The sequence below is a fragment of the Belliella kenyensis genome (assembly GCF_022549675.1).
GTDB lineage: Bacteria > Bacteroidota > Bacteroidia > Cytophagales > Cyclobacteriaceae > Belliella > Belliella kenyensis.
In genome coordinates this window covers 1-57,671 of the sequence record NZ_JAKZGR010000006.1, presented here as the reverse complement: position 1 = coordinate 57,671, position 57,671 = coordinate 1, and the positions used below count along the sequence as shown (strand labels likewise).

At 36.6% G+C, this 57,671-nt stretch carries 49 protein-coding genes and 1 riboswitch (1 of these 50 running past the window's edge); of the genes, 6 read left to right on the top strand and 43 right to left on the bottom strand.

Annotated elements, in window-relative coordinates; translation table 11 throughout:
- The 3 genes from MM214_RS07760 to MM214_RS07750 form a co-directional block, all read right to left on the bottom strand.
- Nucleotides 1-594: the 5' portion of a DegT/DnrJ/EryC1/StrS family aminotransferase gene (locus MM214_RS07760; RefSeq protein ID WP_241294076.1), read on the bottom strand. 552 nt of this gene lie to the left of the window's left edge; 594 of the gene's 1,146 nt are visible here — the first part of the coding sequence; the start codon lies at nt 592-594; its stop codon lies beyond the left edge, outside the window.
- 78 nt (nt 595-672) lie between these two features.
- A complete protein-coding gene (locus MM214_RS07755) occupies nt 673-1,830 on the bottom strand; it encodes an MraY family glycosyltransferase (protein ID WP_241294074.1) in 1,158 nt (385 codons plus the stop codon).
- A gap of 319 nt (nt 1,831-2,149) precedes the next feature.
- Nucleotides 2,150-2,725, bottom strand: a complete 576-nt coding sequence (locus tag MM214_RS07750; protein ID WP_241294072.1) for a TlpA family protein disulfide reductase — start codon at nt 2,723-2,725, stop codon at nt 2,150-2,152.
- A 145-nt stretch (nt 2,726-2,870) separates the two neighbouring features.
- Here MM214_RS07750 and MM214_RS07745 point away from each other — a divergent pair, with 145 nt between their 5' ends.
- A complete protein-coding gene (locus MM214_RS07745; RefSeq protein ID WP_241294070.1) occupies nt 2,871-5,114 on the top strand; it encodes a Tex family protein in 2,244 nt (747 codons plus the stop codon).
- Nucleotides 5,115-5,254: 140 nt separating this feature from the next.
- On the opposite strand, the gene MM214_RS07740 is transcribed toward MM214_RS07745, so the two are convergent.
- From MM214_RS07740 to pdeM, 11 genes are all read right to left on the bottom strand, one after another.
- Nucleotides 5,255-6,718 (bottom strand): hypothetical protein, encoded by a 1,464-nt coding sequence (locus MM214_RS07740; RefSeq protein ID WP_241294068.1) that lies wholly within the window; start codon nt 6,716-6,718, stop codon nt 5,255-5,257.
- Nucleotides 6,719-6,733: 15 nt separating this feature from the next.
- A complete protein-coding gene (locus tag MM214_RS07735; protein WP_241294066.1) occupies nt 6,734-9,610 on the bottom strand; it encodes a TonB-dependent receptor in 2,877 nt (958 codons plus the stop codon).
- A gap of 367 nt (nt 9,611-9,977) precedes the next feature.
- A complete protein-coding gene (gene gldC, locus MM214_RS07730) occupies nt 9,978-10,322 on the bottom strand; it encodes a gliding motility protein GldC (RefSeq protein WP_241294064.1) in 345 nt (114 codons plus the stop codon).
- Nucleotides 10,323-10,419: 97 nt separating this feature from the next.
- Nucleotides 10,420-11,082, bottom strand: a complete 663-nt coding sequence (locus MM214_RS07725) for a CoA transferase subunit B (protein WP_241294062.1) — start codon at nt 11,080-11,082, stop codon at nt 10,420-10,422.
- Nucleotides 11,083-11,375: 293 nt separating this feature from the next.
- Nucleotides 11,376-12,071, bottom strand: a complete 696-nt coding sequence (locus MM214_RS07720; RefSeq protein WP_241294060.1) for a CoA transferase subunit A — start codon at nt 12,069-12,071, stop codon at nt 11,376-11,378.
- A gap of 10 nt (nt 12,072-12,081) precedes the next feature.
- A complete protein-coding gene (locus MM214_RS07715; protein ID WP_241294058.1) occupies nt 12,082-13,014 on the bottom strand; it encodes a bifunctional riboflavin kinase/FAD synthetase in 933 nt (310 codons plus the stop codon).
- Nucleotides 13,001-13,687 (bottom strand): tRNA pseudouridine(55) synthase TruB, encoded by a 687-nt coding sequence (gene truB / locus MM214_RS07710; RefSeq protein ID WP_241294056.1) that lies wholly within the window; start codon nt 13,685-13,687, stop codon nt 13,001-13,003. Before truB ends, MM214_RS07715 begins: the two co-directional genes overlap by 14 nt.
- Nucleotide 13,688: 1 nt before the next feature.
- Nucleotides 13,689-14,483: an undecaprenyl-diphosphate phosphatase gene (locus MM214_RS07705; RefSeq protein ID WP_241294054.1), complete on the bottom strand. Its 795-nt coding sequence runs from the start codon at nt 14,481-14,483 to the stop codon at nt 13,689-13,691.
- Between the two features lie 7 nt (nt 14,484-14,490).
- Nucleotides 14,491-14,697: a DUF3098 domain-containing protein gene (locus MM214_RS07700; protein WP_241294052.1), complete on the bottom strand. Its 207-nt coding sequence runs from the start codon at nt 14,695-14,697 to the stop codon at nt 14,491-14,493.
- A 4-nt stretch (nt 14,698-14,701) separates the two neighbouring features.
- On the bottom strand, nt 14,702-15,592 hold the full coding sequence (locus MM214_RS07695) for a cell division protein FtsX (RefSeq protein ID WP_241294050.1): 891 nt from the start codon (nt 15,590-15,592) through the stop codon (nt 14,702-14,704).
- 148 nt (nt 15,593-15,740) lie between these two features.
- Nucleotides 15,741-16,403 carry a ligase-associated DNA damage response endonuclease PdeM gene (gene pdeM, locus MM214_RS07690; RefSeq protein ID WP_241294048.1) on the bottom strand — a complete coding sequence of 221 codons (663 nt, stop codon included), beginning with the start codon at nt 16,401-16,403 and terminating at the stop codon, nt 15,741-15,743.
- A 99-nt stretch (nt 16,404-16,502) separates the two neighbouring features.
- Between pdeM and MM214_RS07685 the strand changes: the two genes are divergently transcribed.
- Nucleotides 16,503-16,943: a DUF2147 domain-containing protein gene (locus tag MM214_RS07685; protein ID WP_241294046.1), complete on the top strand. Its 441-nt coding sequence runs from the start codon at nt 16,503-16,505 to the stop codon at nt 16,941-16,943.
- A gap of 140 nt (nt 16,944-17,083) precedes the next feature.
- Here the strand turns inward: MM214_RS07685 and MM214_RS07680 are convergent, their stop codons facing one another.
- The 4 genes from MM214_RS07680 to aqpZ form a co-directional block, all read right to left on the bottom strand.
- A complete protein-coding gene (locus MM214_RS07680) occupies nt 17,084-18,307 on the bottom strand; it encodes a homoserine dehydrogenase (RefSeq protein WP_241294044.1) in 1,224 nt (407 codons plus the stop codon).
- Complete coding sequence (locus tag MM214_RS07675; RefSeq protein WP_241294042.1) at nt 18,300-19,355, bottom strand: homoserine O-acetyltransferase family protein; 1,056 nt, start codon at nt 19,353-19,355, stop codon at nt 18,300-18,302. Before MM214_RS07675 ends, MM214_RS07680 begins: the two co-directional genes overlap by 8 nt.
- A 36-nt stretch (nt 19,356-19,391) precedes the next feature.
- Nucleotides 19,392-20,702 carry an O-acetylhomoserine aminocarboxypropyltransferase/cysteine synthase family protein gene (locus tag MM214_RS07670; protein ID WP_241294040.1) on the bottom strand — a complete coding sequence of 437 codons (1,311 nt, stop codon included), beginning with the start codon at nt 20,700-20,702 and terminating at the stop codon, nt 19,392-19,394.
- Nucleotides 20,703-20,914: 212 nt separating this feature from the next.
- Nucleotides 20,915-21,024, bottom strand: a riboswitch (SAM riboswitch).
- A 219-nt stretch (nt 21,025-21,243) separates the two neighbouring features.
- Nucleotides 21,244-21,921, bottom strand: a complete 678-nt coding sequence (gene aqpZ, locus MM214_RS07665; RefSeq protein WP_241294038.1) for an aquaporin Z — start codon at nt 21,919-21,921, stop codon at nt 21,244-21,246.
- Nucleotides 21,922-22,527: 606 nt separating this feature from the next.
- Between aqpZ and MM214_RS07660 the strand changes: the two genes are divergently transcribed.
- Nucleotides 22,528-23,226, top strand: coding sequence for a hypothetical protein (locus tag MM214_RS07660; protein ID WP_241294036.1), 699 nt, complete (start codon nt 22,528-22,530; stop codon nt 23,224-23,226).
- 232 nt (nt 23,227-23,458) lie between these two features.
- Here the strand turns inward: MM214_RS07660 and MM214_RS07655 are convergent, their stop codons facing one another.
- From MM214_RS07655 to MM214_RS07630, 6 genes are all read right to left on the bottom strand, one after another.
- Nucleotides 23,459-24,646, bottom strand: coding sequence for a hypothetical protein (locus tag MM214_RS07655; protein ID WP_241294034.1), 1,188 nt, complete (start codon nt 24,644-24,646; stop codon nt 23,459-23,461).
- 468 nt (nt 24,647-25,114) lie between these two features.
- Complete coding sequence (locus tag MM214_RS07650) at nt 25,115-25,837, bottom strand: SIMPL domain-containing protein (protein ID WP_241294032.1); 723 nt, start codon at nt 25,835-25,837, stop codon at nt 25,115-25,117.
- A gap of 250 nt (nt 25,838-26,087) precedes the next feature.
- Nucleotides 26,088-26,936: a prephenate dehydrogenase gene (locus MM214_RS07645; RefSeq protein WP_241294030.1), complete on the bottom strand. Its 849-nt coding sequence runs from the start codon at nt 26,934-26,936 to the stop codon at nt 26,088-26,090.
- 12 nt (nt 26,937-26,948) lie between these two features.
- Nucleotides 26,949-28,094, bottom strand: coding sequence for a pyridoxal phosphate-dependent aminotransferase (locus MM214_RS07640; protein ID WP_241294028.1), 1,146 nt, complete (start codon nt 28,092-28,094; stop codon nt 26,949-26,951).
- Nucleotides 28,094-28,912, bottom strand: a complete 819-nt coding sequence (locus MM214_RS07635) for a prephenate dehydratase (protein ID WP_241294026.1) — start codon at nt 28,910-28,912, stop codon at nt 28,094-28,096. The genes MM214_RS07640 and MM214_RS07635 overlap by 1 nt, the downstream gene beginning before the upstream one ends.
- 103 nt (nt 28,913-29,015) lie before the next feature.
- Nucleotides 29,016-29,855 (bottom strand): 1,4-dihydroxy-2-naphthoyl-CoA synthase, encoded by an 840-nt coding sequence (locus MM214_RS07630; RefSeq protein ID WP_241294024.1) that lies wholly within the window; start codon nt 29,853-29,855, stop codon nt 29,016-29,018.
- Between the two features lie 99 nt (nt 29,856-29,954).
- On the opposite strand from MM214_RS07630, the gene MM214_RS07625 reads away from it, so the two are divergent.
- Together MM214_RS07625 and MM214_RS07620 are read left to right on the top strand one after the other, a co-directional pair.
- A complete protein-coding gene (locus tag MM214_RS07625) occupies nt 29,955-31,034 on the top strand; it encodes an AMP-binding protein (RefSeq protein WP_241294022.1) in 1,080 nt (359 codons plus the stop codon).
- Nucleotides 31,019-31,438, top strand: a complete 420-nt coding sequence (locus MM214_RS07620; RefSeq protein ID WP_241294020.1) for a DUF2141 domain-containing protein — start codon at nt 31,019-31,021, stop codon at nt 31,436-31,438. The genes MM214_RS07625 and MM214_RS07620 overlap by 16 nt, the downstream gene beginning before the upstream one ends.
- A 542-nt stretch (nt 31,439-31,980) precedes the next feature.
- On the opposite strand, the gene MM214_RS07615 is transcribed toward MM214_RS07620, so the two are convergent.
- From MM214_RS07615 to MM214_RS07525, 19 genes are all read right to left on the bottom strand, one after another.
- Nucleotides 31,981-33,291, bottom strand: coding sequence for a nucleotide sugar dehydrogenase (locus MM214_RS07615; RefSeq protein WP_241294018.1), 1,311 nt, complete (start codon nt 33,289-33,291; stop codon nt 31,981-31,983).
- 615 nt (nt 33,292-33,906) lie between these two features.
- Nucleotides 33,907-35,577 (bottom strand): capsule assembly Wzi family protein, encoded by a 1,671-nt coding sequence (locus tag MM214_RS07610; RefSeq protein ID WP_241294016.1) that lies wholly within the window; start codon nt 35,575-35,577, stop codon nt 33,907-33,909.
- Nucleotides 35,578-35,723: 146 nt separating this feature from the next.
- The gene (locus MM214_RS07605; RefSeq protein WP_241294014.1) at nt 35,724-36,377 is read right to left on the bottom strand and encodes a sugar transferase; all 654 of its coding nucleotides are present in this window, start codon (nt 36,375-36,377) and stop codon (nt 35,724-35,726) included.
- A 5-nt stretch (nt 36,378-36,382) separates the two neighbouring features.
- Nucleotides 36,383-37,582 (bottom strand): UDP-N-acetylglucosamine 4,6-dehydratase, encoded by a 1,200-nt coding sequence (locus tag MM214_RS07600; protein ID WP_241294012.1) that lies wholly within the window; start codon nt 37,580-37,582, stop codon nt 36,383-36,385.
- A 51-nt stretch (nt 37,583-37,633) separates the two neighbouring features.
- Entirely contained in the window at nt 37,634-38,533 is a 900-nt protein-coding gene (locus MM214_RS07595; RefSeq protein WP_241294010.1) for an NAD-dependent epimerase/dehydratase family protein, read from the bottom strand.
- Between the two features lie 11 nt (nt 38,534-38,544).
- A complete protein-coding gene (locus MM214_RS07590) occupies nt 38,545-39,669 on the bottom strand; it encodes a glycosyltransferase (protein ID WP_241294008.1) in 1,125 nt (374 codons plus the stop codon).
- A 176-nt stretch (nt 39,670-39,845) separates the two neighbouring features.
- Nucleotides 39,846-41,033 carry a glycosyltransferase gene (locus MM214_RS07585; protein WP_241294006.1) on the bottom strand — a complete coding sequence of 396 codons (1,188 nt, stop codon included), beginning with the start codon at nt 41,031-41,033 and terminating at the stop codon, nt 39,846-39,848.
- A complete protein-coding gene (locus MM214_RS07580) occupies nt 41,030-41,602 on the bottom strand; it encodes an acyltransferase (protein WP_241294004.1) in 573 nt (190 codons plus the stop codon). The genes MM214_RS07585 and MM214_RS07580 overlap by 4 nt, the downstream gene beginning before the upstream one ends.
- Nucleotides 41,603-41,751: 149 nt before the next feature.
- Nucleotides 41,752-43,248 carry a glycoside hydrolase family protein gene (locus MM214_RS07575; protein WP_241294002.1) on the bottom strand — a complete coding sequence of 499 codons (1,497 nt, stop codon included), beginning with the start codon at nt 43,246-43,248 and terminating at the stop codon, nt 41,752-41,754.
- A 5-nt stretch (nt 43,249-43,253) separates the two neighbouring features.
- On the bottom strand, nt 43,254-44,519 hold the full coding sequence (locus MM214_RS07570) for a hypothetical protein (RefSeq protein ID WP_241294000.1): 1,266 nt from the start codon (nt 44,517-44,519) through the stop codon (nt 43,254-43,256).
- A 20-nt stretch (nt 44,520-44,539) separates the two neighbouring features.
- A complete protein-coding gene (locus tag MM214_RS07565; RefSeq protein WP_241293998.1) occupies nt 44,540-45,643 on the bottom strand; it encodes an acyltransferase family protein in 1,104 nt (367 codons plus the stop codon).
- A 1-nt stretch (nt 45,644) separates the two neighbouring features.
- Complete coding sequence (locus tag MM214_RS07560) at nt 45,645-46,799, bottom strand: glycosyltransferase (protein ID WP_241293996.1); 1,155 nt, start codon at nt 46,797-46,799, stop codon at nt 45,645-45,647.
- A gap of 5 nt (nt 46,800-46,804) precedes the next feature.
- Nucleotides 46,805-48,040 (bottom strand): MATE family efflux transporter, encoded by a 1,236-nt coding sequence (locus MM214_RS07555; RefSeq protein ID WP_241293994.1) that lies wholly within the window; start codon nt 48,038-48,040, stop codon nt 46,805-46,807.
- 75 nt (nt 48,041-48,115) lie between these two features.
- Nucleotides 48,116-49,432, bottom strand: coding sequence for a UDP-glucose dehydrogenase family protein (locus tag MM214_RS07550; protein ID WP_241293992.1), 1,317 nt, complete (start codon nt 49,430-49,432; stop codon nt 48,116-48,118).
- Nucleotides 49,433-49,520: 88 nt separating this feature from the next.
- Nucleotides 49,521-51,935 carry a GumC family protein gene (locus MM214_RS07545; RefSeq protein ID WP_241293990.1) on the bottom strand — a complete coding sequence of 805 codons (2,415 nt, stop codon included), beginning with the start codon at nt 51,933-51,935 and terminating at the stop codon, nt 49,521-49,523.
- Nucleotides 51,936-51,944: 9 nt separating this feature from the next.
- A complete protein-coding gene (locus MM214_RS07540; RefSeq protein WP_241293988.1) occupies nt 51,945-52,769 on the bottom strand; it encodes a polysaccharide biosynthesis/export family protein in 825 nt (274 codons plus the stop codon).
- Between the two features lie 655 nt (nt 52,770-53,424).
- A complete protein-coding gene (locus MM214_RS07535) occupies nt 53,425-53,937 on the bottom strand; it encodes an ArsR family transcriptional regulator (protein ID WP_241293986.1) in 513 nt (170 codons plus the stop codon).
- A 319-nt stretch (nt 53,938-54,256) separates the two neighbouring features.
- Nucleotides 54,257-54,625 (bottom strand): hypothetical protein, encoded by a 369-nt coding sequence (locus MM214_RS07530; RefSeq protein WP_241293985.1) that lies wholly within the window; start codon nt 54,623-54,625, stop codon nt 54,257-54,259.
- A 92-nt stretch (nt 54,626-54,717) separates the two neighbouring features.
- The gene (locus MM214_RS07525) at nt 54,718-57,138 is read right to left on the bottom strand and encodes a penicillin acylase family protein (protein ID WP_241293984.1); all 2,421 of its coding nucleotides are present in this window, start codon (nt 57,136-57,138) and stop codon (nt 54,718-54,720) included.
- 77 nt (nt 57,139-57,215) lie between these two features.
- Between MM214_RS07525 and MM214_RS07520 the strand changes: the two genes are divergently transcribed.
- Nucleotides 57,216-57,629: a hypothetical protein gene (locus MM214_RS07520; protein ID WP_241293982.1), complete on the top strand. Its 414-nt coding sequence runs from the start codon at nt 57,216-57,218 to the stop codon at nt 57,627-57,629.
- Nucleotides 57,630-57,671 lie beyond the last annotated feature (42 nt).

Below are 57,671 nucleotides of genomic sequence, written 5' to 3'. Positions count from 1 at the left end.
TCCACCTCCACCAGTTGTAATGATTTTATTTCCATTGAAAGAAAACACACCCAAATCTCCAAAGGAACCACAAGGTTGGTTTTTGTAGGATGACCCCATAGACTCGGCAGCATCTTCTAGCACAGGTATACCATAGTTTCTAGCGATATCTAAAATTTCATCGTATTTGGCAGGCATTCCAAACAAGTCCACTACAATGATAGCCTTCGGAAGCTCTCCCTTTTTATCAAGTTGAATCAATGCAGATTGTAAGGCATCAGGACACATGTTCCATGTCTGTGGTTCACTATCGATGAATATTGGATTGGCTCCTAAATAAACTATTGGATTAGCAGATGCGCAAAAAGTGAAGGATTGACAAATAACATGATCACCCGGCTGTACTCCTAGGAGCTTTAGGCCTAGATGAATAGCAGAGGTACCAGAGTTTAGTCCAACTACCTTTTTGGGATGTACATGATTTGCGAGAGCAAGCTCAAATTCATTTAGAAAATCACCACCAGCTGCAATGTATGGAGTTGCAAGTACTTTTGAAATATATAATTCTTCATTACCTTCAAAAGAAGGCGCAGAAAGCAGAATGGGGTTAAGCATTAATTGAGTAATTAAGCTTCTAAAGTAATTAATCGATGCTGCAAATCAAGGTGATTGAGGAAAAAAATACACCATTCATCAATTTTGATTCATCTCAATTTTTTTTATGATTTTTGGGGCGATTTCAGGAGCGCCTTTTGAAGATCTTTTTGATTTCTTTAAAGATAAAATTGGGGGAGTCTTGCTTTGAATTTCCTTAACCCTCCTCAGGGTAATTACATCTAACCTCAAACCCAAAACTACAGCTGTCAAAATCACAAGAGGTAGCATGATATAATCACTGAAAGTAGTACCTAAAAACATAACAGCTATAAAAAATAGCATAATCCCCGACATAGATAAAGCAACTTGATCGTGCCTTAAGCCCATTCTCATCATAAAATGATGAATGTGGCTTTTATCTGCTGAAAACGGAGACTTTCCTCTCCTGATTCTCTTGGTAAAAATCCTACAGGTATCGTAAACAGGCACTATCAATAAAGCAAATCCAGAAGCAATAGGTGCATTGAACTTCCACCCTTCGAAAACTGCCATTGTACCATTCCTATCTACAAATATCACTGCCATCACTGAAAGGGCAAACCCTAAACTCAGCGACCCAGTATCTCCCATAAATATCTTGGCTGGGTGCCAATTATAGATCAAAAATGACAGAATACCTCCTACCAAAACAAAAGCAAATAAACTGTATGCATTCATATTTGCTTGTAGAAACCACCAACCCAAAAAAGTAAACGCAACCAATGATAGAGAACCTGCCAAACCATCTAGCCCATCAATCAAATTGAATGAATTTGTCAGAGCTACTATCGTAAAAATCGAAATCGCATAGCTTATAATCAGTGGTATTTCATAAATCCCCATGAATCCATATAATCCTGAAATTCTAATGTCTCCAAAGACGACTACCATGTAAGAAGCGACAAGCTGACCTAGAAGCTTTTGCCATGGTTTCAAATCGACCATATCATCTCTCAGGCCCAACAAAAAAGTGAGACCAAATGCAGTGAGAAAAAACCTAATTTCTACTAATTCTTGAAAGCTTGCCCATGTGATTGTCGCTACAAAAGTACCAATCACAAACCCAACCCCCCCCATAGAAGGAATGAATCCAGTGTGAATTTTCCTCCCCCCTGGAGCATCTATCATTTTCATTTTTTTCAGTATCAGAATAAGTATCGGCGTCAAAAGAAACCCGACAATAAAGGCTGTACTGAGTGCTAGAAAAGTTGCCATAAAAAGACCATTTTTCCAAATGTAGCTATGTTTGTTCTTATTTTCAACTCATTCTCGAAAAAAGGATAATCCAAAAAATCACACTAAATCAAAATAAGTCACTTCATTATACTTTAAATACGTTTTAAATACTAAATAAAACATTTCCACCTATTAATTAATGTTAATTTAATATTGAAATTATACAAAAATAACATCAGAAAAAATTTAACAATTTGACTAAAAAATTGATCGATTAAGGCCTCGACGTACCATATCAATCAAAATAACTCTCAATCTTAATTTGATCAAATTAAAAAACAAGTAGTTATTTCCTACATCACATTTGTTTTTGGAGAAAATCAATGAATTCTTGTGTATCAAAATTACTCATGCCTTCTTGGTAAAAAGATATTTTACCTTTGGAATTCACAACCAAAGTTGTAGGTATAGATTGGGAATGCAAGGAAGAGTTTAAGCCATGAGAAGCATGATAAATAGGAAACCTCCACCCTTTATCTTTTACTAAGGATTTGCTTTTTTCAAAATTTTGATCTGTCGCTATCAATAAAAAAACTATATCCTGACTGTCCTCAAACTTCTCATACAAAGATGCAATGTGGGGCATTTCAGCCCTACAAGGAGGACACCATGTTGCCCATATATTTATGAAAAGAACCTTTCCTTCCAATTGATCTAAACTCATGATATTACCTGAAGAGTCTGTCAACAGTCCTTCATAGTTGAAATCTTGATAAGTCCTATCTTCAAGTGTTATCTTGGGTTTGATCAAACCAGTAGAAAGCAAAACTGATTGGATTCCACCCATAATTGGTGTGATCAATCCTGTAAAGTATAAAAATGCAAAAATAGAGAGTATAAGCCCCCAGCTTTTAAATTCTTTTTTCCAATTCATAATCGCTAATTTACTTTTAAAATTTGATTTAAAATTACTCACACATTTTCAGTGATTTAGTGACATTGATTACAATTACAATGTATAACTTTTTCTAAGCATTGCGATAAACTCTAAATTGCGGGTCTTAATTTTAGTAAATCTTATGAATATAGACCATTATTTAAAAATAGCCGAAGAGCTGAACATCAAACTAAAGCAGGTGACTGACACAGTGGGGCTATTGGATGAAGGAGCAACGGTGCCCTTTATCTCTCGCTATAGAAAAGAAGTGACTGGCAGTCTAGATGAAGTTCAAGTAGCTGCCATCAGAGATAGATCCCTTCAACTTCGTGAACTTGACAAAAGAAGAGAGGCTATCTTAAAATCCATAAAGGATCAAGGCAAGCTCGATAAGTCACTTGAAGAGAAGATCATTGCTGCTGAAACTATGTCTGTATTGGAAGATTTATACCTTCCTTATAAGCCAAAAAGAAGAACTAAAGCCACTATTGCAAAAGAAAAAGGTCTAGAACCTTTGGCCTCTCTCCTATTTGAGCAAAAATCCATCGATCTGGATTCAGAAGCTGCAAAGTATATCTCTAATGAAAAAGAAGTAGCTAACGTAGAAGAAGCACTACAAGGAGCTCGAGATATTATTGCAGAATGGATAAATGAAAATGTTGAGCTTCGAAAAAAGATGAGAGACCTCTTTGTAGAAGAAGGAGTATTTGTTTCAAAAGTTATTCCTGGCAAGGAAGAAGAAGCAATCAAATACAAGGATTATTTTGATTGGACAGAGCCCATCAAATCAGCACCTTCACATCGTGTACTTGCCATGAGAAGGGGTGAAAAAGAGTTGTTTTTGATGCTTGATTCCTGCCCTGAGGAGCTTGTTGCTGTTTCCTTGATAGATAATGTCATTCTCGAGAAAGAATCTAATAGTGCAGTAGACCAAGTCAAATTAGCCATAAGAGATTGTTACAAGAGACTATTGAAACCTTCTATGGAAACAGAGGTCAGACTTCTGACCAAGAGAAAAGCTGATGAAGATGCCATTAAAGTGTTTGCCGAAAATCTTCGCCAACTCCTTCTAGCTGCACCTTTAGGCGAAAAATCTGTATTGGCAATAGATCCAGGTTTTCGAACAGGTTGCAAGACCGTTTGCTTGGGACAGCAGGGTCAGCTATTGAGTTATGAAGCCATCTATCCTAATGAACCTCAAAAAAGAATTCATGAAGCAGGTAATACTATCAAAAATATGGTAGAAAAATTCAAGGTAGAAGCTATTGCTATAGGAAATGGAACGGCAAGTAGAGAGACCGAATCATTCATAAAAAGCCTTGGTCTACCTAAGCATGTAATCATCACCATGGTCAATGAAAGTGGTGCATCTATATATTCTGCTTCAGATGTAGCACGAGAAGAATTTCCTGACTTAGACTTAACGATAAGAGGAGCAGTATCCATAGGCAGGAGACTGATGGATCCTTTGGCTGAGTTGGTAAAAATAGATGCCAAATCCATAGGTGTAGGTCAATATCAACATGATGTGGATCAATCAGCCTTAAAAAACTCACTAGATGACACCGTAATGAGTTGTGTAAATGGCGTAGGTGTGGAAATCAACACAGCATCGAAACAGCTTCTCACTTATGTATCTGGATTGGGGCCTGTTTTGGCGCAAAACATCGTGAGCTATAGAACAGAGAATGGCCCGTTCAAGACAAGAGCAGAAATCAAAAAAGTCCCAAGATTGGGTGATAAGGCATACGAGCAAGCAGCTGGATTTTTGAGAATAAGAAACGCTAAACATCCTTTGGACAGCTCCGCAGTACATCCTGAAAGATACGACCTTGTAGAAAAAATGGCCAAGGATCTCGGAGCCAAAGTGGTAGATCTTATGAGCTCTGAAGAACTGCGATCAAAGATTATTTTAAAAAATTATGTATCTGAAACTGTAGGACTTCCTACGCTTCATGATATCATGGAGGAACTTTCAAAACCGGGAAGAGACCCAAGAGAAACTTTCGAAGTTTTTAGTTTCCAAGATGGAGTAAATGAAATGTCCGACTTGAAGATCGGAATGAAACTCCCTGGCATAGTAACAAACATCACAAAATTCGGAGCCTTTGTAGATATTGGCGTGCATCAGGATGGTTTGGTTCATTTAAGTCACATGGCTGACAAATTTATAAATGACCCAAATGAAGTCGTTGCTGTAAATCAAAAAGTAGAGGTCACTGTGATGGAAGTAGACATCCCTAGAAAACGAATTGGACTTAGTATGAAGTCTGACCCTTTTGCTGAAAGAGGAAAAATAAAGCAAAAGGACAGAAAAGAGGAGACTAAAGTTGCAGAAGGAGATTTAGCGGCCAAATTGGCCATGCTTAAAGGAAAATTTAGATAATTAATATTTCAATAGCACAATTTAATTAAGCGGGTTGCTATATTAAAGTATATAGGAGTATAAGCTCTAGGAAGTAATTGCATAAAAAAACCACCTTGACGGGTGGTTTTTTTATGCAGTTTATTAGAATACATTTGAAATCATCTTGGAAGATCATTGCCTATAAAACTGTTAGGATTTACTTTGGGTAAATTTGATCCCCACTTTGTATTTATTGCATCGATAAAATGATTTGCCACAAAAGCATGCGCTCTGGCATTTGGGTGAACACCATCTAGAGAAAACCCACCATTAGGAGGGATTATAGAAGCGGTCAAAGAAACACCACCAGAATTGACCTGTCCCTGAAGAACTCTATTCAGAAGCTGATTTATATCGACTAATACTAACCTTTCGCTATTTGCTTGAACGGCCGCATTTATAAAACCATTAAACGACTGTATTTTATCACTTATTTGCGTTTGTTCTTGAGGCGTTAAGACAAATTGATCCTCTACTGGAAAACTGATCCCCCTCAACAAAGCAGGATTCCCTCCCACAGGCTGACCCAATGCAGAAGATAGCGGTAAGGTAGCTCTATCTGTGGATTTGCTCTGTCTGATGGATGGTAATCCTAAACCTGCTAAATTGGTCAAAAACTCATCCTCCATCACAAAGCCATTTTGTCCCGCTTGGAACTGAACTCTTCGTCTTTCTTCTTCCTCAGCAGTAATAAGCCCCGCAGCTCTTGCTTGTCCCAGACCTGCATTATACGCCGCATATCCTTGATTGGCTTGATCTGCTTGAGCCTGAGACATCGGTAGCGCATTCCATGGCACCAAGGTAAAATATGGCAGTACAGATAGACCCGGGATATTAGCAACAGCGCCTTTCGCTTCGGTGTTAGCTTGGAGCATAGTTCCTAATGCTAAACCTAACCTTTCTTGAAAATCAGCATCAGAAGTCAAAATAGCTGGATTTGAAGCTCCTCCTGTAGCATAACCTAACACATCGTTACTTCCTAGCCAAAATGTAAAGAAAGTACCACCATTTGCAAGAGCAGTAGCAGCATCACCTATCACTGTAGAAGTTCCCGGATTAGAAGCGAATCTCTCGTACATTCTATTGAACGCTGGGTTCTGTGGTACATTAGGCCCACCTGTCTGGGGTATAATAGCTGTCAACAAAGTAATACCTGGAACTCCAAAGTTATTTAAATTCGTCTTGTTTCCAGTGAAATTAGCAGGGACGTCACCTGCTCCTATTGGAGCTGGACCTGTGGCTCCAGTCGTCGGATTTATGGTAAGGACAAGCCTACCTAAGGGTCCCTGAGGTCCCATTTGAAAGAATCCATTGGCAGAATTGATATCTGGGACATTGAAGTCTCCTCCTCCTACAGCTTTCGCTTGTTCGGCAAGCATCACCGCAAAAGAATTCTGTTGGCCTCTGTTGTAAAGTGCACCATCCATAAACCCTGCCGTCAAAGAATTTCCCACAGCTACTATTTTTGTAAAGTCGGCATTTCCAGAGGTGGGAGCTTCAATCTGTTGTTCTGGAAACTCATAGGTACATGAAGCCAAGACTCCAAGTACCAATACATATATAAACTTATTGATATATTTCATTTTGGTCGATTTTAATTAGTTCAACAACTCGTCAAATGTAATAGACACGTAATAAATCGCTCCAATAGTTGGACCTCCAAAATTCTGGAAATACCTATTGTTAAAGATATTGGATCCACCAAGCTTTATGATAGATTTCAGATCCTTCAATCTGTAACTTACCTGTGCATCGAAAGTATGAATTTCTGGTACATCTCCTTGCGCAAATGTCGACTCCCATCTAAAGGCTGTCTGATACCTGTAAGTAAGCCCAAAGCCAATTTTATCCGTCACCTTTCTATTTCCAAATGTGATATTGGTCTTATGCTCAGGAGTGTTGAAATCATTTAAGAAATCGTCCCCAATGGTCGATATCAACCTGTTGAAATTGTAATTTCCACCAAGTGTATAATTCTTAGGAAAGTTATACGTCAAACCTATAGCAGCACCATGAGCTCTTACTTCTTGGTCTACGATGTTTGTATATGTTTGGAATGTATTTTCTTGACCTGGAGTAGTGATCGGCGTGAGCAAAGTGGGTGCATTGATAGCATTGATGGCTCCTTGATCTGTGTTAGGCAAAGCACCTGGGAATACTGGTCCTGGGGCTCTTCGAACAGAAGTTTGGGTAATGAAATCATTGTAGATGTTGTAGTAATATGCAAAATCTACCATAAGTCGATTGCTTGCTAATAGACTTTTGTACCCTACTTCTATCGATTGAACACGCTCTGGCCTAAGCTCTGGAATCAAGTCTGGCGTAGCTCTTTCCAAAAGACCAGTAGCTCGTGGATCTACTGGTGACAAGCCCGATCCTACCGCTGCGATATATTCATTTACTGATCTTTGGGTAAATGAATTTTCATAAATGTTATATTTCTCTCTATAAAATGGTAGACCACCAATCAACCTTGCAGATACTACGTTCAAATCTATATGTTGTCCCTGAGTAGTGGGATTTCTGAATCCTGTTTGATAAGATAATCTAAAGTTATTGTTACCTTCTGTGAATACGCCAGAAATTCTTGGATTAAACTGCCCTTGAAAATTTTCATTTTTATCATACCTCAACGATCCAGTAAGCTTCAACTTATCTTGGATGAATCTTTTGGAAGCTTGAGCATAGGCACCTACTTCTTGAATTGTAATGTCATTGCCCTCTACATCTGCGAAGATGGTACCATTGGATCTCAAATCATAGACTCTGTATGATCCTCCAACTTGTAAATCCATAAAGTCAATTTCATTTTTGAAATCATACTGCCCTTCTAGCATGTTCATCCTCGACTGGTCATTGAACAGTGAACCAAAAGGTATCACATCACCTCGAACACCAGCTTTTGCAGCTTCAAACTCAGGAGTGCCAGGCATCAATCTTCCTTGATCAGCTGCACCTCTTGCAAACTGATGTGCAGCAGCCTGCTGTGCAGGTGTACCTAGTGCACCAGGAGTCACACCTTGACCAAACAAATTTTGTAAATAAGCACCAGCATATTGACCAAACCAGTCATTATTTGATTTCCATCTGTCGTTGATGGCTACACCTGTCAAATCAGCAATATAAGAATCCCCAGAATTTTCGATTGTGGTATAAGCTCTCAAAAAATAATTGGCTCCTTTCAGCTCCAACTTATGCTGAATAATGGAAAAAGCCGCCAAAGAATATCTCTGTGCACCTGTATACACTGAGGTTCCCGCACCATAATTCATGGTATAAGAAAGTTCGGAACGGTCATTAACTCTATAGTGCAACGCTCCATTCAACTTCAAGTTCCTTGCATTATAATCAACCAAATATCTTTCATCATACCCTGTTCTGGATACAATCTGATCTGGTAGAGAGTTTGCACCAGCACCAAAGGCATTTTGGATGGCTGCTTGATTCCTTAATAGTCCAATGTTGTTTGCCACTTCATCCCCAAAGACATGTACCCTATTGGCTCCAGGATTGAAGTTTAACTCCCCTTGATTTAGTCTTGCAAGGTCTGTCTGATCTGTTCCATGCCAATCCATAGCTTGCATATAGGATGCATTGATTTTGAATGCAAACTTATTGTTGAATGCTTTTGCATACCTTATAGATCCCTCATACATAGGCTGTGGACTAGTAGGCTCTCCTGGTTGACCATTGATATGGTTTACACCTTGTTTGTAAAAAGCACTTAAGCCTTGGTATTCGAATGGACTTTTACTGTTAACTAACAAGATCCCATTGAAAGCATTTGGTCCATATAGCGCCGAAGCAGCTCCAGGAATAAACTCTACAGACTCTACATCCAATTCCGATGGTCCATTCAAATTACCAATAGGGAAATTCAATGCAGGTGCTTGAGTATCCATACCGTCTGTAAGCTGAACAAATCTCGTATTCCCTGTAGAATTAAAACCTCTAGCATTGATGATTTGAAAATTGATTGAAGAAGAAGTAACATCTACTCCTTTGAGGTTTGCTATTCCTTTGTAATAATTATCAGCAGGTGTATCTCTGATGGACAAAATATCCATTTTTTCGATAGATACCGGAGATTGTAATATGCTTTCTTCTACACGAGAGGCAGATACTACCACTTCTTGCCCTAGCATAAATTGTTCCTCGAGTGCCACCTGAAGATTCGAAACATTATCCTGAGTAATTTCAACCTCTTGAGAAGTGAATCCAACCATCGAAAAAACTAATGTCAATGGAGGTGCTTGGTTCACTTTCAGGTTAAAATTCCCTCGTAAATCGGTCACTGTACCGATTACTTTCCCCTTTACCACAATATTTACCCCTATGAGGGTTTCTTTGGTACCTGCCTCTGTCACCGTACCACTGATGGTGGTAGTCTGTGCATACACCGAACTTGTGCTAAAGGAAACTATAACAAGTAGACACAATACTACTTGCCAAATTCTTCTAGTAAAATTTTGCATAAGTTAATCTTGGGTTTTGTTAAAACTTATTCATTTTGAATCGAATGACGTATATCATTGGGAAAAATAGATGTTTTTCCCAACATTCCATTTAATTATTGTCTAAAAATTAAAAATAAAATTCAGCATCTCCTAACATTTTAAAGAAACGCTTTGATAATCAATAAAAACCAACAAAACCAATTAAAGAAAAATACTACCGCTCAATGCAGCTTTGATAAATCTTACAAGTCAGCTTCCAAATCTATTTCTTATCCCACTTGCTCAATAAAAAAGTCGATGACTCAAATTGAACCATCGACTTACGTAAATTATCCATTTCCAAATACTCAAAATGGATTTATGAGGAAATAGTATGTATCAATATTTATTGTGAATTCCTTTTATTTTCTTCGTTGACATGCTTCACTAACCTATCACACAAATCCTTCATCTCTTCTGACATGTATTCATCACCTGTTGCGTTCAAGATTGTTTGCGCCATACCACCAAGCGCATCTATGTAAAAACGTTTCATTTCTACTACAGACATATCTTCTGTCCATAAATCGATCCTCAATGTAGAGTGATTGAGGTTGTCCCACACATTCAAGCTGATACTTTTTGTAGATTCTGCCCCCTCACCCTCTTTGTCAGAAGCATCCCATTTGATTGATTTAGGGAGATTTTTATCATCAAGATTGACTATGAATTTTATCTCTGAACTTTTCATTTATTCGTGTTTAATTTGACGATACAAAACTACAAAAGATGCCCCAGAGTTCCTTCAAGTTTTGATTGATTTGATTTAGAAGCCTAAGACAGGTATTTCAATTAGCAAAATTCATCTCTGGTATCTCACCTTCGATAATCAATTTCCCTTCTGTTTTCGATTTTATCTCTTCTACCGAAATACCTGGAGCTCTTTCCAGCAGCTTAAAACCTCCCTCAGGCAAAACTTCAAGTACTGCCATATCTGATACTATCATGTCCACACATCGTATGCCCGTAATAGGAAGTGTACAAGATTTCAAAAGTTTTGACTGACCATTTTTACTACAATGCTGCATAGCTACTATAATTCGCTCCGCAGAAGCCACCAAATCCATAGCACCTCCCATTCCTTTGACCATTTTACCAGGAATTTTCCAATTTGCAATATCTCCATTCTCTGACACCTCCATGGCTCCCAATATGGTCAATTGGACATGCCCTCCTCTTATCATAGCAAAAGACTCAGCTGAACTAAATAGCGCTGATCCTTTGGTCATTGTAATTGTCTGCTTCCCTGCATTGATCAAATCTGGATCAACTTGATCCTCGGTTGGAAATGGCCCGATACCTAATAACCCATTTTCAGATTGTAAAATCACATCCAAATCATCTGGTATATAATTAGCCACCAAGGTAGGAATTCCTATCCCAAGATTGATGTACTGGCCATCTTTTACCTCTTTGGCAATTCTTTGTGCAATTTGATCTTTAGTAAGCATGGCAAAATGTTTTATTTGGGTTTAAATATTGATTTATAGTTGTGGAAGTGTTTTTGAAATATGGTGGAAAATATATGCTTTGAATTGGGTTAAAATTGGATAGATCTGTAGTTGAAACTCGATTGGGAAATTGAATTTTATTTATAATCTCCGTAGAGAAATCTTAATCTAAGAAGCTCCTTGCCATGAAAGTATCCATCCTCATTTTTGAAAACGTTTCCTTCCTTTATACTTCAACATGATCAAAAGCACTCTCCTGCCCTTTGTTCACTATAATCCCTCAAAGGACCTTATCACTTCCTTACAGTCCTTTGTTCAATTCTTTTTTCGTAATTTTTCCCTTGAAATATTCTTTGAACATATATACCTGGTGTATGTATCTGATTGGGATCAAGCTCTCCTGCTGGAACAAGCTCCTCCACCTCTGCGATGGTTATCTTGCCAGCCGCTGCCATCATGGGGTTAAAATTACGTGCAGTACCTTTATATATGAGATTTCCCGCAGTATCCCCCTTCCAAGCTTTGACGAAAGCAAAGTCTGCCTTCAACCACCTCTCCAACAAGTACAATTTATCATCAAATTCACGAAGTTCTTTTCCCTCTGCTACTTCTGTCCCAACTCCTGCAGGTGTAAAAAAAGCTGGTATCCCAGCGCCACCAGCCCTGACCCTTTCTGCTAATGTTCCTTGAGGAATGAGTTCTACCTCCAATTCCCCACTCAACAACTGCCTTTCAAATTCTGCATTTTCTCCAACATAGCTAGAGATCATTTTCTTGACCATTCGCTTTTGCAACATCAAACCTATACCGAAATCATCCACGCCTGCATTGTTTGAAATACATGTCAGACCGTTGATATTCATCGCTAAAAGGGCTTGGATGCTATTCTCAGGTATTCCTGACAATCCAAAACCTCCAAACATCAAGACAGCATTTGAGAAAACATCTTGAACTGCTTCTTGGGCATTTTTGACTGTTTTATTAATCATAATGTATTGGTTATATATGGGTAAGTATTTCCATTGCTTGCGATTTGTCTCTATTGAGCTGGGATTTGAGTGCCTGAAGACTTTCGAATTTGACCTCAGCTCTCAGATACGACATCAATTTTACACACACTCGCTTATCATAAAGATTCCCATCAAAGTTGAAAAGGTTTACTTCTATGGATCTGCTACTACCGTTTACGGTGGGTCTATGACCAATGTTGAGCATTCCATCAAAAGTATTGCCTTCGACAATGACTCTCACGGCATAAGCACCGTCACATGGTATGAGTTTATAATCATTGGGAACATGTACATTCGCTGTAGGAAAACCTATGGATCTTCCCAATTGTTGGCCTTTGATAATTATTCCATTGAGCTCGTAGGGTCTTCCAAGATACTCATTGGCCACTTGCACTTTTCCCTCCCATAGTGCGGCTCTAATTTTGGTACTAGAAACTCCTACATCATCAACATCTTGGCGCGAGATTTCTTCCAATTCAAATGGATATTGAGCAATATTAGATTTCAGAAATTCAAAACTTCCCTCTCTATTTTTGCCAAATCTATGATCGTATCCTATGACCAATTTACGAGTTTGAATTGTATCAATGATGATTTTTTGAATAAATTCATCTGAACTCAATTGTGAAAATTCTTTGGTAAATGGAATGGTCAACAAGTGATCCACCCCTGCTTCTTGGAGAAATTTGGCTTTTTCTTCGAAGGTAGAGAGTAGCAACAAATTGTGTTCTTTGGGGTAAAGCACCAATCGTGGATGAGGCCAAAAAGTAATCAAAACAGTCTCCCCTCCTATATCATCTGCAATATTCCTGATTCTTTTTAAAATTTTTTGGTGACCCAAATGTACACCATCAAAAGTCCCACTCGTGACTACGGGATTGTTTACGCTCACAAAATTGTTTATTCCTTCAAATATCCTCATCGAGGCGTGCTTTAATTTTGGTAATCAAATCGGGGAGTTCTAATGCATCATTCAACAAAAATTCACCAATTCTTGTTCTGCACAAAGCTGACATATATGCACCAACCTCAAGTGCTTCTCCCAGATCTCTAGCTATACTTCTGATGTATGTTCCTTTAGAACAAACGATTCTAAAATCAATTTCTGGAAGCTCAAAACGAGTAATCTCAAAGGCTGATACGGTAACTGGTCTAGCTTCTATTTTAACATCAATTCCCTTCCTGGCGGATTCGTAGACACGCTTTCCATCGATTTTGATAGCGGAGTGCATAGGTGGTACTTGCATGATCTCCCCAGTAAGCTTTGCGGCAGATTTCTTTACATCTTCTAGGGTAAGGTGATATGGATCTGCCACCTCTACGATTTCTTTTTCTCCGTCAAAACTCTCAGTAGTTTTACCCAAAACAAAAGTTCCAGTATACTCCTTTTCTTGGCCCATATACTGCTCTATACTTTTGGTTTGTTTTCCTGCACATACTATCAAAAGACCAGTAGCTAAGGGATCCAATGTTCCAGCATGTCCTACCTTCTTTATTTTCAATGCATTTCTTACTTTCTTGACCACATCAAATGATGTCCACTCTAGGGGCTTGTTGATCAAAAAAACTTCTCCATATGGTTCTTTTTCTTGCATCTTATCTCATCATTCCGGCTCCGATGGCAATCAGGCCTACGATCAAACAATAAATAGAGAAGTAAGTAAGCTTGCTTCTTCTTACCAAAGCGATCATCCAAGTACAAGCAAAATAACCTGCTACAAAAGCTGCAATAAAACCAGCTGATAAATATCCAAAACTATCCGAATTGTAAGCCAATCCACCATCTAGAAGATCCTTTGCAATCTTCCCTAAAATCAAGGGAACTACCATCAAAAATGAAAATCTAGCTGCTTTTGCTTTGTCAATACCCAGTAATACTGATGTTGAGATGGTCGCACCTGATCTAGATATCCCAGGTAAAATCGCAATAGCTTGGGCAATACCAACGATGATTGCTTCTATAAATCCCACTGGCTTGTCTGTATTTTTGGCTTTGTCTGCCAAGAATAGCAATAAGGCAGTCAATAACAACATGCATCCCACAAATACAATTTTCCCTCCAAAGAACTGCTCCAACTGATCATTGAAAAACACACCAACAATCGCAGCTGGTATCATCGACAACACAATCTTCAAGGAAAATCTAGTTTCTTCATTCCATTGAAACTGAAATAATCCTCTAAGGATCTCTGCTATATCTTTTCTAAAAACCACTATCGTAGCCAATGCTGTAGCAAAATGAAGAATCACTGAGAACATCATACTCTCTTCGGGTAACTTGGAGTCTCCCAATATCGCAGCTCCCAATTCCAAATGCCCACTTGAGCTTACAGGCAAAAATTCTGTCAAACCTTGAATAATCCCAAGGATTATCGCATCTATAATGTCCATGTATCTTCTATTCTGCTTTGTGGAAAATAGCGTAAAACTCAAAAATAAAACCCGCTAAAACAACGATTGGTCCTAAGGTCAAGCCCATAAAACCAAAACCGTGTTGTACTGGATCCAATCCAATAATAGTAAATCCTGCTACTATTATCGCGATCCCTATAAGCATGAGGATGTAATTTTTCCGTTTGAATGGAAAAGGATGGTGATTGTTCATATTTTTAATATAATTCGTCTAAAGACATGTTCAAATATTTATTAACTGCTCTCAAGGTACTGAACAGTGAAAGTAATGCACCAGCCAAAACCAGCCCCGCGAAAAGAATGTATAGCAACTCATAATTCTGAAGCATGGCTAATCCATCAATATTCGCTTTGGTGTATTCCAAAATCCCATAAAGTACTGCTGACGCCAATAAACCAGACAAAGCTCCAAAGAAAAATGCTCTAGTGAGAAATGGCCTTCTGATGAATCCTCGCGTAGCACCGACCAACTGCATACTTCTGATCAAAAAGCGTTGTGAAAATAAGGCTAATCGAATGGTATTATTGATCAACATGACTACGGTGATGATAAGTATGACTATAAACCCTCCCATGATCAAGCTGACCTTCAGCAGGTTTTCATTGATAGACTCCACCAAATCAGACATATAAGTCACCTCAAACACACCATCCATATCCTGTATAGCAGTCACAATCTCTTCTATTTCCTCGGGAGTTTGAAATTCCTCTGCTATGGCAAGGGTATAGCTATCTCTCAGTGGGTTGTCATTTAGGAACTTTGTAAAATCCTCTCCCGTATCTTCCAAAAAACTCTCCGCAGCAGCCTCTTGTGAAATATAAGTAAGCGAACTTCCAGTCTCCTTCTTTAGTACATACGGTTTGGCTTCTAATTGCTTGCCAATCTCCGCTTTTCTCGCATCTGTTATGTTTTTATTCAAAAAAACTTGCACCTCAATATTTTCTCTTATCATTTTAGTCAATGACTTCGCTTGGATAAAAATCACTCCAAACAAGCCTACTATAAAAAGAGACAAAGTAGTGCTAAATAGAACTGAAATAAATTTAAACTTTCCGACTTTTGTCTTTTTCCTTGATCTGCCTTTCATATAGCTTTTAAAGCTTAAATATTTTTTTGCTCATCATGCTGCCTTATTTTGCCATGAGATTTGGCCAAAATTAATCAGCTTATGGTAGATAACCAATCTTATTCTATTTTAAACCCAAAATACATTCACAAATGTATCAGGTTAGCTGCTAAACTGGAGAAAATTCTACAATCTTATCATTTGCTATAACGAAAAATTGATCCTCTGAAGTGCCTTGCATTCCAACAAGTCCTGTAAATCTTCCGTAAGCGGGCAATACCAACCTCTGATTGTTATAGTAAAAGCATGGCAAAGTCATTTTTTGCTTTCCTTTTCCTCGCAATGTCAGACCAGGATGAATATGACCACATACGTTGATAAAACCGTCAGGCACATTTTCTAAAGGTTCATGAGTCAAAATAAAATTTTCCTTGATCAGTCCCTCATCGTATACCTTCCATTGCTGATGCTGATAGCAAGATGCTGGCAAAATATCATGATTTCCCATTATCAAATGAAACGTTACTCTTTCATGCTGTTGTGTGAATTCCATCAAAGTCCACCAGGAATCATTGAGTTCAGAATGAAATAAATCACCCAAAAAATAAATATCACTAATCCCAAACTCCCTTATAAGGGTAGACAACTTTGCCAAATCCTCTTCATGGAGAGCTTCTGGAATGGGAATTCCTGCTTTTCTAAAATGTCCCGCCTTTCCAAAATGAGTATCCGCAATCAATAAAGCACCCCAGCTTGGGATGTAAATCACTCGCTCTGGCAGAAGAATCAATTCCAAATTTTGCTTGCCTAACCTTATCCTAAAATCTCTCACTTCAAGTATTTTGATTGGCGAATATCCGATTTTTTTAAAAATTAATAAAACTAATTTGTCTCAATCCGTATTGTATGAAGTATAACTAAAACTAACATCATGAAAAATTTAATCTTCCCGTCATTTTTAATTCTTTTTAGCCTGTTTATGACTTCATTATCTTTTGCGCAAAACGCAGATGATATCTTAGGCGAATGGTATACTACAGAAAAAGATGCGAAAATCAAGATTTTCAAATCAGGTAATAAATATAGCGGCAAAATTGTATGGCTTAAAGAACCCAATGAGAATGGAAAACCAAAGGTAGATGAAAACAATTCTGATAAATCGAAGAGAGGTCAACCTATCCAAGGTCTTGAGCTACTAAGCGATTTTGAATGGAATGGTAAGGTATGGGAAAATGGGACTATTTATGACCCTTCCAGTGGAAAAACCTACTCTTGTACGATCAAGAAAAAAGACGATAAAACGATAGATGTAAGAGGATATATTGGCATCTCCTTAGCTGGCAAATCAGTGGAATGGACCAAAGTAAAATAGCCTCTACTAGATAAGTTATCTTCGAAGACTAGATGCTCAATCTTTATAATTCCCTTAGTGCCTTTGTGATATATTAGAAAGCTCCAATATCACAAAGGCACAAAAGAGTCTTATTTAAAAGTTTAATTTTGTAAACAAAATCAAACGACTTCTCCAGCATTTTGAATGGTCTTCAATCCAGCCTCAATGCTTTCAACAGCATAATTATCAGGCAAAGCCAAAATAGACACTTCACCTGACTCATTGAGTTTATTGAAGTTTTTTGGCTTGATTTTACCCACAGCGAAGATCACACCATCGATCTGATGAGTGAGCTCTGGTGAGAAAAGTACTGAATCAATCAATGCTGCAGCTTTACTTTTAATCAAAACTCTTACACCCAAATTGAGTAATTTCTCATCTAGTGGTTTATCAAAATTCACTTTGGAGTAGCTGTACCCAAATCCATTTTTTGCTTTGATCAAATCTCCATACACAGCAGCTCCTGTAGGAAGACTCCCAGCACCTTTACCTTGATAGAATTGCTCTTGTAAGTGTTCTGAGACAATTTTTACTGCATTATATTCGTTTTCTACACCGTAAAAAGGATTATGCTCTTCTACCAAAGTAGGTAAGATATGAGCAGCTATGCCTCTATAATCCCTTTCAGCTTTGGCTATTAGCTTTATCTTCAATCCAAGCCTTTTGGCCAGTGCAATTTCTTCTTCTCCCAAATGCTGAATACCAAAAGTAGGAATCTGCTCTTCACCTATGAACTTTCCAAATGCATGGAGTCCAAGGATATTCAATTTACTGGCTACATCACTTCCATTGATATCAAACTTTGGATCTGATTCAGCAAAGCCCTTTTGCTGTGCAAGTCTTAGTGCTTCGGAGAAATTGAGACCATTATTGAAAATTCTAGATAGTATGTAGTTCGATGAACCATTCAAAATCCCTTCCAAGGAAATGATCTCATCTTCTTCAAAATGTGTCTCTAAAGTAGTAATCACAGGAATGCCCGCGGCGGCGGCAGCTTCATACAGTAGCTTTCCTCCAAATACTCGCTGCAACTGAATCAATTCAGGCAAGTGGGCCGAAAGCAGCTTCTTATTTGCTGAAATTACCGTGATGCCTCTTTTGAGTGCTTCGGTAACATACTCATAGGCCTCATTTGTATCTGAAATCAATTCCAATATATAATCAGGATTCTTATCAAATACTTCTTGGGGATTGTATGAAAACTTAAGATCAAAAGCCCTTCTTTTGAATTTGTTTTTCACTACGATGGTATCAGGGGTCCACTGTTCTTTGTGTTTTTTGGCGATTTGGTAATAGCCCTGTCCTACTACTCCAAATCCAAACAAACCAATTCTTTTATTCATTGTTTTCAAGGTAAAATGAGGTAAGGATATAATTCAACTGTCCATATTCTATCAAAAATGCATCATGACCATACGTAGACTGAATCTCTCGGTAAGTTCCACGACTGACCTTATTGGCTACATACTGGGACTCTTCCTTGAGAAAGAGTAAATCTTTGTCCACTCCTATTGCCAAAACCTTGGAAGGAATCCTTGCCAAAGCATGGGCTACATTTTCTCGACCTCTGCCCAAATCATGGCTATCCATGGCTTTGGTGAGTACCCAGTAAGAGTAGGCATTGAATCGATCTGCAAGCTTTTTCCCTTGATAATTCAAGTAAGTACTTGCTCTGAAATGATCTAAAGTCCCTTCACTATCTGATTGCCTTTCTGCAAAATTTTCTGGGTGTCTATAAGTCAACATAGCTATGGCCCTTGCGGCTTCGAGTCCTTTTTTACCTGCATCCTTCTCCCTTCTTCCCCAAGTCTGATCGGCAGAAATGGCCATTCTTTGAGATTCATTAAAGCCTATTATCCAAGGTGAAGCCTTGGCATTAGACGCTAATATGATGGTGTATTTGACTTTCTCTTGAAGTAAATAAGCCCATTCAAGCCCCACTTGTCCACCAAGTGATCCACCAATCAAGGTATTGATCTGGTTGATTCCCAAATGTGCTCGGAGAAGGTCCAAAGCATTGGCCATATCCCTCGTGGTCAAGCTAGGAAAGTCATAATAATATGCTTTTCCAGTCTTAGGATTTGTGCTGAGCGGACTGGTAGATCCATAGCATGACCCAAGCAAGTTTGCGCAGATAATATAGTGACGGGTGGGATCAAAAAACTGATCCTCTCCTATCAATCCCGGCCACCATTGATTCACATTGGCATCTCCAGTCAAGGCATGTATTACCCATATCACATTATCTTTTGATGAAGTAAGGTGACCTTGTGCCGTGTAAGTTAACTGGAAACCTGATAGAGTCTCTCCAGATTCCAGCTGAAATTCACCTTCGTAAGTAAAGGTTTCCTGCGCCATATCTACTATTAAATGAGGGCTTGCTAGATTCATTGATGATTTTTGATGAACAGATTCTGGTAGCTGTTCTTATCCGTTGATTTTAGAAAATGCTTGCTGAAGATCTTCTTTGATATCTTCAATATGTTCTATACCGAGAGAAATCCTCAACAAAGTGGGAGTCACTCCTGCCGCAAGCTGCTCCTCATCACTAAGCTGCTGATGAGTAGTGGCTGATGGCTGTATGATGAGCGTTTTTGCATCTCCCACATTTGCCAGGTGGGATATCAAATTCAATTCATTGATGAATTTGGAGGCATTCTCTTTATCACCCTTCAGCTCGAAACTAAGCACTCCGCCAAATCCTCTTGTCAAATACTTCTTAGCCAAATCATGGTAAGGTGATGATTTCAAGCCTGGATAATTCACTTTTTGTACTTGCGGATGGGATTCTAACCACTCCGCAAGTGCTAGTGCATTGTCCACCGTACGTTGCACACGAAGTGAAAGTGTCTCCAAGCCCTGAAGGAGGAGAAATGAATTGAATGGGCTAAGTGCAGGCCCAAAATCCCTTAAACCTTCTACTCGTGCACGGATCGCAAAAGCAACATTTGGCAGCCCGAGAGGGTTATTTTCTCCAAAAACTTCCCAAAATTTTAATCCATGATAACCCTCTGATGGCTCTGAAAACTGAGGGAACTTACCATTTCCCCAATTGAAATTACCTCCATCCACAATTACTCCACCTATAGAAGTCCCATGACCACCTATCCATTTGGTAGCTGAGGCAGTCACCACATTGGCTCCATGCTTGATTGGATTGAACAAATAGCCCCCTGCACCAAATGTATTGTCTACTACGAGAGGTATGTCGTGCTTTTTGGCCAATGCAGCAATGGCCTCAAAATCAGGAATATTAAATTCAGGATTTCCGATTGTTTCAAGGTAAATGGCTTTGGTTTTTTCATCGATTAACTTCTCAAAGTCCTCTACCGAATCCCCCGAAGCAAATCTTGCTTCGATGCCGATTCTCTTAAAAGCTACCTTGAATTGATTGTATGAGCCTCCATAAAGAAATGATGTAGAGACAAAGTTCTCACCTGCCTGAAGAATATTGTTCAATGCCAAAAATTGAGCTGCCTGTCCAGAGGCTGTAGCCACCGCAGATACTCCGCCTTCCAAAGCCGCTATACGCTGCTCGAAGACATCTGTGGTAGGATTCATGATCCTGGTGTAGATATTTCCAAACTCTTTTAGTGCAAATAGATTAGCACCATGTTCGGCAGAATTGAACACATATGAAGTGGTTTGATAAATTGGGACAGCCCTAGAATTAGTTGCGGTATCTGGGCTCTGACCTGCATGTAATTGTAGGGTTTCAAATCTGAAATTAGTGGACATAATTGATAGGTTTTATAGGTTTGATATAATTGTCATATGGGAAAACTCCTATTTCGTAATTTCTGCTACTTAGGAGCAACAAGGAGGTGTGTCAAAAATCACCTACACATCAAACAGACCAGCATATAGACTAGAGGTCTACTTGCATGAGCAGCATTGTTTGAAGGATTGTGCGTAAATTGTAAACGTGGAATATAAATCATCTTGTTAAGAATTTATATTTCCGAGAGAGGATATTCTCTTTCGGCAGGAATTGGCACCTTGGATTTTCCAGGTTGCCAGAGGGTCATAAAGCCTGTCTTTCGCCTCTTCTGTATAAATCCTAACACTCAAAAAGTGAAAGGATGTCACAAAGTAAATTCAGGAAACATTATAATGCAAGTATTCATCAAAAAAAGTTAGAAAATTCTGTATTTACCTAATTTTTCAAGGAATTTCCTGTTCAAAAATGAATCCTAAGGATAAATTAGCACAAAAAAGTCTCTTGATCAAATCTTTTACGATCAATCAAGAGACTTCTCTTAAAAACCTGAGATTAGTTTTATTCAGAACTTAAATACTTGTAAACCATGCCGGCTAGCACTGCACCAACTATAGGAATCAAGATAAATAGCCAAAGTTGAGCCAATGCCCAGTCGCCTACAAAAAGTGCTTGACTGATACTTCTGGCAGGATTCACTGAGGTATTGGTCACAGGAATACTGATCAAATGGATCAATGTCAATCCCAAACCTATCGCAAGACCTGCAAATCCAGCGGGAGCTTTGCTATCTGTGGCTCCTAAAATGATAATCAAAAACATGAAGGTCATGACAAGCTCGGTAACTATAGCTGCTGTCATGCTGTAGCCCCCTGGTGAGTGTTCTCCATATCCATTAGCAGCAAACCCACCAATCTCACTTCCATTTCCTGTGACTATGACATACAGCACACCTGCCGCTGCCACCGCTCCCAAAACTTGAAAAACAAGATAAGGTAAAATGTCCTTCGCTTCAATCCTGCCTCCTGCCCATAGGCCAATCGTAACAGCCGGATTGAGATGAGCACCTGAAATGTGGCCCAGAGCATATGCTATGGTCAATACTGTCAAACCAAAGGCTAATGAAACCCCTACTAGACCTATCCCAACTTCTGGGAAACCCGCAGCCAAAACTGCACTACCACAACCTCCAAGTACCAACCAAAAAGTACCGAAGAATTCAGCTAAATTTTTTTTCATTTTAATAAAGTTAGATTTTCCTACTCTTATGGCTTTTCGGAAACGCCCCGTTTTTTTTGTGGTCTCTGGACTCCAACTAAGAGTCTAATGCACCAAGCAAAATCGAAAAATCACTTCACCCTTCATTCCATATCGATTACCTTCAAGAATTAAGAAATCTCTTATTCGGTAGCTATGAAAAATGAATGCTGATAGTATTCATCATGCAGTTCGATGCATCAGAAAATTTGAATAATAATCCCCGAAAACTTTTACGGAAACCCCCTAAAACCATAAACTGAAAGAATGCACTACTTGACAGTAGCACATGATACAAAATCACTTTCAACAATTAATAAATCCCTATCTGTAACATTAAAAAACCAAAGCATAACACCTGCTTCTTCTCTGAGATGCCTTATCAAATGAAATGCCTAAAATCTTTAAGCTGACACACAAAATCAGAAAAGTCTTTCTATCATTAACTAAATGAGCAGCTTCTACTCTATAAAAACTAAACCCGAATCAAAATAACTAGATCTCTAAAGTAACCAATTGAAGTTGAAAAACAAATTAAACGTTATCCTTATGGATACGTTGGTATAATTGATCTTAAGAAAATGATTCATGAAAAAACAATTATTGTTAATAGCCTTATCGTTTTTAAGCATTAGTTTATATGGGCAAGACTTTATTTGGGGGATGCAATATAAACATGGAATCGCTACAGGTGACTTTGCTGCGGCTGCTGGAAGATTGCAAACTCCAGAATTTGCCATATATACAAACTATCAGATACCCAATCAACCTGTAGAAATAGGTATCAGCGTGGGTTATGGAATCAATGGAACAGCATTAGAAAAGCGAAATGACCTCTATGTAGGATTCAATGATGAGTTGAGACTCCGAAGAAACAATAATTTACTAAGTTTAGCAGGGGTATTTCGGTTTTTCCCAGAAGTATATGGTAGCATTTTCCCTTTTCTAGAAGCTCAAGTAGGTGGCATTCATGCTTATACCAGGTATAAGATTCGAGAAAATGCTACCGCAGAACCTATAGAGAATGAAAAAGACCTAGGTTCTTGGGCTAGAATGAGTCAAATCGGTGGGGGGGTATTTATTCCTCTTGGCGAAAAAATTAAAGGAAATCTTGAGCTAAGGTTAATGTATCAGCATACTAGCCCTCTTGATTATCTTACAAAAAACGACGTACGCTATGAGCCTGATCCTAATGGAGTTGAAAATGGTCAGTTCATTTATAATGTAAGAAGATCTCCTTTAAACATGATCCAACCTTCTATAGGTATCAATTTCTACATAGATTGATCAATTTTTGGCACAATATTTGAAAAAAGTATAACAAAATACTAAACCAACTATCACTACAACCACAAATGCCGGGCTTCACTCACCCGGCATTTTTTTTATTATTTACCTGAAATCTGCAAGAGAATGTCGTATTCAATTGATTTATAGTAGCAATAAACCTTCCAGGTTTCACTCGATTATTTCTAACAACTCATCGTCAGTCGATATAAACCTGAAAGGTCAGCAGATTTTAGTGATCTATTTTCACTTTGTAAAAGACATTGTAGTCACGCTCCACTTTAGGACTGATGTTATCATTGATGTATATATACCCATCGCTGTCCAAGCTTTCGATGGTACCATCCACAGGTAATTCATTGATCACTCCTATTTGAATATTATTCTTAAAAACAATATAATATGGCCTAATATATTGTTTGCTTGCTTCTTTGTATTCTGGAGTAGCTAAATACTGTTCTGATATCGCACGGAGCTCTTCCATTTTACTTTTGGGAATTGTGGAAAAAAACTGGACAAGTCCATAATCTCCAGCGAAAAGCACATTATTGATAGCAGGATAATCATTGTAATCTTGCGGAGAACTCTCCAAAGAAATGGTTGGTGGAAAATCTGGTCTTTCAGGGTGATTTAATTTCACTTCATGCTTGAGTTCGATTTCATCTCCTAAATCATAAATGTAAAGCTGAGAGCCTTGGATGGGCATCAAAGCAAATGATTTCTTGGTACTATTAAGACTGATCATCGATAGCTTGCTTCCAACAAATCGCTCACTGACTCTAGGCTCCCAAGTTTCAGGAAACGCATCCAAAATCTCCAACTTTTCGGACTCTAAGTCATATTGATAGATATTGCTGATCTTTTTATAAAAATCTAGGCCAACTTTACTTGGATTCATTTCATCATCTGTGAAGAAATTATGATCCTCTCCCAAAATCTTCATCTTTCCATTGTGCATGAAAGGATGAAAGATCGTTCTATTCCTGTAAATCACAAGCCTATGAACATCCATGGTATGATAAGGGCTCTTGAAAATTTGATTCCCTTCAAAATCATAAACAAAATAGTGATTGATAAACCCTTGGGCTACAAAGCGATTGTCATCTAAGAACTTGTAGCCAAAAGCACCATTGGCTCCTACCCCATCTGGGCCATCATGTGCCAATTTAAATTCCTTAATAATCTCCCCCTTCAAATCAGTCAAATACACTGACTTGTTGCGACCGACCATTAGGGCCCTATCGGCAGTAAGGTTCAAATCAAAAAGATTGAGTGGGGATAACGCTTCAACGACAATAGAGTCAACCAATGTAAGACTCAATTCTTCGATGGGATTTACTAGCTTAGTTTCTTCTCCACAGCTATTCAAAAGCACCGTAAAAATGACAAGCTTGATGAAAATTGTATGTTTTTGGTTCATAAGTGAATAAGTTTATATCACTTAGTGAAAAATTTGGTGCTTTATATGACATGTTTTATGAATCCTCGATTTTCCATTGCTAGATTGTAGATGGTGTTCAATCAAGAATATAGAGAAGAAATAAGAGGAAAGAAACACGAGTGTATTGCCAAAGCGAAATAAAGTTGAAATATGCCTCTACCTATGGGTAAACAGGTGCGGCCAAATAAGACGCTATTGTAAGACTTTTGCATCATACTTTTAGTAAAAAAGAAATAGCGTAAAATAATACCTGCCATCAAGGAGTCCTAAAAGGACGCCCGATATCATCGTCTTGGATTTTATTCTTGGGAAGGAAGAGATAACATTAAAAATAAAGACAACATTGTCAAATAATTTAAAGATGCGACACGATCTCTAAAAAAAAACTGGATGGTAGACCATGTTACCATCCAGCTTTGGTTAAAACTTATATCCAATATGTAGGGATTACATTTGATGTACTATAAATGCAAAACTTACATTGACCCTGTCTGTAAGCTTTTGCTCCTCTGGACTAAATGTAGGCTCTACGCGGTCAGCTGAGGCTGTTTTTAGCATAGCGGACTCCATTCTATACTCCATAGGTTGAAAAGTATAACCTGTGCTATAATTTACTTTGTAGACCATGATTTTTTCAATTCCCATGGTTTTGGCAATGATGTCTGCTTTTGCCTTTGCATCCTTCAGAGCAAGCTCTAGCAATTGCTCTTGGTAAGTTTTTCTCTTTGCTTCAGAAATCCCAAAAGACAAGTTATAAGTCAATTCATCAGCGGCTGTATTGATTGCCTCTACGATTTTGACCAAGTCTTTATCTGTTTGTTTTACTACAATTTTTACATTTTGACTGGCTACATATCCGCTGTCTTTGTAAGCGTTGCGTTGATATACTCGGTTGATATTGACATAATAGTTGTCTACCACAAATTCATAGTCTTTGACACCTGTCTTTTTCAAGGCATCTTCAATAGCTTTGGTTTTTTTGTTCAATGCATTAGTTGCATCACTTACTTTCATTCTCAACTCTCTCAGATTAAGTTGTATTGTAGCTTGATCTGGCATGGCTTTGATCTCACTTACGCCATCTACATCTATCGACGGAACATTTTGCTGCTGCGCCATTGTAAAAAGTGGCAACATCAGTACAGGTAATAAAAAGAGTAACTTTTTCATAGTGTTTTAAATTTTACATTTGCTCTTCAATGAGATCTGGGTAACAAGTTGTATGTTATTTGCTCTCTTAGGTATTAATCTTCAAATCCCAAGCCACAATTACTTAAAATATGTTAATTAGTCTCTCATTGAAATTAATTTGTGTCTTTAAAGTTTCAAGGTCTACATTCTAAATCAATGCAAACTCATGACGATAAGATAAAGCACAATGTCTCAAAAGCTACCACCATGGGAATTAAGTGAATGGTTTTCACCTTCCTAAATCCAAAATATCACCTATTTTATTAATTTTTTTCATTTCACCCTTCAGCCCATCGTAGTCATCAGCGATGATTTTATCCCTGAATTTTGATAGATTGGCTATGTATAAGCTCAATGCCTCCAATACATTACTTTTATTTTCTTCCAAAATAGGTGCCCACATTTCTGCTGAGGATTTTGCCAACCTGACCGTGGAAGCAAAACCAGATCCAGCCATGTCAAAGATGTTCTTTTCGTCTTCCATCTTGTCCAAAACTGTCTTACCAAGCATAAAAGAAGATACATGGGAAAGGTGTGAAACAAATGCCAAATGTCTATCATGCTCCTCAGGATCCATAAATCTCAACTTCATATTCAAAGACTCTAGCACCTCATATGCGATGGCTTTCAAATGAACGTCTGTAAGCTCCATTTCGCAGATAATAAATACCTTTTTGTCCAATAAATCCGCCAATGCAGCTTTTGGTCCAGAGTACTCAGTACCAGCTATGGGGTGACCCGCAAGGTATTGCGCTCTTTTGGGGTGTTGTGATACAGCTTTGCATAGGTTTTCTTTTGTAGAGCCAAAATCCATCACTAGCGTACTTGGTCCTACTTGATCTAGTGTTTCAAGGAGTATCTCTTCTAACGTGTTGGCCGGTGTCGCCAGTACGATCAGATCCGTATCATCGTGAGGTTGCTCTGCTGATTCTTCAATGATCCCCAATGCCAAAGCATCCTCCACATTTTTAGGATTGCTGTCATATCCTGTAAAAATATATTCTGGCTTTACTTTCTTCAAGGCTAAGGCAAATGAACCTCCTAAAAGTCCTAGCCCGATAATGTGTATTTTTTTCATTCTAAAATAATTTTACTTTATCCTATTGATAGCTTCCTGTATCAAATCTTCTGATACACAAAGTGAAAATCTAATATATCCACTTCCATTACTTCCAAATATACTCCCCGGCGTCACAAATAAATAATGACTCTTCAGCAGGCTATCTACCAGAGCATAATCATCACTTCCATCCATCATCTTTGCCCACACAAACATGCCTACAGCATGTTTATCTACTTCCAAATGAAGTTTTTCTGCCAAATGCCAAATCAATCTTCGTCTGCTGAGATAAATTTGATTCAAGTCCTTATACCATGTATCGCTTAGCTCAAGTGCTGCAATAGCTCCATGCTGAACACCCAAAAACATCCCTGAATCCATATTACTTTTGACCTTCAATACCGCACCGATATAATCTGCCTTGCCCACCAGTACACCTATCCTCCATCCTGCCATATTGGAAGTCTTACTCAGGGAGTTGAGCTCCATAGCCACTTCAAATGCTCCATCCAGGGACATGATACTTTTGGGATCATCCTCTAGAATAAAACTGTAAGGGTTGTCATGGACAATCAAAATCTCATGCCTTCTTCCAAAATCCAGCAACTTTGCGAAAACATGAACATCAGCCCGAGCGCCAGTGGGCATATGCGGATAATTTACCCACATCAGTTTCACTTTGCTAAGATCCATCTTTTCCAATGCTTCGAAATCAGGCATCCAATTATTTGAAGCTCTCAAATCATAAGGTACTGCTTTTGCGCCGACAAGCTGACATGCTGAAGCATATGTGGGATATCCTGGATTTGGAATAAGTACTTCATCACCAGCATCTAAAAAAGCTAATGAGACATGAACAATTCCTTCTTTGGAACCCAACAGGGGCAATATTTCCCTATCTGGGTCAAGTTCGACTTGATAATGCTTCTGGTAAAATCTTGCAAAACCTGTTCTTAATGCTGGAATACCTTGATAACCCTGATAGCCATGAGCATTGGGCTCTACTGCAACCTCAGTCAAAGCCGCTATCACATTCGGGTGAGGTGGTAAGTCTGGACTACCTATACCCATATTGATTACCTCATGACCAGCCTGGATAAGCTCCCTCACTTCTTTGAGTTTTTGAGAAAAATAGTACTCCTGGATATGTGCTAACCTGGTTGAGAACCCTTTCATTACTTTCTGTTTGTATATTCACCAAATACCTTAACCTGACCATAGTTATCCCTGATGGCTCTCATTGCAGCTTGGTATCGGTCATACTCTTCAAATTGCAAATCAACAAAAAAAGCATATTCCCAAGGCTTGTCAATCACTGGTATGGATTGAATCTTGCTCAAGTCAAGATCAAACTCGCTAATTTTAGAAAGTAGCTTTGCGAGTATACCCTTTTCATTTTTTACAGTCACTTTTATAGAGGCTTTGTTAGGTTTGAGAAAACCCAATTCGAGCAATGGTTTTTGCAAGATGATAAATCTCGTAAAATTATCTTTTACGGTCTGAATATCACTAGCCAAAATATCGAGAGCATAAATCCTAGCCGCTGTAGTACTGGCTATTGCTGCCACTCTTTTTAGCTTTTCATCCCTGATGCGTTTGGCGACCGAGGCCGTATCTATATCATCTACAAGTTTGATATGAGGATGGGACTCAAAGAATTTTTTACACTGGAGCAATGCCATAGGATGGGAACGCACTTCCTCTATCTGATCTATACTTTGACCTTTGAGACACATTAGATTATGTGAGATTGGCAGGTAATATTCATCTTTGATCGTCAACTCATGCCTATCTATCAGTTCATAATTGGGAAGAATGGCTCCTGCGATAGAGTTTTCAATAGCAAGCACACCAAAGTCACAAGCATTACTGCTTACGCATCTGGCTACTTCTTCAAAGGTCCTGAATCCCAAAATCTCTGTACCTTCCCCAAAGCAATTCAAAGCTACTTGGTGATGAAAAGATCCTGGAATTCCTTGAATGGCTACTTTCATTTATTTAAATTTTTTCAAAAATCGAATCATCTCTAGTTTGCTTTCAAGACTATTCGAAGAGAATTTGATTACGTCGCTAAATGTGAGTTTTTTTTAATCAATATCAAGGAATCCACTTGACATCTTTGAAATTAGGTTTACGCTTTTCTAAAAACGCATTTCTTCCTTCCTTGGCTTCATCTGTCATATACGCTAATCTAGTAGCCTCTCCTGCAAAAACTTGCTGACCTACCATGCCATCATCTGTCAAATTGAATGCGAATTTGAGCATTTTGATAGAAGTAGGTGATTTGGCCAAAATCTCTTGAGCCCATTCGTAAGCCGTATCCTCCAGCTCAGCATGTGGCACTACAGCATTGACCATTCCCATCTCATAGGCTTCTTGAGCGGAATAATTTCTCCCCAAGAAAAAAATCTCTCTAGCCCGCTTCTGACCGACCATCTTGGCAAGATAAGCCGAGCCATATCCTCCATCAAAGCTGGTCACATCTGCGTCAGTTTGTTTGAATATAGCATGTTCCTTACTCGCCAGGGTCATATCACATACTACATGCAAAGAATGTCCTCCTCCTACTGCCCATCCAGGCACTACTGCTATCACTACTTTTGGCATGAACCTGATCAAGCGCTGTACTTCTAGGATATTCAATCGGTGGTAGCCATCTTCACCTACATATCCCTGATGCCCTCTGGCCCGCTGATCTCCACCAGAGCAAAATGCATATACTCCATCCTTGGGTGATGGCCCTTCTGCAGATAATAACACGACGCCTATTTCGGTGTCTTCCATGGCATCATAGAAAGCATCATACAATTCACTGGTTGTTTTTGGCCTGAATGCATTTCTTACTTCCGGCCTGTTGAAAGCTATCCTAGCTACACCGTCACATTTTTTGTAAGTGATATCCTCGTATTCTTTCGCTGTTTTCCAGTTTATAGTCATTGGGTATAGATTTTAAATTAATTTCTTGCAAGATAATAGGCTTAGGGGAATTTTGTTGAATTTTGATAAAGGCATTACCTTGCAACTATATAAAAATCTATGGGACGCATCATTCTACCACATCGGTCGTACAGTTTTGAACAAGTGAAAGCAAAAGCCTGGCAGGAGATCGACCCTTATTATACCTCTTGCTTGACATTCTGTGAGGCTTGGCTCTCTGGTGAAGACACCTTTTTCCAGCAAACATCAGGATCAACTGGATCACCAAAAACTATAGAAATCAAAAGGTCACAAATGATCGCTTCTGCACTAGCGACTTACGAGTTTTTCAAAATAAAAAAATCACCTAAAATCCTTGTATGTATCCATACTGGAATGATAGGTGGCAAAATGATGCTTGTAAGGGGTATGTTATGGGATGCAGACATCTACATTACGCCGCCTAGCTCGAGGCCTTTCGAATCTGAATGGCTTCAATCTCCCTTTGACTTTGTAGCTATGGTACCCTTCCAAGTGGCTTCTGGAATAGAGTGGGATACGGATTTGAAATGGCTTCGCCAAATCGATACCTTGATCATAGGAGGCGCAGCAAGTTCTCCAGAACTTATCTCTAAAATCAAAAATCAAAATATCAAAGCCTATCAAACTTATGGCATGACTGAGACGGTCTCTCACGTCGCTGTGGCAAACCTCCAGCAAGATAGTCAGGTCTATCACACCTTACCATCTGTAAAAATCGGGATCAATGGGGCGCAGTGCTTATGGATAGAAGCACCTATGGCTTTGGCGCATAGGCTTCAGACACATGATGTAGTCGAATTGCTAAATGGAGATAGTTTTCGCTGGCTAGGGAGAGCTGATTTTGTAATCAATTCTGGAGGTATCAAAATCCATCCCGAATTATTAGAGCAAAAAATTGACGAGCCAATAAAAAAAACATACGGAAATATCCTCTACTTTTTGGCTGGTATAAGGGATGAAAAACTTGGTCAAAAGCTTGTCTTATGCCTTGAAACCTCAGAAGACAAAAAAAAGGAATACATTTTGCGTAAAGAGCTGGAGGCAATGTTAGAAAAATATCTTGTACCTAGAGAGATTTACACTACAAAGACATTTGCCTTGACCGATTCTGGAAAAATAAACAGACAACAAACCCTTGACCTATGTGGCCTCAGTTAATTCTTATTCTATTTTTCTCATTGATCGAAGCAAAACCGATGAATACTTTGACGCTCTCTGTTCAGCAAATTAAAAATGACAAGGGGGTCATTCGTGTATTGCTTTTCGATCAGGCAAGCGGCTGGCCAGATGATTATACCAAAGCAAAGCATCAAGCTACACTCAAAATCGCCCAAGGTCAAGCTACACATACCTTTGACAACCTGCCTTCAGGCTCATATGCCATTGCGGTGATACATGACAGTAAAAATATTGGCAAGCTACGTACCAATATGCTGGGTATACCACTAGATGGTTATGGATTTTCAAATAATGTCATGGGTAAATTTTCCCCTCCCTCATTCGAAAAAGCCTGCATCAAAATCCAACAAGGCTCCAACCAGCATACGATTATTTTGAGATAGAAGCGAGAGCTTAGATAGAAGCAAGAGGCAAGAAACAAGAGGCAAGAGATTTGCGAGAAGCGAGAGGTTAGAGGCGAGAGGTTAGAAGCGAGAGGTTAGAGAGAAGCAAGAGGCAAGAAACAAGAGGCAAGAGATTTGCGAGAAGCGAGAGATTAGAGGCGAGAGGTTAGAGGCGGGAAGAAGAGAGGCGAGAAGCGAGAAGCGTGAGGTTAGAGGCGGGAGGTTAGAGGCGAGAGGTTAGAGAGAAGCAAGAGGCAAGAAACAAGAGGCAAGAGCAGCGAGAAGCGTGAGGTTAGAAGCGAGAGATTAGAGGCGGGAGGCGAGATGCGAGAAGCGAGAGGCGGGAAGAAGAGAGGTTAGAGAGAAGCAAGAGGCAAGAAACAAGAGGCAAGAGATTAGTGAGAAGCGAGAGGTTAGAGGCGAGAGGCACGAGATTAGAGGCGGGAAGAAGAGAGGTTAGTACAATGTACTTGGTACTTGGTACATGATACTTAGTACATAATACTTGGTACATGGTACATAATATTCGGTACTTTAAACAACTAAAGCCGGGCATCGGAGAACTCTTTTGGCAAAATTGATTTTACATCAAAGATAACTTGGTGTTCAGATGTTTTTAAATCCCAATTTTTAAACTCCCTATGTCCAACGGCCAAGATAATGGCAGAGTATGACTGAAGATTGTTTTTTATTTCTCCATTGACTATTTCTATACCGTATTCTTGATTTACTTCGCTTGGATCTGCCCATGGATCATATATTTCCACATCCATATCAAATGATTGCAATTCGTTGTAAATATCGATAACCCTAGAGTTTCTAACATCAGGACAATCTTCTTTGAACGTAAAACCAAGTATCAGTACTTTTGAATCTATAACTTTCAAATCTTTCCGCATCATGTGCTTGATGGTCTCTGTAGCTACATGCTTGCCCATAGAATCATTCAATCTTCTTCCCGCTAAAATAATCTCAGGATGATAACCTACTTCTTGCGCCTTTTGTGCTAGGTAAAAAGGATCTACTCCTATGCAATGCCCACCTACCAATCCTGGCCTGAAGGGAAGAAAATTCCACTTGGTACCAGCAGCTTCCAACACTTCTTGTGTATCGATCCCTAGTAAATTGAAAATTTTCGACAGTTCATTTACAAAAGCAATATTGATATCCCTTTGAGAGTTTTCTATTACTTTGGCTGCCTCTGCCACTTTTATCGATGAAGCTTTGTAGGTGCCAGCTGAGATCACTGATTTGTATAGCTGGTCAACATATTCTGCTACTTCTTCTGTAGATCCAGATGTGACTTTCAGTATTCTTGTGACGGTATGCTCTTTATCTCCTGGATTGATCCTCTCTGGGGAGTAGCCTGCAAAAAAATCTTCATTGTACCTCAATCCTGACCCAAATTCCAAGACTGGAACGCATTCCTCCTCTGTAACTCCCGGATAGACTGTTGACTCATAAATGACTACATCTCCTCTTTTCAAAACTTTGGCAATGGCTTCGGAAGCTTTCAGCATGGGAGAGAGAACGGGCTTGTTATGCTTATCTGTAGGCGTAGGCACGGTAACAATATAAATATTGCATGCTTCAATGTCTGTCAATTCAGCTGTGATGAGCAATCCTTGTGACTTTTGTCCTGAGTTTTTGCTATCATGAACCAATACACGCTGTAATTCCTCATCGGTGACTTCCATGGTTTTATCATGTCCATCTTGTAAACTTCTGACTCTTTTAGAATCTATATCATATCCTATTGTCCGATATTTTTCCGCAAAAGCAACTGCCAAAGGAAGACCAACATACCCTAAACCGATAATGGCAATAGTGGATTCTGAAAGTGATTTTAACATCTAGTTGTCCGAAATAGTATGATGAAGCCTATGAAGTGAGCCTACAAAGTACGGTATTTAGATACGGAACTTTATCAATAAGCATCGAAAATTTTGACTTTACTTAGCTTTGATTTTGGTCGATAATTGGTATTCAATGTATGTCCGCAAAGATACATGTGACCAAGTCACATTTTGGGATTATAAAGATCCAGTTATTAATTGATATTGGATACTTATGGATATTGACCATTGACAACCTGTTGAGCCAATGAATTGAAGTTGCTGGCAAAAAAGCGTATAATCAGAAAATAATTATAGGCAATGGGAAAAAGTAAACATGATACCCAACAAATTAAAAAAAGTGGCAAATGGATATTTGATCAAAAAGTACAAAGTAGATGGAAATAAGCTAATTTGGAAGGGATAAGAATCAGGGCTTTCTTTGAGTTTAACCTCAAAAGTTACATTCAAATTCGCAGAGATCACCAAGGATAATTTCAGATGATCCTAATCTCCCCCATCTCTTAGTACTTATTACATTGTAAATAGTACTTAACACTTAGTACATTGTACTTAATACTTGGTACTTTGTACTTAATACTTGGTACTTAATACTTAATACATCCCCATACACTACGGCTGTTTTCCTAATAGGTAGATCAAACTGACTTGGGAGTGAATGGAGAAAAGGTTTTCTCCTCTGGGAAACTCTGGTGTGGATTCGGGAGCGAGCTGCCATTGGTAGTTTATCCCGTTGATCAGTTGGAGTTTGGAGCTTAGGAGGAGATTGTTCCATCGCTTGTCATACAACAGGCCTATGCTCAGATCTACCCAAGGCTGATGCTCCTTTTGCTGACCAAAGGCACGATAATAGAAATCTTGGTGATTTTCAAGTCGCTCAAAGAGTAAGCCCATTTTGTTGAATTTCTCTACAAGTGAGAACTCTAAGGTTTGAATATTAGATCCAGTTCCTATTCCTACTCCTAGAGCTTGCCCATAATTAGTAAAGCCCCTAGCCTGATGGTGCATATGCCAAGTTGTTCCCCCTAACAAACCATACCTAATATACCTGTTTACAGATGCTTGCTGATGGGTCATTTCACCTCTGACCTGAAGCATTTTATCTGAATTTGCTAAATCAAAGAGTTTTCCAAATCCCAAGATATAGGCTCGGGTATGTTCTGGATTTAGAATTAGCTCCCTCCAATTGAAGGCATGGTCTCTCCTACCATATTCAAAATATATTTCAGCTTTGGCTTCTTTGTTAAAATATCGGGTAAAAATTGTCAGCTGTTGGTCATATCCATCTCTATCATAATCTACCGTATTTCCATTATCGAAAAAATTGACTTTTTGTAAACCTTCGAATACAGGTAGGTAGTCCCTTAAGGAATTGAAAGGATTCTCACTGTAGCGTTGGAAGGTTCTGGTCAGACCTATGGTAAATCCTGGAACCCACTTTGGCGCATAGGAGAACATCACTGCATTCAAGTATTTCCAATCTCCGCTGAAGTTTTGGAAATATCGGCCGTTCAGTTCATCAAATTGGGAGGGTGCTATACCAGAATCCTCCAGTCTACCTACCAAAAGTTGGAATTCAAAGTTTCCTAAAAAAGTTTGAATTGGCTTGTAAGTGTTGAAAGTCAAGTGAGGAAATCCAGGGGCGCTATTTGAGAAAGTAAGCGCATTCCATTGTCCAGGTCCCCACCAAATGTTTTTGGTAGAAGCCCCTAGCTCGAGGGATTTGAACTTGAGTGAGATGCTGGACTGACCCCAATAAAACCTGGAATAAGCTTCAGTACCGAATCTTTCTGGACCATCTCCGAAGTTCCAAAAAAAGAATCTAGCTTGATTTACAGAATTGGAAAAATCAGATGAAAATCCATCAAATGCAGCGTTTTGAGCATAGATCAGCTCAGGTTGAAACTGTAGGTGAAGTACAGAGAACTTGGCAAAAAAACCGGCAGAAACATACTGCTGCAAGCCATTGCTGGGGATCATCCCATAATCTCCATGGCCATAGGGTCTATTGGTATTGTACCTGGATATGGAGGTGATAGGCATCAATCCAAAATCCATGATTTTTTTCAGAGAATCCTGTTCTTCTTGAAACAAATTCCTGTAGTCATTGATAACAGGACGCAACGAAAATGAGCCAGCTACAGCTGACTCATTAGCTATTTGATTCCGACGTAGATATTCTTCTAAAATGGGTTGGCCAGAAGATAGAGATTGTGCAAAGGTATTAGACAATAGTCCTAATAAACCTAAAAACAACCCAAAAAACCTTATAACTATATTCATTAATTTAAATTTTACCTTTAAACTTACGATTCAAATTAATAAGAGAAAATATAGAGCTTAACAACTTAAATCACAAAGCTACATTTTATTTTTCTCTTTTAGTGAAATTTGGCTAACCTACTGGAATGAGATATGTTTGAATGAATTTAAATACCTTCTCTTTTTGGAAGATCTCTATAAAGAGATTCATATAATTTAGAGGAAGGAAAAAAAATAACCCAAATCGTTAAGAAAATCAGCTGAATATCTAAAAAGAAACTCTGATGTTCTTTGTACCATACTTCCAAAGCACCCTTGTAAGGGGCTATATCCTCTTCATAACATTGCAAGTGAGGCTTCGGAGAGTTAGCTAAAATACTTTCTTCATCCCTAAAAACAATTGAACCTATGCCTGTAAGTCCTGGCTTTAAATGCTTAATTTGATCCTGAATATGCACAGGATAAAACCCAAATGTTTTCGGTGTTAAAGGGCGAGGACCAACTACACTAATATCACCTTTGAAGATATTTAATAGCTGAGGGAGCTCATTTATTTTGGTTTTCCTTAACACCTTCCCTACAGGTAACACTCTTGGGTCATTCCCCATAGTTACATCGCCACCTGGCAAATTTTGACTATTCTCTAGCATCGTTGCAAACTTCAATAAACCAAATGGTTTACCTCCTTTTCCAATTCTCTGCTGAACGTAAAACACCTTACCTTCCCCGGTTAACCTCAACAAGATCATTAATGGAATCAATAAAGGAGAAATTATTATAATGAAAATGCCTGAGGAAATTACATCAAATATTCTTTTCATAACCTTTACATTTTTTTATCTAAACCTAAACCTGTTTCAATATGCTCAAATTCTGGAATATATTTATTTAGCCAGCTAACTATCTCAGCTTTTTCCAGGTTTGGTCTAGCCAGAAGCTCATATAATTCCTCAAAAATTTCATTAAAAACCTCTGATTTATATATAGGAGATTTTGATATAACACCAAGAGCTTTATACTTATCTAAATTGAAATCTTCATCCTCCGTATAAAATTCCTCATAAAGCTTTTCACCAGAAGTATCTGTTTTGAAAACATAAACTGGATATTTACCCTCTTTGATCAGGTGTATATTTTTTCTGGCTTCATTATCTGACTGAAAGATTACTGCTTCATAACCTAATTTTTTTAAAAGCACTGGGAAAATATCTGCAAACTTGATTAAATCCTTCTCCATATCGAGTTTTGGAAAGAATATCTCTCTATTTTCACCCAAGACACAAGCCATTAAACATATTTCTCCAGATTCTTGTGGAGAAACAAAAAATCTCTTGACATCACTTGGGCAAGACAATGGCTGTTCCTTCTCTATTCTCTTAAGAAAACCTTCTAACAAAGACCCATTCGAAAAAGCTACATTGGCAAATCGAGCTGTTGAAACTTTCAATTTGTCACCATAAGACAAGATCAATTCCTCCATCATTTTCTTACTCGCTCCCATAATATTCACAGGGTTTGCTGCTTTATCTGTGGACACACAGAAAAAGTGTTTGGGTGGATACTCTACCAAAAGGTCCAGAAGGCCTTTGGCTTTCACCAAATTATTTTCAATCAAAGCTTCTATAGAATAGATATCTTTTTCACTTCTCACATGCTTGTGCGCAGCAAAATTTGCTACAATATCAAATGGACCATGAGCAATAAACAACTTTCTAAACGCAGGACTATCGAATGAAAGAGGATAAGTAACAAAATCATCTGGGACAAATTGACCCTCTACGCTTCTCAGATCACGGACTAGTTCAGTGAGTCCATTTTCATTGATATCAACCACTACAAGTTTCGCCGGTTTAAATTTCAACGCAGCCTTGATAAATGAAGAACCGATTGTCCCTGCCCCACCAATTACCATTAAGTTTTTACCCAATATATCTTGAGAAAGCTGGCTATGATTATTCTTCAAGTCTTCCGAAAAAAGACTTTCATTTCTTTCTAAATAATCTAAAATAAATTGATTTGTATTCATAATTTCTTATTTCACTTGAATTTTTATATTTCCGATAAATCCTTTCACTATTTAAAAACTTTTTAAGGTTTTCACTAAACCTTCCATTGCAGAATTTGGCAATTTTTCGATATTCAATGCAGCTTTTAGTTTACTGTTACTAACCTCATAATTTTCCGTTAATTTTTTTAGTCGTTCAGTATTCAATGGAAGTCCTAGCTTATCACCAATTTTTGCTAATCCATTAATAAAAAAAGGCGGGATTTTCCAAAGCCTAGCTTTATTTCCGCTAACAATTGAAATTAATTTTATCAATTCATTTGTAGAAACCGCTTCATCATCGGAAAGATTGTAAACACCACTTTGTATATAAGGATCCCTAAGGATTGAAGCTATAATATAATTGAAGTTGTCAACATTCAAGAAAGATCGTTTATTTTCAAAAGAAGCCAATGGCCAAGGAATTCCTTTTTTAACAACATTAAAAAGTAAATTTAGATTACCCTTATCACCTGGACCATGTACCATTGGAGGACGAAGTAATATCATTTTTTTTCCTTCTGGCAATACTTGAGAAAGTAAAAATTCTTCCGCTTTCCGCTTCGATTTTCCATAATTTGAAACAGGATTACAACTATTCTTTTCATTCAGCGGGGAATTTGATTTATATTCCTCAACAGCAGCCATTGAACTAATATGAATAAATAAATTTGCATTTGATTTGATGAAAGAATTAAAAAAATCCTTAGTTAATTCAAAGTTCACATAAAAATAGTCACTTTCTAGTGCTTCTTTTTTGTGATCATGTGCTTTACCTGCTAAATGAATATAACAACTCGCATCAATTTTAATTTGATTAGGCCATTCTTGATTACGCAAAGATACTGGTAAGACTTCATAATTTAAATTTTGAATATAAGGAATAAGATTAGATCCGATAAAACCCGTTGCTCCTGAAACTACAATAGTCATGAATATGATTGTTAAAATTTTCTATATGATAAAATAGATTCCCAAATTGTTTTATAAACAATTTCTCGATCAAATTTTTCTAAAAAAAGTTTGAGACTATTTTCTTTAAAACTATTCAACTTCACATCACTTAATTCTTCAATCTTTAAAAATGTATTTTTTAAATCTTCAATTGATTTTGGCCTAACTAAAAATCCATTAAGATTGTCTATACAGGTTTCTTTACAACCTTTATGGTCTGTCGTAATTATTGCTTTTGATAAAGATAAGGCTTCAATCAAACTTCGTGGTACACCTTCAGGATAATAACTAGGTAAAACTATAAATTCAGTTACCTCTAAAAACTCAGAAACATTTTCTTGGTAACCTAAATAATGGATTTTGGGATTACCCTTTATTAAATTTAAAACAGCTACTTCTATTTTAGTTTCATCAAACCAACCTGCAATTAATAAATCGTAACTTGAGTCTACAGAATTGAAAGCTTTTACCAATTCAATAATTCCTTTCTCCTTTACTATACGGCTGCAAAATCCAATATACTTTTTCTCTTTTGATAAATTGTTTTTCATCAAAAAATCATCTAAAAAATCATTTTTATTTACAAAATTTACAGCATTAACACCGCTTCCATGAGTCATTATAACCTTTGCTTTCTGAAGGTTTTTTTTAAGCAAATTCAAATCTTCCTTGTTTTGAGCAATAACAATATTGGCCTTATCCAAAACAATCATATATAATTTAAATACAAACCAAATAAAAGGATTTTTTCTATAATTTTCGAGAAATCCAATACCAGCAATAGTGGCAATAATATTTGGAACTTGTGCACTTTTAGCTGCTAATATTCCAACCAAATTTGGGAAGAATTTATAGGTAAAAACAATTTCTGGTTGTTCCTCTTTAAATTTTCTCGTAAACAACTTAAAAACTGAAATAAGAGAAAAGACAAATTTCCAATTACGTGAATATTTATAATAAAATACATCACTAGTCAACTTGTCAATTTTTACTTTGTAATCATCTTCTGGAACAAAAGCAAAACATTTATTACCTTTTTCTTCTAAGTATGATACGAAATCATGTCTTGATTTGTAATAATCTTCTCCATAGTGGGCAATTAAACCAATTTTCATAATATAATTTAATAATATATATATTATTTACTATAAACAATTTAAATAATCTAGTTAATTGTTTTTCAAACAAATAAAGTTTCGATTAATATATCGAAAATATTAACAATTCGACTGTTTTATGGTAATTTACGCTATCTATAATATAGGAAATATCGATTATGCTGAATATTTAATCAAATATTCTTCAATCTATTCACCACTTTCTCAAAGAATTCAATCTTTTTCTTATCTAAAATATCTTTAGAATATTCCTTAGATCTCTCAAAGTTAAAACTTGACATTGAAACTCTTAATTCTTTATTTGACAAAACTCTTATCAAATCCTGAAAAAGCTTTTCGTAGTTTCCAGGTTTATGTAGAAATTCTGAATTAATTAATTCTGGTATCCCAGCAACATTAGATGCCAATACAGGACAGCCAACACTCATAGCTTCAATAACTGATCTTGGTAAACCTTCTTGCTTTGAAGGATGAATGTAAAGATCTAAATCCTTCAAAAATTCAAATATTTCAGAACCGGACTGAAGTCTTCCGACTATGATGCAATCATTTTCTAAACCTTTAAGGGTTATTAATCTTTTAATGTAACGTTGATCTCCTCCCCCAACAAGATAAAAATGAAATTTAAGGCATTTATTGATATTTTTAAGTTTTCTTAGAGATTCTAAAGCAACATCAAACCCTTTAGATTTAACAGCCAAATTTCCAATCATTCCTATCTTAAAAACATTTTCTAAACTTTTAATTCTCGAATAATTTAATCTATCCTTTAACAAATTACTGTCAGGAATTGGAATCTGAACGTTAGATGCACTTTCTACAATTTTTGCATTAGTTGGATATCTTTTTTGGAGGAAACACTTAGTTACATAAATTGTTGCAAAACTATTTCTTACTATCTGTTTCATTTGAAAATAACGCAAAGGAGCCTGCAGCCTAACACTCAGTTTACCATAGTTCCAAGTACTGTCCCAAGCACAAGCCACAACTTCTGTGACAAATGGCTTATTCAATTCTTTGCAAATTTTATATGCGTAAAACCCAATAATAGATGGAACTCTGATTATAACAAAGTCAACTTCGTAAATATGAGAGCGCAATTTATCTTTTATTTCATTATGAAATTTATAATAATCTAGACCGCCTTTTACTTGATATAATAGATCAAATTTTACATTATTATAAGATGACTTAACTAAACCATCTACTACTTCATTTCTCTTACTACCACGGGAAACAACAAATAGCAGATCAACATTTTCCATATACCTTTCCCATGCATGGGAAGGCAAACCACCTGAACTATAATATTCATTATTGACATTGAAAAAATTATGGTCATGTACAAATAATGCCTTCATATTATTTTTTTTATTAATTTGGCTGGGACTCCTCCAACTAATGAACCTTTCTCAACTTTCTTATTTACAACTGCTCCTGCAGCTATGATAGACCTGCTTTCTATAATAACGCCATCTAAAATCCTAACTCCACAGCCGACCCAAACATCATCTTCAATTATAATCCCAATTTTAGTAAGTGGATTATATTTAATTGGCGTAGAAAAATCTTCCCAAGTATGATTTGCTGCAACAAGGGATGTAGAATGAGCTATAGAAACATCATTTCCTATTAAGATATTGGCATCACAATCGATCATACAATTTTCGTGAATACTTACATTAGAACCACAAGAAAAATTATTCCAATGTTTTATTATTGTATTGGATCCAATAGATACATTTTTTCCAACATTTTTTGCTTTAGCTTTTAAAATCAGATAACGCACTAGCTTACCAAATAAGCCGTTAAAATTTAAGAATAGTAACCAAATAAAACTTAAAAACCATTTTGGTAGAAATTTAAAAATCTTAACTAAAATATTTAAGAAAAATTCCCAACGATTAAATAAAGATCTTCCAGTTTTCAAATTTTTATAAATTTATTTCTTTTTAAAATCAAATTTTAAGTATTGATTATTACTAACAACTTATTTTGTAATACATTTTATTTAAAAGTAATTACTTAAATTAAGTTTCATAAAAACCTACTTATAGTAATAATTAAATTAATCCAAAATTACTCGATTTCAAAATTTCCTTTTATGATTGAGTTTTTTACATTACCTATATGGATTGATTTAGAATTCTTGTTATTGGTGTTGAAAAGTTTGTTACTAAATATATTTAAGTTTTTATAAGGTCCATTTCCACGAGTTGGAAAAAACACAGAAATATTTTTCGAATATATTACATTATTTAAAACGTCAATATTTTCAAAACTTTTCCCATTCATAGTAAACACTACACCATAATTAACATTATGAATTTCATTACCACTAATTATTACGTCATTACAAATGTGATCTAAAACTATTCCACCTCCATATGGTTTACCATTTCTATAAGAGCTATCTTGAAATGCAGTAGAAATAAAATTATTTTCTATCTTTAAACCACTAACTGCCAAGCCAGAAATTGCCGCAGAATATGCATATTTAGAAATGTTTGAAATAGGATTACTTAAATTTTCAATACAATTACCTTCAACTAAATTATTTTTTGAAAAATATCTTGCCCCTGTCCATCCTTGTACAATGATTGCAGAATATCGGGCATTAGGATCATTTTTATAAACCTCAGGAAGGCCTGCGTTATTTACAGTATTATCTTTTATTATATTATAACTAGCTCCTTTATCAATATCAATATTATTTACAGCATTACCTGAGACTAGATTGTTATATATTAAATTTTCAATAGTTCCACCTCCAGCTAATTCTATTGTATTCCAACTAAATTCACCAATAAAAACACAATTTGAAATAATATTACTTTGCGTTTTGTTGACAAATTCGCTTAAGTCTCTTTTTTTACTCCAATTTGTAAGTAACCTTACTCCAAACCTTGTTTTAGAATCTAAATTTAAAAAATTACAGTTATCAATTAATATATTCATCGAAGCTCCAATTTCAGATCTAAAAAGTGATGGAACTGAATTAGAATCTTCGGCATAGTCCTGAGAAACAATTAAAACATATGGTGAGTTCGGTATTTGATTAGAATTATTTGCTTGAATTCCACCATTTTTAAAGGTTACATTTTGTATAGTAATTAGCTTAGAACCTAAAATAAATATACCACAATAAACCCTCTCTTTACCTGTCCTTTGCTCACCTTTGAAGTCAAAGGTTAAATTTGAAATCTTAATATTTTCAACATTTATAATATTAAAAACTGGACTATCATCCTCATTAAAACTAGTCCAATTTAAACTAGGGACAAGCACACTTCCATTTCCATCAAACTCCACATTATCTTTAAATGTTAATGGTTCAGTTAATTCAAAAACACCAGATTCATTTAATTTTATATATACTCCTCTATTAGAAGACGCTTTATCTATAGCTTGCTGAATTCTTTTTGAATCAATTTTTAAATTTGCTCCACTCTTTGACTTAGTTGAAATTAAAATAGTGTCAACAGGTGTTTCATCCGCAAAAACTTCAAGACTTAATCCAACTAGAATCAGGACTGAGGTGAATAAAAACTGAATAAATTTATATTTTTTAAACATTTTATTTATGTTTTTATTCCTTTTTTAACTATTGTATTTTTGAAATAAATAATTAAAAATATTACAAACAATGGCATAAATGCGGCCAATTGTGTAAACTGAAAAAACACAACTACAACAATTGATAAGATTTTAAGAAAAAGGTTTTTGGATCCATCCCCTACTTTACAAATCCAAATTAAAAAAAATGGAGCTAGAAATATTCCAATAAATCCAAAATTCGAAATCATCTCCTCTAAAATAGAGGTTGTAAAAGACCAACCTATAGGCTCAGGTGGGAAATTTAGTACAGAGGAAACATAATAAACAGCATAAGGATAAGGTTTTTCAGGCCAAATTGAACGTGGAACAAAAAACAACAAATCAAATAGAAAAGATTGACCTCTATATTGCAAAATCTTACCCCCTTCAACAAACTCTTTATATAAAGTATATTTTACTGTATGATCTCTACCAATATTCAGTCTTAATGCACCATATAGGCTTCGAGAGTAATTTGAATTAGATGCAAAATCTTTACCATAAGCAAAAACAATTGAAGTTAACACAATTAAACCACTAAAAACATATCTTAAAATTTTCTTAGGCCTAATTTTTCCAACTAAAACACCAGCAGTTAAGAGCATAAAGAAATATTTAAAGAAAATGCCTCTCTTACCGTCAACCCAAAAAGCCAAGAATAACAGAAATAAATACAAAACCAATTTAAAAACTATAGAGGTATCATTTTTATTAGCTATGAAATATATTAAAAAAGCACCTGAAACAACACTTAATAATGCAAATCTAAAAACCAATGCATGAGACTCCTTGAATTCTTCACTCCTAAATTTTAAAACTGCCTGATAATTCAAATAGTTTTCAGGATTATTAGCTATGAAAACCATTATTATTGGCGTTAACATCATAATCCAGAGTAGGTATCTATATTTATAAAGCGTATGATAAATTAAATTAAAATTTAAAATATTATAATTGTCTTCTGTTTTTATAATATACCTATAAAATATAATGCAGACATATGATAAATATAAATTATAGTAAACTGCTGCATTTTCACTATCAAGTGCTAAAGAAAAACCTTTATACCCCGAGAAATCAGCAGGTCCAAAAGAGAAATCTAAAATGACAGGAAGTCCATAGAAAAAAAACAAAGCTGCAACAGCTGGGTATGAAACACTAAAAAAACCTTGAACAAATTTCTTATATGTAGCGAATAAAAGCTTTGCAAAAATTAAAAGTAGTAATATTGATGAAATTAAGCTTAACATATACTTTATTTAATTGGATTTTACCTTGCAATCAAAAGCCTAGTTCTATTTCTAAAAATGGTTAATAAATAATTCCCAATCTTTTTTTCGATTAAAACATATGTTAAGTAAGAAAAAATTAAAGTCAAGGAAATAAATAATATAAAACCAATTACAAGATTAGAAGTTGACAATTGCCAATAATTTTTATTAAAAGAAAAAATTAGTATTCTTAAAAACATCATATGATTCAAATATACAGAATAAGAAATTAGACCTAGAAAATAAACAGGTTTACTTGAAAATAAACGAGATAAGGGGTTGTTATTAGTAACTGCTAAAATAAGTCCACCAAACAAAAAGCAAAGAATTATATCTGTTTTACTGAAACTATAAAAGAACACTATTAAAATAAATATTATTATCCATTTTTTTCCTAAAATAACTACAAAACGAGGATAATCTTTATAAATTTTAAATATAGCTAATCCAATACAATAACTTCCTAAACAACGTAAAAAAGCACCAGTGCCATTTGACATTCTTAAATCTAAAATCCAATATTCAACATCATCATATAATCTTTCTGTGTTTAAAACTGGTGCCAAAATGAAAATTAATAAAGCAATTAACAAAAAATAAAAAAAAGGTTTGTTTCTAAATAGGGCTGTAACTAAAACAAACGGGAATAAGAGATACGCAAACCACTCTGTACATAATGACCAAAAGACATTGTTCAAGGTAAATTCTCTAGGAAACCATACTTCAAGAAAAAATAAATTAATGAAAAAAGAATCTATGTCATTAAAATGATTTTTACTAAATAAGATAAAATATATAATAACACTAAAAAAATAAAGGGGATAAATTCTATTGAACCTTCTCACCATAAAATCCCAATATATGTTTTTGTCTAATAATTTTATCTTTTGATCATATGAAAGCGCAAGTACAAAACCACTTAAAATAAAAAATAATTCAACCATTAAATATCCATTATCTGCAAAGTTTAATAAATAGTAATTTATGATTTTATTATCAGATGAAATAAGAAAATCTAAAACATATTTCGAATTAAAATGATGAATTGCAACTATTATTGCTGCTAAACCTCGAATTCCAGTTAACGATTTAATTTCACTCATATTACTTTGATCGTTCTTCTAATACAGTATTAAATAAATTAATTAGATTTTCAACCATATTATTAATTGAAAACTCTTTGGAATACAAAAAGGCACTATTTAAATGTTCATTATTTTTTCCAATCATCAATAGCTTGTTCAATTTATTTGTTGCTTCATCGATATCATTTGGATCAAAGAAATAAGGATAATAACCTTCATAGACTGCCTCATAATGAGGTTTGATATTAGAAGCACAAATTGGCAACTTAAAATATTGAGCCTCTATAAGAACATTTCCAAATCCTTCATAAAGAGACGGGAAGAAAAACACATCAGAAACTTCTAAAAAAGGAACTAAATTAGTTTCCATTCCAACAAAAAAGACATTTTTATCTAGTTTTAGAGAAGCAACTTTTTGTTTAATTACACTTAATAGGCTTCCTTCGCCTAATAAAATCAATTTATAATTATTTATTTTTGGATCAAGATTGTTGAAAACATCAATTAAAAAAGAATGATTTTTTTGCTCTTTAAAACTACCTATATGAACTAATGTTTTGCTAGAATCTGCTATAAAAGAAAGAAGATCTGATTTTTTCTGAGGTTCAAGCTCGTTTAAAACCTTAAACTTATTAAAATCAACACCATTATATATTAATTCGTATTTACCTTTGCCTAAATTTACCTCGACTTCATCTATAAAGTATTCTAAATTAGTTTTTGAATGACCAATAATTTTACTGGCAAATCTTTTTGTTAAAGTTTTATGAAAAAGCAAGTAAATTTTTCTTAACTCTCCCAAAAAAAACTTTCCTTCCCACGAGTTTCTAAACATTGCTTTTTCATTATGAATAGAAACTAAAAAAGGAATTTTCAATTTATAACAAAGCCAAGCAAAAACCCCAGAAGTATGACCAAATCTACTATGTACTATATCAAATGAATTTTCCTCTAACAACTTTTTTAAGAATAACGCATCAAAAAAAGGTCTTTTATTATTTCCAAAATCAATTAGTATTGCACCAGATTTCCTAAACTCATCATCTAAAGCACCACCCAAACTACACAAAATGTGAATTTCTATTCCATTCTTTGTCAAAAGTGGTAAGCACGAGAGTAAAGTTTTTTCAATCCCGCCCATTTCAAGCTTACTAATAATAGTTAATACTTTCAATTTTCTCAAGTTTTAAATATACGATTAATGAAGACAATATAGGTAGAATAATAAATCACAAAACTGACTGCTTCTGCTAAAATTACAATTATAGCAATATCTCTTAAAGTATCAACTGAAAAAAATCTGAATAACACTAAAAGAACAGTAAAAGATATAATAGAAATAGGAAATCGTACCCATTGCTTTCTCATAGCGGTAATTGCTGAAGTAATAAATACATAACTAAAAGTAATAGTAGTACCTATCAAAATTAAAACTAAAACATCATTATATATAGCGTATTCTTTGGTATAAATCATCACCAACAATCTTTCTCCTCCTAAATAAATAATACCTGTTAACGTGAATCCTATTAAAAATCCAACTCCAACCATTTTCAAAACTAATATGTTAAATGATTTTTTGTTTTTATTGAAAACAAATTCAGATAACTTAGGCATTGAGGCATGTGCTACAGAGGAAATAAATTGTCCCCCTAAAGATTTAAAATATAATAGACTACCAAAAATCCCTAACATTTCAACTCCAAAAAGACTTTCTACTTTCAAACGAGGATAGTTTAAATAATATTTATCTACTAAAATTGAAAAAAACATTGGAATACATAATGTTAAAAGTAAACCTAAATTCCTTTTATTTGGAACAGAAAATCTAAACTCATTTAATTTTGCAAATCCTCTTTTTACAACCTGTCTTCTTTCATAAAGAAAATATAAAATAAACCAAGAAACAAGATATGCTAAAAGTGAATAAATTAAATCTCTAAATATAAATGAAACTAGACCTACACTGAAAACAGCTAATATGCCTCTTACTGCTCTTGAATAAGCAACGTAATCTAAGTGATGTTTTTTTTGGTATACTCCATAAATTAAATCCAATTGAGATTCAAAAACTTTAATTAATGAAACAATTAGAATTACTACTAGATACTCGGGTTTTAGAAAAAATGCAGCTAATGTCAAACCTATCAAACCTAAAATATTTGAAATAGTCCGAAAACCAAAATAATCATTAAGTGCTAATTCATTTTTTTGATCTGTTATATAGAAATTTCTCAACTGCATATCTAATGCTAACATAACAGGAGAAGTAAAGGCTCCAGCAAAAATAAACATACCTACATCTTCTATCGAATATAATTTTATAAAAATCAACAGAATAATGTATTGACTCGCTGCATAGAATAAGTTTCCTATAACTGAAAAGCCAAAATTTTTTCTTAAAGATAATGCCAAGGTAAAACGTTATATAAATCTTAAGGAATTTGAATAAAATATTTTAAAAATGCTAAATAGCATGAAAAATCGGGATTAAATCCCGATTCCATAATGTACAAAACCTAATTCAGAAAGGTATTTTTTATCGTAGATATTTCTTCCATCAAACACTACCTTTTCATTCAACAACTTGCCTAAAGCATCCCAAGAAGGAATTCTAAATTCAGACCATTCGGTCACCAACAATAAAGCATCTGCATCTACGCAGGCATCGTAAGCATCTTTGGCATAAGTGATCTTATCGCCTATATAAATATGCTGCGCTTCCTCCATTGCAATAGGATCATAACCCTTTACCTTGGCACCCGCTGCAATCAGTTCATCAATGATCACAATGGCAGGAGCCTCACGCATATCATCTGTGTTAGGCTTGAAGCTTAGTCCCCAAATAGCAAAAGTCTTCCCTGTCAAATCTTCTCCAAAATGCTGCTTGATCTTATGAACCAATACATATTTCTGAGCATCGTTTACATCTTCTACAGACTGCAATACCTTAAGTTCATAGCCATACTGCTTACCCGTTTTGATAATGGCTTTGACATCTTTAGGGAAGCAAGAACCCCCATAGCCTACACCAGGGTATATAAACTTGGTACCAATCCTAGGATCAGAACCGATTCCTTTACGTACCATATTGGCATTGGCCCCTACCAATTCACAAAGGTTGGCGATATCATTCATAAAAGAGATCTTCGTGGCCAACATGGCATTGGCTGCATACTTGGTCATCTCAGCAGATGGGATATCCATAAAAATGATGCGGTCACCATTGAGCTGGAAAGGCTTATATAATCGCTTCATGATCTTCTCTGCACGCTCATCATCCACCCCAATCACAATGCGATCAGGCTTCATAAAATCTTCTACTGCTGCACCCTCCTTCAAAAACTCAGGATTAGAAGCTACAGCAAAAGGCAGCTCTGATCCTCTTTTAGAAAGTGCAGCTTGAATGGCTCCACGAACCTTCTCCCCTGTAGTCACCGGTACGGTACTTTTGGTAGCCACCACAATATAGTCCGACATCTTGGTGCCAATTTCATCTGCCACTGCCAGTACATATTTCAAATCCGCAGAGCCATCTTCTCCTGGAGGGGTGCCTACTGCAATAAAAGCCACTTCGGAGCCTTGAATAGCCTCGCCTAGGTCAGTGGTAAACTGTAACCTCCCAGAAGCATAATTCCTTTTAACTACTTCCTCCAAACCAGGTTCATAAATAGGCATAATGCCATTTTTCAAGCCTTCAATCTTTTTTTGATCTACATCAACACATACTACATTGATGCCAACTTCTGCAAAACATGCACCTGATACAAGGCCTACATAGCCTGTCCCTACTACAGTGATTTTCATATTTTTTATATTTGATTAGTGATTAAATTAAGGTTTGGGTAATAATTCCCCTAAACTGATATTAAAATACGTTATTGATTTGCGAGCACTAAGCTTTTCCAAACAATCTCTTATACCAAGGCTTAGCTTTCTCATTGTCATGATAGCCATAGTTTGATCCATAGCCATAACCATAACCATACCTATAGCCGTAACCATAGCCTGACTTGACTCCCACATCATTGAGTATGGCATAGATGCTCTTTACCCCATTCTTTTCTACCAAGCTGTTGAGCACTTGAATATTTTGCTTTTCTGAATAATCTTGTCTAAATACATAGAAAGAAATATCGGCAAAATCGAAAAGATTTTTGGTTTCTGAAACCAGTCCTACTGGAGGACAGTCCATCAAAACAATATCATATTCTGCTTTGATTTCTTTCATCACCTCTGTAAACTTTTCCCGCTCTAGCAATTCGGCAGGATTGGGTGGAATAGGTCCTGAGAGAATAATGTCCAAATTATCATAGCCAGAATGCTTGATGGCTTCTTTCCAGTGCATATTGGAACTCAGGATACTGCTCATCCCTATGTCATTGCTCATTCCAAAATCCTGTGCAATCCTAGGCTTTCTTAAGTCCAATCCCAGAATTATCACCTTTTTACCAACAAGTGAAAAAGCTGCTGCCAAGTTGATGGCAGAAAAGGTCTTTCCTTCTCCTGATATGGTAGAGGTCATCAATATGGTCAGCCGTTCCTTTCCTCCACTCAAGTAAGTAATATCTGAACGAATGGCTCTAAAGGATTCTGTAAGTGTAGATCTCGGATTGGTTAATACAGGTAGTGCATCATCTCCAGTATGGTGCCCTATAAACCCTATCAATGGTACAGGAATCTTACCCTCTAAATCCAAAGGAGTTTCTATTTTTGTATTGAAATAGTCAATTAGACTAAACAATATCGCTGGAATCAATAACCCAATCAAAAACCCTACAAGTAATATTATTAACTTTCTTGGAGCTACAGGATTTTGATCTGCTCTTGCTTGATCTAAAATATTATTTTTTGGCATATTAGATGCCTTAGCAATCTCAGACTCTGCTCTCTTTTGAAGCAAATACACATAAATGTTTTCATTGATGGTAAATTGTCTTTCCAGTCCCATCAACTTCCTTTCAGTAGCTGGTAAGCTATTGATATTGGCTTCTATTTTCCTGATTTGGTCTTGCTTTTCCTTGACCATGCTTCGAGCATTCGCCAGAGCAGAAGTTACATTCTCTTGCAATTGTAATTTGGTACTGGCCAATTTTGAATTCACTTCCCTTACTATGGGCGTTTGCTCGGTATAATTGGCAGAAAGACTTGTTTTTTGAGCTTGTAATTCTCCCAAGTTCATCACCAAGGCATTGAGCAAGGGGTCTGTCACACCTATAATCGAAGGTGCCACCAGTGCTTCCAATTGATTTTGCCTCAGGTAGGTTTGTAAACTCTCGTAATAGCGTAAAGTGATTTCCGCTTCTGCTTTTTGTTTTTCTAACTCTTGCAGCCTGTTGAAAATCACCGTACCTTCTTCGCTCAAATTGAAGATCCTGTTTTCTGCCCGGTAATTCTCTAACCTGCCTTCAAAAAAACTTAATGAATCCGTAATTCCAGTCAGCTGTTGATCAATAAATTTGACCGTATTTTCTGCCACACGGTTCTTCTCTTTAAGCTCTCGATTCAAGTATGCCTGTAAAAGACTATTCAAATAATCCTGTCCCATTTTTCTAACAGGAGTATTCATACTCAGGTTGATGATGGAACTCATCTTATTCCCTACGGATACATTCAAATCAGCGATAAATTTCAAAGCCAAAGAATGGGTATCTTTTATAGCAAAGGAATATTTTTCATCTTTTTCAAGATAGATGTTTTTCAATCTAAACCGATAATTATCACTTTCAATCCACTGATCAAACTCAAACTCTTGGCTAAAACTAAGCCCATCTTCCAGACTCAGTTTGTACATTGGATCATGAGGCATAAATAAGGCAGGTGCATCATTATCAATAGATAACACAAACTTGTTTCCACCTAAACCTCTTACCTCAAAATTTCCTGAAACTACCTGGGCATGATTCCAATCCACTTCTACGATAAATGGCAGATTGGCATAAAGTTGCTTGGATTTCAAAAATCCCTCTTCATGGTAAAAAACATCCAAACCTAATGACTTAATAGTTTCCACCGCCAAAGCATAGGATTTCAATATACCGATCTCATTTTCTACATTAGACTTCGAACCTAGTAAGCCAGAAGATTCAAACAAATCCAAACCCAAGCCAGGCTTATCATCTGCCACAATCACAGAAGCAGATACTTGATAAATTGGTGTAGCAATTCTTGTATAAGTGTATGCTAAAGCTAAGCACAGAAATATAGAAGCAACAAACCAAGGCCATTGGTATAAGAACCTAAAGAGTATTGCTCTTAAGTCAATTTCGTCTTCTCCTGTTTGTTGTTTGTTGATATCTTGGTTATTCATAAAAATCGATTATCGGGTAATGGTATTTATAATTAGGGCCACAGCTGTAATAGAAGAGATGACCAGGGCAAGGGATTGCGAAGCATTTTCTCCTGCACCTATTTCCCTGATTTTGCGTGGCTCAGCGTAGATCTGATCATTGGGTTGGATAAAGTAAAAGGGAGATTGGATCAAATGCCTGTCATTAAGATTGATCCTATGCAATTTGGACCCTTCAGGATACTGTCTGATCAAAAGAATCTCATCCCGCTTGGCTACAATATTCAAGTCACCTGAATGTGCAATGGCTTCAAATATGGTCATCCTGTCTTGGAGTACCACATACTTACCCGGTCTCCTGAATTCACCAAGTGTAGAAAACCTTACTCCACCTAATTTGACTTTGACAAATAAATCAGAATTTTCTCTTAGATAAGTGCTTTTTACTTTTTGCTCTATCAATGCCCTCACCTCTTCAATGGTCAAATCTTTGGCCTTGATCTCCCCGATCACGGGCAATTTGATCATTCCGTTTCTGTCAATGGTATAGCCATTCATGTAATAGATATCCCCTCCTGAATTGGCAATTTGACCAACCATGGCTTGATTTCCACTCATTTGTTGCTTGGCATTGAACCCAGATTCCAAAAAATCACTGGCTGTTTGGATATTCACATCGATGATATCGTTGTACTGAAGACGGTACTCTGGTATTTCATAGTAGATCATCTCTCCTTCTGCTATGGGTGTCTCTCCCTCCAAGTTCTGCAGATAAATCACCTTTTTATTGGGTACGCAGGATATTCCTACTAGCAACAAGATCAAATAAAGCCACAAGGTCTTGCCTACCTTCATCAAACAATTTTTAAAATTCATTTGGTTTTTTATTGGTTATAACTAATAAATAGAACAATGTTTTATAATAGGTTATTAAAAAGAGTTCGAAATGTATGAATTTTAATATTATTTATAAAATTTCTCAAGTTTCTAAAACAAGATACTGCTTCCGAACAGACTTTATAAAACTTATCCCTAACCATAAAAGAGTATATCTTTAGAAAAGATATGCATTTTATGTTGATAAAAATGTATTTTAAATTTATTTATTATCTTTGTAATTACTTTAAATATAAGCCTAAAATTCCTAAGCCCAAAAACCTATTGTTTAAGCTTTTTCAAAAGTTGAAATTAAGGATACTGATTATACGCTTTTTTGCCAGCAACTTCAATTTATTGGCTCAACAGGTTGTTAATGTTCAATATCCATAAGTATCCAATATCAATTTATATCGGAAGTTAGATAAATCAGATTTTTGTAATGTTATTGGCAAAGTTCCGTATATCCATATTAAGAATTATTTGCCTTATCAAAAGTGTCGCCAAGTCGATTTTTAGACAGGTTTTTAAGATATTTTACCTGTAGATACTTACAGCTTCGCCCTGTCAGTCCCATCATGAACTTAGCTAATTGAGGTAATAAAAATGACCAAACTAAACCAAATTGCTTGGATCAGTCTTTAGATTTATATATCAACATGGCCTCAGGATCAGATATTTGATCTTGAATTGTAAACACCACATCTTTTTTAATGACTTCTCTGAGCTTTTCGGATATCACACTGAGGTAACGCTCATTGAGTTTCTCCCCTGTCACTTGCACATCAATCTTCCCAGAATCCACCCCTCTTGCATAATCCCCCACTAAGGCCACTTCATGTACCTCCCCCATTCTTTCCAATACAGTAGACACAAGCTTGTCTATACCCAGATACTTTCTTATCAGGTCTTGAATATTGGAGAAGAAGGGATGATTGGTATTGGCTTGGTAATCTATCTTATTTTTGTCAGCGACTTTGAGTAGATAGCCAGCCTCCGAGAGGTTATTCAATTCTTTGCGAATTGCGTTTGTAGATTCGCCAAATTCATCAGCCAAGCCCCTCAGGTGTCCCTGATTTTTGGGGTTACTAAAAAACTTAATTAAAAGCTTCAACCGTGTCTTGGAAGTGATTAAAGAATCTAACATTAAACCGCTTGATTAACGAGTAACAAAAGTACTCGCTAGAAAGTGAAATGCAAACATTTTTTTAAAAAGTTTGAATAAAACGAGAAAACATTTCCATCCCTCCAAGTCAAATTTCCTCCACCCAAAATAACCTGAAATTAGCCCTTAAAACCTCTCTCCAAGCCAATCAAAAAACAACAAAACCTATTGATAAACAATCATTTAAATCATATGCTAACCCAGATACATGGAACATGGAACAATTTACTTTATACAAAGTATATTGTATTTTACACAAACTAAAACGCACCAAGAAATAAGCCTAAGCTTTACCTCCTACTTAGTACCATCCCTCCCCTTTTGGTTTGCGAAGAATATTTCGGAGAAGTGCACCCGAGAGTGCCGGAAAGCTTCCAATGACAAATCCTAAACCCCCTGTGACAACAAAGATCAAAAAACTATTATTTAATCCCATCAAGATGGACATTTTTGCAGGAAGCTCTGATTGGGTATTCGCTGAGATCATCATGGCTTTGACAAACCATACCAGAGCCAATGCTGATCCCCCAGCAAAAAAAGAACTTATCCCAGAACTGCCCACAACATAGGCCAAGAGGAATATGGCTATCATGATAAATGGGAACGTCAACCATGCGCTTAGCATGACGACAAGCAGAAGTGACAAAACAAAGAGGATGATGAATTTCATGATTTGATCAGGTTTCTTTTAAAGGTAGCACTATCAGTTATTTGGAGAGAGCTTTTATTGTCTTGATTTTAAGCTTTAGAAATAATGAGAAATTAGGGCTTGAAGCGAGTTGTAAATAATGGATTTCGGAAAATGTCCGGTTGGTTTAATCCAAAATCTACATATGCTCCATTTGCCCAGGTATTTAAGAAAGTATCATAGAATTTGCTACCTGGATTTCCTGACTGACCTCCTGGATATATGCCATGTGCAATGGGTTGATCTGCCATCTCTACTACCATTCTCCAGCTGGCTCCATGTCGCTCAGAAGTAGCATTGAGAATGCCTGCACCACCCCCTGTTTGAATGTTGTGATAAGAAAAAGCTTCAAAATTAGGCACTAAGTGTTTTACTGAGGTGTTTTTAAAAGTACCCCAAGAATAATCTCCTTTGGTCTTGATTAATTTTTCTACCTGAACTACCATAGAGTCATAACTTACCTTGAGGTGATCGTTCACCGACTCTCTTTTGGCTGTGCCTCTGATATCAAAAATGGTATCATTGGCATCTTGTGTGATCAGGGCTACCGTTTGGTAATAATTAGGATATACAATTGGAACTCCACTTTCATCTAAGTTTTTCCAAATACTTTTGTAAAGGTACCTCCACCACAAATGGAAGATGGTAGGGGCCGATTGGCTAGGATTGGTGTAAAAATCCCATTGAGCAAGTTGATCCCAATATTTATCCTCATTTTTTCTTTGGAAAGATTCATCAGCAGAAAGCAACTTCATCATGACAGGAGCTGCCTCAGCAGCTAGCAAATGATAATTATCAAACTGTAATCTCATCATGTCTTGAATGGTAATTTGCTCCATTTCTTCTAATCTTTGATTGAGTCTTCGATTTCGGTAATGTTCAAAACTGTGATCAAAGACAAAATAAGGATAAGCATCCGTCACGGGGTGTTGGTTTGCCGATGAGACAAAGCCTCGTTGTGGATTGAGTGAGGAGGCATTGTGTTCGTTTGGAACATATCCTAACCACTCCATCTGAGGATCATTACCATCCATAAAAAACATTCCTTGGCCATGCCACTTCAAAGGAAATCTTCCTTGTACCTTCATGGCTATATCACCTTCTCTTGAGGCAAAAACAAAATTCTGGGCTGGAGAAGTGTAATGATCCAATGCTTGGAGATAATCAGCATGATTCTTACCCTTATTGAGCATCAAAAAGGTCCTTTGTTCAATTGAAGGCAAATGAGCAGTCCACTTGAGGGCATAGTTTGTATCTTTTCTTTCTGCCCCAAAGGACCTGTCATAAACTACAGGGCCATGGTGCGTGTAAATCACTGTATCTAGCAAGCTTGCTTGACCTTTGATCTTTATTTCTTCTATGCGGATGTTGGAATTTACCCATTGATCATTATAGAGATATTCTGATCTATCTGGGTTTTTAAAAGTAATGGCATACCAATCTCTTGTATCTCGGGTAGCATTGGTCACACCCCAAGCTATATTTTCATTGAATCCAGAGATTACTCCTAAAGCTCCTGGCAGGGTTGCGCCCTTTACACTGAAATCAGGTGTGCTCAGCTGCATGGCATACCAGAGAGATGGCAAATTCATACTCAAATGTGGGTCATTGGCTAAGATAGGATTACCAGATGCTGTTTTCTTCCCCGACACTGCCCAATTGTTCGAACCAGTGCCTGGAGTAGGTTGTGGCAAAGCTTTGAGTAGAATAGAATCACTCGGATAATGCAATTCCTCTGGCTCATCAATAGGTAAAGGCTCAAAATCCCAAACACGGTCTGACTCGATCACAGGGTCATTTTCTTCGGGGAAAAGTGGATAAAGTCTTTCAAACAAATCCTTCCCCAACATTGCCCTTAAATTGGTATATTCCAAATCTCTATCACCCACAAGCATGTCTGCCATGTATTTCAAGAGCAATAAGGATTTGTAAGGTGACCAAGGCTCTGGTTTGTAGTTGAGTATTTTATATTCCAAAGGCAGTGATGCCTCTGTCAGTTGACTGATGTAAGCATTGACCCCTTCGGCATATGCCTCAAGAAAGAGATAAATCTCAGGATCCTCTTTTTGAAGGTAGCTTATCCCCTGCTCTGCGGCAAAGGGCAATCCTTTTCTTCGTGTAGTTCTGTCTAAATCTATGGCCACTGGCCCTACAATCTCTGCGATTCTTCCCGCTGCGGCGAGGGTTTGAAAATCCATTTGCCATAATCGATGTTGGGCAGTCACATAACCTTGAACGCGGTACAGGTCTTCTTCATTGGCTGCGTATATGTGAGGGATCAAAAATTCATCATAGATTACTTCTACCTCATTTTTGAGGCCTGAAATGACGAGATCCTCTGGGGCATTTTGATCTTCGGAATAAGCATTTTGCCAAAATCCATGATGCGGATCAAGCAATTTTCCGAGAGGAGGAATACTATCTATCTGCATAGACAAAACCAACCCAATGATGATCGTAAGCACAAAAAAGAATGCAAAACTTATGTATTTCATAGAGACCCTTTTAGAAACGTTAATATAAATAAAAAAAAAGAAAAAGAAGATAGAGATGGTAAGGATGAAGGGCTGGGGTGATAGATGCCTATGGCGATATAAAGTTGATATTTGCCTATGGCGATATAAAGTTGATATTTGCCTTCGGCGATATAAGGTTGATATATGCCTGTGGCGATATAAGGTTGATATTTGCCTATGGCGATATAAGGTTGATATTTGCCTTCGGCGATATAAGGTTGATAAATGCCTTCGGCGAAATAAGGTTGATATATGCCTTCGGCGATATAAAGTTGATATATGCCTATGGCGATATAAGGTTGATATTTGCCTTCGGCGATATAAAGTTGATATTTGCCTATGGCGATATAAAGTTGATATATGCCTTCGGCGATATAAGGTGGGATATGCCTCTACCTATGATTATACGCTTTTTTGCCAGTAACTTCAATTCATTGGCTCAACAGGTTGTTAATGGTCAATATCCATAAGTATCCAATATCAATTTATATCGGAAGTAAGATAAATCGGGA

Bases quoted from the DNA above. Each gene is read 5' to 3' on its own strand.
- MM214_RS07735 (WP_241294066.1), bottom strand. From the start codon at position 9,610: ATGCAAAATTTTACTAGAAGAATTTGGCAAGTAGTATTGTGTCTACTT.
- MM214_RS07745 (WP_241294070.1), top strand. From the start codon at position 2,871: ATGAATATAGACCATTATTTAAAAATAGCCGAAGAGCTGAACATCAAA.
- MM214_RS07590 (WP_241294008.1), bottom strand. From the start codon at position 39,669: ATGAAAATTGGTTTAATTGCCCACTATGGAGAAGATTATTACAAATCA.
- MM214_RS07685 (WP_241294046.1), top strand. From the start codon at position 16,503: ATGAAAAATTTAATCTTCCCGTCATTTTTAATTCTTTTTAGCCTGTTT.
- MM214_RS07625 (WP_241294022.1), top strand. From the start codon at position 29,955: ATGGGACGCATCATTCTACCACATCGGTCGTACAGTTTTGAACAAGTG.
- MM214_RS07715 (WP_241294058.1), bottom strand. From the start codon at position 13,014: ATGAGGATATTTGAAGGAATAAACAATTTTGTGAGCGTAAACAATCCC.
- MM214_RS07545 (WP_241293990.1), bottom strand. From the start codon at position 51,935: ATGAATAACCAAGATATCAACAAACAACAAACAGGAGAAGACGAAATT.
- MM214_RS07725 (WP_241294062.1), bottom strand. From the start codon at position 11,082: ATGCTTACTAAAGATCAAATTGCACAAAGAATTGCCAAAGAGGTAAAA.
- MM214_RS07570 (WP_241294000.1), bottom strand. From the start codon at position 44,519: ATGTTAAGCTTAATTTCATCAATATTACTACTTTTAATTTTTGCAAAG.
- MM214_RS07535 (WP_241293986.1), bottom strand. From the start codon at position 53,937: ATGTTAGATTCTTTAATCACTTCCAAGACACGGTTGAAGCTTTTAATT.
- MM214_RS07635 (WP_241294026.1), bottom strand. From the start codon at position 28,912: ATGAAAGTAGCCATTCAAGGAATTCCAGGATCTTTTCATCACCAAGTA.
- MM214_RS07740 (WP_241294068.1), bottom strand. From the start codon at position 6,718: ATGAAATATATCAATAAGTTTATATATGTATTGGTACTTGGAGTCTTG.
- MM214_RS07575 (WP_241294002.1), bottom strand. From the start codon at position 43,248: ATGTTTAAAAAATATAAATTTATTCAGTTTTTATTCACCTCAGTCCTG.
- MM214_RS07585 (WP_241294006.1), bottom strand. From the start codon at position 41,033: ATGAAGGCATTATTTGTACATGACCATAATTTTTTCAATGTCAATAAT.
- aqpZ (WP_241294038.1), bottom strand. From the start codon at position 21,921: ATGAAAAAAAATTTAGCTGAATTCTTCGGTACTTTTTGGTTGGTACTT.
- MM214_RS07595 (WP_241294010.1), bottom strand. From the start codon at position 38,533: ATGACTATTGTAGTTTCAGGAGCAACGGGTTTTATCGGATCTAATCTT.
- MM214_RS07630 (WP_241294024.1), bottom strand. From the start codon at position 29,855: ATGACTATAAACTGGAAAACAGCGAAAGAATACGAGGATATCACTTAC.
- MM214_RS07750 (WP_241294072.1), bottom strand. From the start codon at position 2,725: ATGAATTGGAAAAAAGAATTTAAAAGCTGGGGGCTTATACTCTCTATT.
- MM214_RS07610 (WP_241294016.1), bottom strand. From the start codon at position 35,577: ATGAATATAGTTATAAGGTTTTTTGGGTTGTTTTTAGGTTTATTAGGA.
- MM214_RS07620 (WP_241294020.1), top strand. From the start codon at position 31,019: ATGTGGCCTCAGTTAATTCTTATTCTATTTTTCTCATTGATCGAAGCA.
- MM214_RS07540 (WP_241293988.1), bottom strand. From the start codon at position 52,769: ATGAAGGTAGGCAAGACCTTGTGGCTTTATTTGATCTTGTTGCTAGTA.
- MM214_RS07615 (WP_241294018.1), bottom strand. From the start codon at position 33,291: ATGTTAAAATCACTTTCAGAATCCACTATTGCCATTATCGGTTTAGGG.
- MM214_RS07655 (WP_241294034.1), bottom strand. From the start codon at position 24,646: ATGAACCAAAAACATACAATTTTCATCAAGCTTGTCATTTTTACGGTG.
- MM214_RS07605 (WP_241294014.1), bottom strand. From the start codon at position 36,377: ATGAAAAGAATATTTGATGTAATTTCCTCAGGCATTTTCATTATAATA.
- MM214_RS07705 (WP_241294054.1), bottom strand. From the start codon at position 14,483: ATGGACATTATAGATGCGATAATCCTTGGGATTATTCAAGGTTTGACA.
- MM214_RS07550 (WP_241293992.1), bottom strand. From the start codon at position 49,432: ATGAAAATCACTGTAGTAGGGACAGGCTATGTAGGCCTTGTATCAGGT.
- MM214_RS07720 (WP_241294060.1), bottom strand. From the start codon at position 12,071: ATGATTAATAAAACAGTCAAAAATGCCCAAGAAGCAGTTCAAGATGTT.
- MM214_RS07650 (WP_241294032.1), bottom strand. From the start codon at position 25,837: ATGAAAAAGTTACTCTTTTTATTACCTGTACTGATGTTGCCACTTTTT.
- MM214_RS07700 (WP_241294052.1), bottom strand. From the start codon at position 14,697: ATGAACAATCACCATCCTTTTCCATTCAAACGGAAAAATTACATCCTC.
- MM214_RS07695 (WP_241294050.1), bottom strand. From the start codon at position 15,592: ATGAAAGGCAGATCAAGGAAAAAGACAAAAGTCGGAAAGTTTAAATTT.
- MM214_RS07680 (WP_241294044.1), bottom strand. From the start codon at position 18,307: ATGAATAAAAGAATTGGTTTGTTTGGATTTGGAGTAGTAGGACAGGGC.
- MM214_RS07565 (WP_241293998.1), bottom strand. From the start codon at position 45,643: ATGAGTGAAATTAAATCGTTAACTGGAATTCGAGGTTTAGCAGCAATA.
- MM214_RS07675 (WP_241294042.1), bottom strand. From the start codon at position 19,355: ATGAATCTAGCAAGCCCTCATTTAATAGTAGATATGGCGCAGGAAACC.
- MM214_RS07645 (WP_241294030.1), bottom strand. From the start codon at position 26,936: ATGAAAAAAATACACATTATCGGGCTAGGACTTTTAGGAGGTTCATTT.
- gldC (WP_241294064.1), bottom strand. From the start codon at position 10,322: ATGAAAAGTTCAGAGATAAAATTCATAGTCAATCTTGATGATAAAAAT.
- truB (WP_241294056.1), bottom strand. From the start codon at position 13,687: ATGCAAGAAAAAGAACCATATGGAGAAGTTTTTTTGATCAACAAGCCC.
- MM214_RS07755 (WP_241294074.1), bottom strand. From the start codon at position 1,830: ATGGCAACTTTTCTAGCACTCAGTACAGCCTTTATTGTCGGGTTTCTT.
- MM214_RS07660 (WP_241294036.1), top strand. From the start codon at position 22,528: ATGAAAAAACAATTATTGTTAATAGCCTTATCGTTTTTAAGCATTAGT.
- MM214_RS07525 (WP_241293984.1), bottom strand. From the start codon at position 57,138: ATGAAATACATAAGTTTTGCATTCTTTTTTGTGCTTACGATCATCATT.
- MM214_RS07530 (WP_241293985.1), bottom strand. From the start codon at position 54,625: ATGAAATTCATCATCCTCTTTGTTTTGTCACTTCTGCTTGTCGTCATG.
- MM214_RS07600 (WP_241294012.1), bottom strand. From the start codon at position 37,582: ATGAATACAAATCAATTTATTTTAGATTATTTAGAAAGAAATGAAAGT.
- MM214_RS07640 (WP_241294028.1), bottom strand. From the start codon at position 28,094: ATGAAAGGGTTCTCAACCAGGTTAGCACATATCCAGGAGTACTATTTT.
- MM214_RS07670 (WP_241294040.1), bottom strand. From the start codon at position 20,702: ATGTCCACTAATTTCAGATTTGAAACCCTACAATTACATGCAGGTCAG.